This is a genomic window from Bacteroides sp. 3_1_13 (assembly GCF_001185845.1).
Lineage (GTDB): Bacteria > Bacteroidota > Bacteroidia > Bacteroidales > Bacteroidaceae > Bacteroides > Bacteroides xylanisolvens.
The window spans coordinates 2,266,348-2,324,018 of record NZ_KQ236955.1; the positions used below are offsets into that span (position 1 = coordinate 2,266,348).

At 43.3% G+C, this 57,671-nt stretch carries 39 protein-coding genes and 1 tRNA gene; 20 read left to right on the top strand and 20 right to left on the bottom strand.

Annotated elements, in window-relative coordinates:
* Window positions 1-574: 574 nt before the first annotated feature.
* The 6 genes from HMPREF9009_RS08170 to alaS all read right to left on the bottom strand — a co-directional run bounded on the left by HMPREF9009_RS08170 (window position 575) and on the right by alaS (window position 12,168).
* Window positions 575-2,845 carry a GH92 family glycosyl hydrolase gene (locus HMPREF9009_RS08170; RefSeq protein WP_049701874.1) on the bottom strand — a complete coding sequence of 757 codons (2,271 nt, stop codon included), beginning with the start codon at window positions 2,843-2,845 and terminating at the stop codon, window positions 575-577.
* A 13-nt stretch (window positions 2,846-2,858) separates the two neighbouring features.
* Complete coding sequence (locus HMPREF9009_RS08175; protein ID WP_049701875.1) at window positions 2,859-5,123, bottom strand: GH92 family glycosyl hydrolase; 2,265 nt, start codon at window positions 5,121-5,123, stop codon at window positions 2,859-2,861.
* A gap of 39 nt (window positions 5,124-5,162) precedes the next feature.
* Window positions 5,163-6,170 carry a FecR family protein gene (locus HMPREF9009_RS08180; RefSeq protein WP_049701876.1) on the bottom strand — a complete coding sequence of 336 codons (1,008 nt, stop codon included), beginning with the start codon at window positions 6,168-6,170 and terminating at the stop codon, window positions 5,163-5,165.
* Window positions 6,171-6,204: 34 nt separating this feature from the next.
* Complete coding sequence (locus HMPREF9009_RS08185; protein ID WP_049701877.1) at window positions 6,205-6,762, bottom strand: RNA polymerase sigma-70 factor; 558 nt, start codon at window positions 6,760-6,762, stop codon at window positions 6,205-6,207.
* Window positions 6,763-6,789: 27 nt separating this feature from the next.
* Complete coding sequence (locus HMPREF9009_RS08190) at window positions 6,790-9,027, bottom strand: GH92 family glycosyl hydrolase (RefSeq protein ID WP_049702304.1); 2,238 nt, start codon at window positions 9,025-9,027, stop codon at window positions 6,790-6,792.
* 522 nt (window positions 9,028-9,549) lie between these two features.
* Window positions 9,550-12,168 (bottom strand): alanine--tRNA ligase, encoded by a 2,619-nt coding sequence (alaS, locus tag HMPREF9009_RS08195; RefSeq protein ID WP_008642071.1) that lies wholly within the window; start codon window positions 12,166-12,168, stop codon window positions 9,550-9,552.
* Between the two features lie 171 nt (window positions 12,169-12,339).
* On the opposite strand from alaS, the gene HMPREF9009_RS08200 reads away from it, so the two are divergent.
* Both HMPREF9009_RS08200 and HMPREF9009_RS08205 read left to right on the top strand, forming a co-directional pair.
* Complete coding sequence (locus HMPREF9009_RS08200) at window positions 12,340-13,308, top strand: M23 family metallopeptidase (protein ID WP_004305395.1); 969 nt, start codon at window positions 12,340-12,342, stop codon at window positions 13,306-13,308.
* 20 nt (window positions 13,309-13,328) lie between these two features.
* A complete protein-coding gene (locus HMPREF9009_RS08205; RefSeq protein WP_004301384.1) occupies window positions 13,329-13,673 on the top strand; it encodes a MerR family transcriptional regulator in 345 nt (114 codons plus the stop codon).
* A gap of 36 nt (window positions 13,674-13,709) precedes the next feature.
* On the opposite strand, the gene HMPREF9009_RS08210 is transcribed toward HMPREF9009_RS08205, so the two are convergent.
* From HMPREF9009_RS08210 to HMPREF9009_RS08230, 5 genes are all read right to left on the bottom strand, one after another.
* A complete protein-coding gene (locus HMPREF9009_RS08210; protein WP_015532345.1) occupies window positions 13,710-15,950 on the bottom strand; it encodes a RelA/SpoT family protein in 2,241 nt (746 codons plus the stop codon).
* A gap of 72 nt (window positions 15,951-16,022) precedes the next feature.
* A complete protein-coding gene (locus tag HMPREF9009_RS08215) occupies window positions 16,023-17,318 on the bottom strand; it encodes a lytic transglycosylase domain-containing protein (protein WP_008020625.1) in 1,296 nt (431 codons plus the stop codon).
* Between the two features lie 33 nt (window positions 17,319-17,351).
* The gene (locus HMPREF9009_RS08220; protein ID WP_004315141.1) at window positions 17,352-18,239 is read right to left on the bottom strand and encodes a DUF5683 domain-containing protein; all 888 of its coding nucleotides are present in this window, start codon (window positions 18,237-18,239) and stop codon (window positions 17,352-17,354) included.
* A complete protein-coding gene (locus HMPREF9009_RS08225; RefSeq protein WP_004301392.1) occupies window positions 18,240-19,130 on the bottom strand; it encodes a ParB/RepB/Spo0J family partition protein in 891 nt (296 codons plus the stop codon).
* Window positions 19,131-19,145: 15 nt separating this feature from the next.
* The gene (locus tag HMPREF9009_RS08230) at window positions 19,146-19,910 is read right to left on the bottom strand and encodes a ParA family protein (protein ID WP_004310990.1); all 765 of its coding nucleotides are present in this window, start codon (window positions 19,908-19,910) and stop codon (window positions 19,146-19,148) included.
* A 355-nt stretch (window positions 19,911-20,265) separates the two neighbouring features.
* On the opposite strand from HMPREF9009_RS08230, the gene surE reads away from it, so the two are divergent.
* From surE to HMPREF9009_RS08245, 3 genes are all read left to right on the top strand, one after another.
* Window positions 20,266-21,033 carry a 5'/3'-nucleotidase SurE gene (gene surE, locus HMPREF9009_RS08235; protein ID WP_049701878.1) on the top strand — a complete coding sequence of 256 codons (768 nt, stop codon included), beginning with the start codon at window positions 20,266-20,268 and terminating at the stop codon, window positions 21,031-21,033.
* Window positions 21,034-21,111: 78 nt separating this feature from the next.
* Window positions 21,112-22,248 carry a lipid-A-disaccharide synthase gene (lpxB, locus tag HMPREF9009_RS08240; RefSeq protein ID WP_049701879.1) on the top strand — a complete coding sequence of 379 codons (1,137 nt, stop codon included), beginning with the start codon at window positions 21,112-21,114 and terminating at the stop codon, window positions 22,246-22,248.
* Window positions 22,249-22,342: 94 nt separating this feature from the next.
* A complete protein-coding gene (locus HMPREF9009_RS08245) occupies window positions 22,343-23,134 on the top strand; it encodes a NigD1/NigD2 family lipoprotein (RefSeq protein ID WP_004310987.1) in 792 nt (263 codons plus the stop codon).
* A 106-nt stretch (window positions 23,135-23,240) separates the two neighbouring features.
* Here the strand turns inward: HMPREF9009_RS08245 and HMPREF9009_RS08250 are convergent, their stop codons facing one another.
* From HMPREF9009_RS08250 to rsfS, 3 genes are read right to left on the bottom strand one after another with little or no spacing between them, the layout of a single operon-like run.
* The gene (locus HMPREF9009_RS08250; protein WP_008642078.1) at window positions 23,241-24,089 is read right to left on the bottom strand and encodes a phosphatidate cytidylyltransferase; all 849 of its coding nucleotides are present in this window, start codon (window positions 24,087-24,089) and stop codon (window positions 23,241-23,243) included.
* Window positions 24,090-24,105: 16 nt separating this feature from the next.
* Window positions 24,106-26,256: an ATP-dependent zinc metalloprotease FtsH gene (gene ftsH, locus HMPREF9009_RS08255; protein ID WP_049702305.1), complete on the bottom strand. Its 2,151-nt coding sequence runs from the start codon at window positions 26,254-26,256 to the stop codon at window positions 24,106-24,108.
* A gap of 9 nt (window positions 26,257-26,265) precedes the next feature.
* Complete coding sequence (rsfS, locus tag HMPREF9009_RS08260) at window positions 26,266-26,625, bottom strand: ribosome silencing factor (protein ID WP_004310984.1); 360 nt, start codon at window positions 26,623-26,625, stop codon at window positions 26,266-26,268.
* 264 nt (window positions 26,626-26,889) lie between these two features.
* Here rsfS and HMPREF9009_RS08265 point away from each other — a divergent pair.
* Window positions 26,890-26,960, top strand: a tRNA-Gln gene (locus HMPREF9009_RS08265).
* A 337-nt stretch (window positions 26,961-27,297) separates the two neighbouring features.
* Here the strand turns inward: HMPREF9009_RS08265 and HMPREF9009_RS08270 are convergent.
* The 3 genes from HMPREF9009_RS08270 to rsmA all read right to left on the bottom strand — a co-directional run bounded on the left by HMPREF9009_RS08270 (window position 27,298) and on the right by rsmA (window position 31,439).
* Window positions 27,298-29,151 (bottom strand): DUF349 domain-containing protein, encoded by a 1,854-nt coding sequence (locus tag HMPREF9009_RS08270; RefSeq protein WP_049701880.1) that lies wholly within the window; start codon window positions 29,149-29,151, stop codon window positions 27,298-27,300.
* A gap of 85 nt (window positions 29,152-29,236) precedes the next feature.
* Complete coding sequence (gene mgtE / locus HMPREF9009_RS08275) at window positions 29,237-30,577, bottom strand: magnesium transporter (RefSeq protein ID WP_004312092.1); 1,341 nt, start codon at window positions 30,575-30,577, stop codon at window positions 29,237-29,239.
* 61 nt (window positions 30,578-30,638) lie between these two features.
* Entirely contained in the window at window positions 30,639-31,439 is an 801-nt protein-coding gene (gene rsmA / locus HMPREF9009_RS08280; protein WP_004312093.1) for a 16S rRNA (adenine(1518)-N(6)/adenine(1519)-N(6))-dimethyltransferase RsmA, read from the bottom strand.
* A 116-nt stretch (window positions 31,440-31,555) separates the two neighbouring features.
* Between rsmA and HMPREF9009_RS08285 the strand changes: the two genes are divergently transcribed.
* Both HMPREF9009_RS08285 and HMPREF9009_RS08290 read left to right on the top strand, forming a co-directional pair.
* A complete protein-coding gene (locus HMPREF9009_RS08285; RefSeq protein ID WP_004315816.1) occupies window positions 31,556-32,542 on the top strand; it encodes a lysylphosphatidylglycerol synthase transmembrane domain-containing protein in 987 nt (328 codons plus the stop codon).
* Window positions 32,543-32,663: 121 nt separating this feature from the next.
* The gene (locus HMPREF9009_RS08290) at window positions 32,664-34,121 is read left to right on the top strand and encodes an aminoacyl-histidine dipeptidase (protein ID WP_049701881.1); all 1,458 of its coding nucleotides are present in this window, start codon (window positions 32,664-32,666) and stop codon (window positions 34,119-34,121) included.
* A gap of 643 nt (window positions 34,122-34,764) precedes the next feature.
* Here the strand turns inward: HMPREF9009_RS08290 and HMPREF9009_RS08295 are convergent.
* The gene (locus tag HMPREF9009_RS08295; RefSeq protein WP_049702306.1) at window positions 34,765-35,556 is read right to left on the bottom strand and encodes a hypothetical protein; all 792 of its coding nucleotides are present in this window, start codon (window positions 35,554-35,556) and stop codon (window positions 34,765-34,767) included.
* Window positions 35,557-36,545: 989 nt separating this feature from the next.
* Between HMPREF9009_RS08295 and HMPREF9009_RS08300 the strand changes: the two genes are divergently transcribed.
* From HMPREF9009_RS08300 to meaB, 6 genes are all read left to right on the top strand, one after another.
* Complete coding sequence (locus HMPREF9009_RS08300) at window positions 36,546-36,866, top strand: hypothetical protein (protein ID WP_151921898.1); 321 nt, start codon at window positions 36,546-36,548, stop codon at window positions 36,864-36,866.
* Window positions 36,867-36,868: 2 nt separating this feature from the next.
* Window positions 36,869-37,366 (top strand): hypothetical protein, encoded by a 498-nt coding sequence (locus tag HMPREF9009_RS08305; RefSeq protein WP_049701883.1) that lies wholly within the window; start codon window positions 36,869-36,871, stop codon window positions 37,364-37,366.
* 143 nt (window positions 37,367-37,509) lie between these two features.
* Window positions 37,510-37,962, top strand: a complete 453-nt coding sequence (locus HMPREF9009_RS08310; RefSeq protein ID WP_049701884.1) for a hypothetical protein — start codon at window positions 37,510-37,512, stop codon at window positions 37,960-37,962.
* Between the two features lie 205 nt (window positions 37,963-38,167).
* Window positions 38,168-43,912: an alpha-2-macroglobulin family protein gene (locus HMPREF9009_RS08315; RefSeq protein WP_049701885.1), complete on the top strand. Its 5,745-nt coding sequence runs from the start codon at window positions 38,168-38,170 to the stop codon at window positions 43,910-43,912.
* Between the two features lie 225 nt (window positions 43,913-44,137).
* A complete protein-coding gene (locus tag HMPREF9009_RS08320; protein ID WP_004301426.1) occupies window positions 44,138-45,205 on the top strand; it encodes a DUF1573 domain-containing protein in 1,068 nt (355 codons plus the stop codon).
* A gap of 11 nt (window positions 45,206-45,216) precedes the next feature.
* Window positions 45,217-46,308, top strand: a complete 1,092-nt coding sequence (gene meaB, locus HMPREF9009_RS08325) for a methylmalonyl Co-A mutase-associated GTPase MeaB (protein WP_004320987.1) — start codon at window positions 45,217-45,219, stop codon at window positions 46,306-46,308.
* On the opposite strand, the gene HMPREF9009_RS08330 is transcribed toward meaB, so the two are convergent.
* Window positions 46,287-47,219 carry a DMT family transporter gene (locus HMPREF9009_RS08330; protein WP_049701886.1) on the bottom strand — a complete coding sequence of 311 codons (933 nt, stop codon included), beginning with the start codon at window positions 47,217-47,219 and terminating at the stop codon, window positions 46,287-46,289. The genes meaB and HMPREF9009_RS08330 overlap by 22 nt on opposite strands.
* Window positions 47,220-47,341: 122 nt before the next feature.
* On the opposite strand from HMPREF9009_RS08330, the gene HMPREF9009_RS08335 reads away from it, so the two are divergent.
* From HMPREF9009_RS08335 to HMPREF9009_RS08350, 4 genes are read left to right on the top strand one after another with little or no spacing between them, the layout of a single operon-like run.
* A complete protein-coding gene (locus HMPREF9009_RS08335) occupies window positions 47,342-48,205 on the top strand; it encodes an AAA family ATPase (protein WP_032843051.1) in 864 nt (287 codons plus the stop codon).
* 22 nt (window positions 48,206-48,227) lie between these two features.
* On the top strand, window positions 48,228-49,256 hold the full coding sequence (locus HMPREF9009_RS08340) for a DUF4435 domain-containing protein (RefSeq protein ID WP_049701887.1): 1,029 nt from the start codon (window positions 48,228-48,230) through the stop codon (window positions 49,254-49,256).
* Between the two features lie 37 nt (window positions 49,257-49,293).
* Entirely contained in the window at window positions 49,294-50,634 is a 1,341-nt protein-coding gene (locus tag HMPREF9009_RS08345) for a mechanosensitive ion channel family protein (protein WP_151921895.1), read from the top strand.
* A gap of 34 nt (window positions 50,635-50,668) precedes the next feature.
* The gene (locus HMPREF9009_RS08350) at window positions 50,669-51,565 is read left to right on the top strand and encodes an AraC family transcriptional regulator (RefSeq protein WP_004315639.1); all 897 of its coding nucleotides are present in this window, start codon (window positions 50,669-50,671) and stop codon (window positions 51,563-51,565) included.
* Window positions 51,566-51,591: 26 nt separating this feature from the next.
* On the opposite strand, the gene HMPREF9009_RS08355 is transcribed toward HMPREF9009_RS08350, so the two are convergent.
* On the bottom strand, window positions 51,592-53,157 hold the full coding sequence (locus HMPREF9009_RS08355; RefSeq protein WP_049701888.1) for an ATP-binding protein: 1,566 nt from the start codon (window positions 53,155-53,157) through the stop codon (window positions 51,592-51,594).
* A gap of 456 nt (window positions 53,158-53,613) precedes the next feature.
* Here HMPREF9009_RS08355 and HMPREF9009_RS08360 point away from each other — a divergent pair, with 456 nt between their 5' ends.
* Together HMPREF9009_RS08360 and HMPREF9009_RS08365 are read left to right on the top strand one after the other, a co-directional pair.
* Window positions 53,614-56,328 (top strand): TonB-dependent receptor, encoded by a 2,715-nt coding sequence (locus HMPREF9009_RS08360; RefSeq protein WP_049701889.1) that lies wholly within the window; start codon window positions 53,614-53,616, stop codon window positions 56,326-56,328.
* A 43-nt stretch (window positions 56,329-56,371) separates the two neighbouring features.
* Complete coding sequence (locus HMPREF9009_RS08365) at window positions 56,372-57,580, top strand: hypothetical protein (protein ID WP_049701890.1); 1,209 nt, start codon at window positions 56,372-56,374, stop codon at window positions 57,578-57,580.
* Window positions 57,581-57,671 lie beyond the last annotated feature (91 nt).

Here is a 57,671-nt window from a genome sequence, read left to right on the forward strand (position 1 = left end):
GCTGAATATCTATACCTGTAATAATGCTTACGCAGATATTTTTCAGACTGATTTTGGATAACGCCTACAACTTATGGGTATGATACTGCGTATTGCCTCAAGTCGCATAGTGGGGCAAGGGGATATTGTGGGCAGAAGTGGGTATTTCAGCCTCAATTTATCTGCTAATTCAGTGATGAGAGGACGTTTAGACGCAAGAAGGACGCTGAAGAGCTTAGTTGCGGATTTGAGGCTATAATGATATTGTTTTTGGCTCAAGCGATATTTTTGAAAAAACAAGGTGAAACCGATAATGTTCTGTTTTTACCGGAATTTGCCACTTGCTTTCACCCGCTATCTCCTTATTCATCGGTATTTCGAGAATCTGGTGAAATCGATGAATAGCAATGGTCTTATAGTGGCATTTATGATACTTTATCTCAAAAAGTAGTGGAAAGTAATCAAAAACAATAGCCTGAAAGCAGACTTCTTTGCTTTCAGGCTATCGCTTTCAGCCGGAATCTCGATGATTAGCTACTTTCAGAAAGAAACTGAAGGCTGAAACCGGGATGGCGACAATTTTATAGAGAAAGGATTATTGCTCTTTAGAGAAAGAATAAGGCATATCCTCTTCTTTCGTTCCTCTGTTCTTATTCGGTTGGTTACCCATATCCACTTTGATAGTGCCACCTTTGAATAAGTCTTCGTGACGGAGATAATTCTTGGTATAATCAGTACCATTAACATTCAGCGAGTTGACATAGAAATTTTTTTTACTGTTGTTCGGAGCATCAATCACTAAACTGTTGCCGTTCTCGAAGTGGAGCGTAGCTTTCTTGAATAACGGGGCACCTATGATATACTCGTCCGTTCCCGGGCAGACAGGGTAGAAGCCTAATGCCGAGAATACATACCAGGCGGAAGTCTGTCCGTTGTCTTCGTCTCCGCAATAACCATCCGGTCCCGGAGTGTACATTCTGTCCATAACCTGACGCAGCCAGTATTGGGCTTTCCAGGGCTGACCGGCATAGTCATACAAATAAATCATGTGCTGGATAGGCTGGTTGCCATGTGCGTAGTTCCCCATGTTCATGACAGTCATTTCACGTATTTCGTGAATCACCTGTCCGTAGTAGCTGTCGTCAAAAACAGGCGGTACGGCAAATACGGAGTCCATCATTGTGATAAACATGTCTTTTCCGCCCATCAGGTCGATAAGTCCCTGAGGGTCGTGGAATACAGACCAAGTGTAGTGCCAGCTATTTCCTTCCGTGAAAGCGTCCCCCCATTTCAGCGGAGAGAATGGAGACTGGAATGTACCGTCTTCGTTGCGTCCGCGCATCAGTTTGAATTCTTTGTCGAAAAGATTCTTGTAGTTCATGGCACGTTTGGCGAAGAGGTTAATCTCTTTCTTCGGACGTTTCAGTTCTTTGGCGAGTTTGTAGATACACCAGTCGTTGTATGCATATTCCAGTGTACGGGCAGCGTTCTCGTTGATTTTCACATCGTAAGGGACATAACCCAGTTTGTTGTAGTACTCATATCCCAAGCGTCCTGTGGAAGAGACTTCGGGATGCACGCTTTCCGTTCCGTGGATCAATCCTTCGTACAATGTCTTTATGTCGTCCACTTTCACGCCTTTCATATAGGCGTCCACCAGAATTGAAGCGGAATTATTACCGACCATGCAACCTCTGTGACCCGGACTTGCCCATTCGGGGAAGAATCCGCTTTCTTTATACGTGTTGATAAGCCCTTCCTGCATTTCCTTGTTGACCGACGGATACATCAGATTCAACAACGGGAACAAGCAACGGAAAGTATCCCAGAAACCTGTGTCGGTGTACATATATCCCGGCAGAACCTGACCGTTGTACGGGCTGTAGTGAACCGGTTGTCCGGCAGCATCCAGTTCGTAGAACTTGCGTGGGAAAAGCAGTGAACGATACAGGCAGGAATAGAATGTGCGGTATTGGTCGAGATTGCCACCTTCTACTTCTATTTTGCCTAATTCCTGATTCCAGGCTTCTTTTCCTTTCTTAGCCAGTTGCTCGATATTATCTTTGCCCAGCTCCTTCATGTTGACAGCCGCTTGCTCGAAGCTGATGAAAGAGGAAGCGATTCGGGCATGTACCTGTTCGCCTTTGTGTGTCCGGAAGCCGATGATAGCTCCCGCATGGTCGGTTGTCTGTTCGGCAACGTTTTCTTGCAGATTGCCGTTGGCTACCGTAGCTTTGTAAGTGAAAGGCTTGTCGAATTCAATGATGAAGTAATTCTTGAAGTTTTCGGGAACTCCGCCGCTGTTGCGTGTAGTGTAGCCGATAATCTTGTTTTCTTCCGGAATCACTTTGACATATGAACCTTTATCGAAAGCATCCACCACGACATAAGAATGGTCGTTTTCGGGGAAAGTGAAGCGGAAAAGGACGGCACGTTCCGTCGGAACCATTTCTGTCACTACATCATGTTCTGCAAGATATACTTTATAATAGTAAGGAGTGGCAGTCTCGCCTTTATGCGAAAACCAACTGGCACGCTTTTCTTCATCAAACACGGGCTTGCCTACTATAGGCATGATAGAAAACTGCCCGTAATCGTTAATCCACGGACTGGGTTGGTGGGTCTGCTTGAATCCGCGAATCTTATTGGCAGTATAGGTGTATTGCCAACCGTCTCCCATTTTTCCGGTCTGCGGAGTCCAGAAGTTCATTCCCCAGGGACGGGCGATGGCGGGATAGGTATTCCCTGTTGATAACTCGAAAGTAGATTGGGAACCCATCAGCGGGTTGATATACTGTGTCCAGTCTTTGGCTTTGGCAAAGACCGTGCAACTGAGTACACAAGCTATTAGTAATAGTCTTTTCATGGCATAATGTGTTTTAATAGTTAGGCTTGTTAGTCATTTTGATTTCTATCGTTCCGCCGCTCACGATGTCCTGATGGTTGAAGAACGGAGTATCCAGCACTTTGCCGTTCAGCATTATGCTTTCGATATATTTGTTCTTTTTCGTATTGTTTTTAACTACAATGCTGAATTTCTTTCCACTGGGCAGATTGACTACCGCTTTATCGAAAGCGGGACGACCGATGGAATACACCGGTTTGCCCGGACATACCTGATAGAATCCCATAGAGTTAAGAACGTACCATGCAGACATCTGACCGCAGTCTTCATTGCCTGACAACCCGTCTATGCTGTTAGCGTACTGGCTCCGGTAAACGCTGTCTACCAACTCCTGAGTTCTCCACGGGCGGTTTACGTAGTTATACAAGTGGATAACATGATGGCTGGGCTCGTTGCCATGCGCATATTGTCCGATAAGACCGCTGATGTCCGATGAAGTCGTTTCGCCTTCGAGCGATGAATCGACAGTGAACAGAGAATCTAGTTTCTGTACAAACGCGTCCTCGCCACCCATCAGATTGACTAATCCCTTTACATCATGCGGCACAAACCAAGTCCACTGCCACGCTGTTCCTTCGCAATAATCATCGTTGCGGTGGGTCGAAGCACGCGGGTTGAACGGTGTGCGCCATTCGCCTTTCGAGTCGAGTCCGCGCATGAAGCGGGTTGACTTGTCGAAGTAAAATTCGTATGCTTTGGCAAAACGCTCGTATTTGGCTTTGGATTCAAAGTCGTTCATAGCTTCCGCGAAGATAGAGATGCACCAGTCGTCGTACGCATATTCCAGCGCTTTGGCTACTGATTCGTTTTCGCGGTCGCAGGGGATATAGCCGATAGCGTTTTTGTAATACTTGGCTTTCGGCATGAGATGCGGCAATACCAAATCCGGACATTTGATGCCGGTAGTGTCATATTCGGCTGCACGCAGGCAGGCTTTGTACGCCTCTTTCGCGTCGAAATTACGGTAGCCTTTCATATAAGCATCCACGATGACGGGGACGGCATGGTAACCGATCATCGTACCGGTATAGTTGGAAGCCAAATCCCACATCGGGTATATTCCGCCTTCCTGATGTTTCTTTATCAGCGAGTTGATGAATTGATTGTTCAAATCGGGGTCGATGATTGTCATTAACGGGTGCAGTGCGCGGAAGGTGTCCCACAGTGAGAATACAGTATATACAGGGTTGACAGTATCTCCCTGATGCACTTCGAGGTCCATCCCTAAGTAACGTCCGTCTGCGTCGGTGAACAGGTTCGGACTGATGCCCGTGTGGTAGAGGGCGGAGTAGAAGATGGTTTTATCTTCCTTGTCGGAAGTAGTGATGTCAATTTTCGACAAATATTGGTTCCAGGCAGTGCGTGCGTCTTTGCGTACCTTATCGAAACCCCATGCAGGGATTTCCGACTCCACATTCTTGCGTGCCCCCGCTATATCGACAGCGGAAACACCGACTTTCACAAGTACTTGTTCGTCCTTCTTCGTGTTGAAATGCAGTAACGCTTTGCAGACAGGAAGCCGCTTGCCATCGTCCATAGTGACTGAATCGGTGACGAGCGTGTAAGAGAACGGTTTGGAGAACTTGGCGTAGAAATTAATGTATTGGTCGAACGCCCAATAAGTAGTTTTCTTGTGTCCGCAGATTTCCGTGTCGCTAATCACTTCGATTTCCATTTCCGAGTTGGTCTGACGTTGCAGGCTGTAATCGAGGTCGATGATAAAACCGGATTCGGTGCTTTCGGGGAAAGTGTAGCGGTGGATAGCGCCGCGGCTGGTGGCTGATATTTCGGCTTTTACCTGATAAGTATCCAGGAATACGGAATAATAGCCCGGTTCTGCCGTTTCATTCTCGTGCGAGAAGGCAGAGGCATAGGCTAGTGTCTGGCTTTGAGGGTCGGTAGTCAGATATTGCTGTTTGCCGACGGTGGGCATGAATAGCACGTCTCCGTAGTCGCAACAGCCTGTACCGCTGACGTGTGTATGTGAGAAACCATTGATGGTGGAGTCCGCATGATAATATCCCGAACAAGCATCCCAACCGTCAATCCGTGTGTCCGGACTGGGCTGAATCATGCCGTGGGGAACTACTGCTCCGGGGAAAGTGTGTCCATGTCCGCCTGTCCCGATGAAAGGGTTGACATAAGCACTATAGTCTTTTACGCTAGTGGGGGCTGTGCAGGAGCTAAGTGTGAATATTCCTCCTAAACATCCTACTATTAGGAATGTTTTCAATTTCATGGTGTTAATAGCTTTTTAGTTCCGTCGGATTCATCCCTCTTATTTGGGAGAAATAAAGATGTTGCTTCCGACAATTTTATAATCAATAGGGATAGAGTTCTGCAATGATTTCAATACAGATTCGATATCCGATTTCCGTTTCAGTACACCGGAGTAGGTCTTGTTCGACTGGATGTCGGGAGACAAGATAATCTTCACGTCGTAGAAACGTTCCAAGGCCTTGGTGATGGTGAAGATATCGGCTTTCTGGAATGGAATCAGGTTGTCGTGCCATACGGCATCCATCTTAGCGTCCACTTGCTTCACGGTCAGCCGTCCGTTGTTCTTGTTCAGTTCTGCACGCTGTCCGGGGGTGAGGATGATTTGTCCTTCTTCCTTGTTGCCTTTCACTTCTATTTCACCTTCAATCAGTGTCGCTTCCGCTATCCGGCAACGTTTGTCGCATTTGAAGTTGAACCTTGTTCCCAGTACACGTACACGCATGGCGTCGCTCTGTATGGTGAACGGCTTGTGACGGTTCTTGGTTACTTCGAAATAGGCTTCTCCTTCCAGATGCACGTTGCGCTCTTTCTCGGAAAACTCGCGCGGATATTTTAATATAGCCGAGTTGTTCAACCAGACTTTGGTACCGTCCGGCAGGACAACTTCCTTCACGATACCTTCATTGGCAACGGCAACCATCATTTGCTGGTCGGTTCCGCTCTGATAGAACCAGTATCCGGCTCCGCCACCGATGACCAATATGGCAGCAATGGCAACCGCGTATCTCATCCAGCGATGCATACGCAGTATTTTGTTCTGTTTTCCTTTTTCTTCGTCCAGCTTCCTGTAGAGCTGTTTTTCCGCACGTGCCATCCGTTGCCCGTCGGCATATTGATTGAATTTACCCAAATGATAAATCTCTTCCATGCGGAATAACTGAAGGGCATTCTCTTCCGATTCTTTCATCCAAGCATTTACTTCGATGAGTTCCTCTTCCGTGCATTGTCCTGTCAGATATTTGTTGATTATATCTTCACTCAGATTACTCATTTTCTTTTCCTTCATATTAATAATACAATTCAGAACGCAAAAACACTTATCAATCTTGCCATAAAAATAAGAAAAGAATTATCCAAAGTGGATTGAGGCGACTGCGCAAGTACTTCAAAGCCTTGTACATATGTGCTTCTACCGTGCGGAGCGAAACTCCGAGAGCGTCGGCTATCTCCTTGTTTTTCATGTCGTGAAGATAGCTGAGTTTGAAAACTTCCTTGCATTTGTCCGGCAGTTCGTTAATCGCGTCGTAGATTTCTTTGCGAAGCTCCCTGTCTTCAATCCGCTGAATCACTTCGTTGTTGTCCGGCTGATAAAACTCTGCACGCCTCTGGTTGATTTCTTCCATGGCGGCACAGTAACCGTCTTCCACGTTCCGGTGTTTCAGAACGTTGAGGGCACGGGTATAGACGGCACGATAGAGGAAGGCTTGAATCTGGTCGCCTATTTCTATGCTGTCTTTCCGTCTCCATAGCTCCACAAACACATCCTGTACCACATCTTCCGCATCTTCCTCGCCCACCAGGCGGGTGGCGTAGAAGATGAGGCTGGGGTAGTACCTGCGGAATAACGTCTGATAGGTTACATCGAAGTTTTCATTCATTCTCTCGATAGTTTAGTTCGGTTTTATTTATGGATTCTTTTCTTCAAAGATGACTCCTATTGCCTTGGGAGTCTCACCCATTTCGAACTCGACGGTAGCTCCGCCCATGATTTGCTCATGGGTGAGGTAGGTCTTGTCGTAGGGCTGTCCGTTCACTTTGATGGACTGAATATAGATATTCTTTTTGTTTACGTTGGGGGCAAGTACGGTGAAAATCTTGCCGTTCGCCAGGTGCAACTGCATTTCTGGGAAGAGGGGAGTACCTATTTCATACTTTCCGCTGACGGGGTTTACGGGGTAGAATCCCATGGCGCTGAATACGTACCATGCCGACATCTGTCCGCAGTCTTCGTTGCCGCAAAGTCCGGCAGGCTCGTTTTTGTAAAGCTCGTTCATTACTTTTGCTACGTAATATTGAGTCCGGTCACTGAAGCCTATCGAGTTGAACAGGTAGATGACGTGATGGCTCGGCTCGTTGCCGTGCGCGTACTGACCTATCATTCCCGTGCTGAAGAGGGGGAGTTCGGCATCTGCTGCCGGATGGTAGGTGAACATGCTGTCCAGTTTTTCGGCAAATCTGTTTTTACCGCCTACAAGGTTTATCAGTCCGTCAACGTCGTGTTGTACCGACCAGAAATATTGCCATCCGTTGCTTTCGCAGATGTGTGGCGTATAGTCATCGGCTTTGAAGTCCTTGATAAAGGTGCCTTTGTCGTCACGTGGCTGCATGAAAGAGGTGGCGGGGTTGTAGACGTTCTTGTAGTTCTGCGAACGTTTGTAGAATGTCTCGGCGATGTCCTGCTTGCCCATCTTCTTTGCCATTTCGGCGATGCAGTAATCGTCGAAGGCATATTCCAGTGTCTTGGATAATGACCAGTTTTCGGCGTTGTAGTGGTCGGTCACGTTGTAGGGGATGTATCCCAGTTTCTTGCAGAGTCCGATGCCGCGGTAGTTGTCGAGGTTGGCGGTTGCTACACAGGCGTTCAATGCTTTCTCTGCGTCAAAATTGCCGATACCTTTCAGATAGGCGTCTACAATAACAGGAACAGCATGATAACCGATCATCATGTCTGTTTCACTTCCGTAGAAGTTCCACACCGGTAGGCGGCCATTCTGTTCGTAGAAGGCGATGAAGGATTTCACCATGTCGTTGACACGTTCCGGTTCGGTGTAGGTGAAGAGCGGATGGGCGGCACGGTAGGTATCCCACAGGGAGAAAGTGCTGTAATTCACCCAGCCGTCGGATTGGTGTATTTTTTTGTCGGGACCGTAGTAGGCTCCGTCTACGTCGCTGTAAATGGTGGGGGCAATCATTGAATGATAGAGGGCGGTGTAGAAATTGACTTTGTCGTTCTCGTTGTCGCCTTTTATTTCAATCTTTCCGAGTTGCCGGTTCCAGTTTGCTTTCGTTTCGGCGAGGTATTTGTTGAAGTCGTTTTCGGGAACTTCGGCTTGCAGGTTTTTGGCTGCGCCTTCCATGCTTGTGCCGGAAATGGCTGTGTTTATGAGAATCTGTTCGCCTTCCTTGGTGTTGAAGTCGAAGCGGGCGATAACAGCTGTGCCGATACGTTTGTTATCTTTGATGATGGCAGTTGTGTCCAGTTCCATTTTCTCAAAAGGCTTGGAGAATCGGGTGCGGAAATAGATGTGTTGATCGCGTGCCCAGCCATCGGAGAAACGGTAACCTTGAATGGTGACGGAGTCTACAACTTCGATATGAGAATCGTTGGTAAAATCCCAGTTCATGGCTTTCTTCAGATTTAAGAAGATAGCAGATTGGGCTTCCGGAAACGTATAACGTTGGATACCACAACGCTCGGTGGCAGTCAGTTCGACGTTGATGTTATAATCAGTCAGGCGTACTTGATAATAACCGGCATGAGCACTTTCATCCTTGTGGGAGAATTTAGAGTGGATGCCAAGCGGTGTTTCCGCTTCTTTGTAGGGAAGGGTGACTGGCATGAAAGAAATGTCATACAAATCTCCCGCTCCAGTACCGGAAAGATGTGTGTGGCTGAAACCGGCAATCGTACTGTCCGGATAGAAATAACCGGAGATACGGTCCCATCCGGGGAGTCCGTTGTCCGGGCTAAGTTGCACCATGCCGAAAGGAGCTTGGGCACCAGGATAAGTGTTTCCAGTGAAGTCTGTTCCGATAAATGGATTTACATAAGATGTGTAATCTATTTCGTGTTTTTCTTGCGTAGGGGTACAAGAAATGAGCATGCAGGTTAACAGCAGGCATAGATAAGCAGGTGTTCTCATCATTCTTTAGGTATTAGTGATTACTTATTTTATTTATTTGAAGGATAAGAAAAATAATTAATCTGGTCACAAAGGTAGAAAAAAACTGTGACAAGCCTAAATTATAAGCTAATATTTTTAGAAAGAGACAAATAGACTTCTATTTCTTACCGGGTTTGTTTGGTTTTGGGGGAGGGTCGGAAGTATCCTTTTCCGATGCTTTTATAGAGGATTCAAAAGGGGATTCAAGCCGAAATTGTTGTTGGTGAATTCCCTTCTGTAAAATAGTGACGCTATCCGATGCAAATAGTGACGCTATATGCTAGCGATACCGTCACTATCCTGTGCATATACCGTCACTATTTTTTTCTACATTAATAGGGAGTTTCTTATGTATATTTATTCAGACGCGTCTAATTTTAAGTCTTTACGTAAAAGAGGTTGTCTATAAGTCTCTTTTTAACGATTTCACCCCTATCAGAACAAACTCTGATAGGGGTGATTTCTTTTTGTGGCTTGTTAGACAGCCTCTTTTATTTATTCTTAGATTCCTGCCAGCTCCAGTACTTTTTCAACTGCTGCCGGTAGTCCATCAGCATTTTTACCTCCTGCGGTAGCGAAGTGAGGTTGGCCACCGCCGCCACCTTGAATCAGTTTGGCAGCCTCTTTTACCAGATTACCAGCTTTCAGACCACCAGCAACCAAATTATCGCTAAGCATTACTGTCAGCATCGGTTTGCCATTGTCTGTACTTCCGGCTACGAAGAACAAGTTTTCTGTGATTTCACCCCGAAGTTGGAAAGCGATATTCTTCACTACTTCTGCCGGTAGCGGAGCACAGAACTTGATTACTTTGATACCGTGGATCTCTTGTACATTTTTCAGTAGTCTTTCCTTCAAAGCTGCTTCTTTCTCTTTCATGAAGTCTTCTACCTGCTTTTTCAATCCTGCATTTTCATCCAGATATTTACGGATTGCAATTCTCAAGTCAGGAGCATTGTTAAAGAGAGCCTTCAAGTCGCTAAGTGTATCTTGTATCGTATCCAGCATTTCTTCCACGCGTGCTCCGGTATAAGCTTCAATACGGCGAACGCCGGCAGCAACAGAACTTTCGGAGATGATTTTTACCATACCGATATTTCCGGTTGCAGCTACGTGTGTACCACCGCAGAACTCGATAGAAGTGCCGAACTGGATCACACGAACTCTGTCGCCATACTTTTCACCAAAGAGAGCGATAGCTCCCAACTCTTTAGCTTCCTCGATAGGAATATTGCGATATTCTTTCAATGGGATATTAGCGCGGATTCTTGCATTGACGATATGTTCAACTTTACGGATTTCTTCATCGGTCACTTTCTGGAAGTGAGAGAAGTCGAAACGCAATGAATCCGGTGTAACCAATGAACCTTTCTGTTCGATGTGTTCACCCAATACTTCACGTAAAGCAGCATCCAGCAAGTGGGTCGCCGAGTGATTGGCTGCGCAGGCAGCACGTTTGTCGGTATCTACACAAGCCATCATCGGAGCTTCCGGATGTTCGGGTAGCTTTTTGGTAATATGTATCGGAAGATTATTCTCTTTCTTTGTGTCGACCACTTCAATCGTCTCGAACTCGCTCACCAATACACCTGTATCACCTACCTGACCACCACTTTCTGCATAGAACGGAGTATAGTCGAGTACAATCTGATACAATGTCTGGTTCTTTTGTTTGATCTGACGGTAACGAAGGATAGAAGCCTCGTATTCAGTGTAATCGTAACCAACGAATTCAGTAGTTCCTTCTTTCAGTACAATCCAGTCACCAGTTTCGATGGCGGCAGCATTACGTGCACGCTGTTTCTGTTGCTGCATTTCTTCATTGAACTCTTCAATGTTGACAGTCATTCCGTTTTCACGGAGAATCAGCTCTGTCAAGTCGAGCGGGAAACCGAATGTATCATATAAAGTAAAGGCATCTTTACCGCTGATTTCAGTTTTTCCATTGGCTTTGGTATCTTCCATTGTCTTATCCAATAAACGGATACCAGTTTCCAAAGTGCGGAGGAATGATTCTTCTTCTTCCTTGATTACTTTTTCAATCAGTGTCTTTTGTGCAACCAGTTCAGGATAAGCCTCTCCCATGTTATCAATCAATACAGGAAGCAACTTATACATAAATGCCTGTTTCTGTCCGAGGAAAGTATATCCGTAACGGACAGCACGGCGAAGGATACGGCGGATCACATAACCTGCCTTTGCATTAGACGGCAACTGACCATCTGTGATTGAGAATGCAATGGTACGGATATGGTCGGCAATTACACGCATTGCAATATCTTGCTGCTTGTCTTTTCCATATTCTGTACCCGACATTGTTGCAATAGCTTTCAGCATTGGCTGGAATACGTCTGTGTCGTAGTTGGATGTTTTGCCTTGCAGAGCCATACAAAGACGTTCGAATCCCATACCGGTATCAATAACCTTGGCAGGAAGCGGCTCAAGACTGCCGTCTGCTTTGCGGTTGTATTGCATGAACACGAGGTTCCAGATTTCAATTACCTGCGGGTGATCGTGGTTCACGAGGTCGCGACCGGAGATCTTGGCACGTTCTTCAGCAGGACGGAGGTCGATATGGATTTCGGAACAAGGTCCGCAAGGTCCTGTATCACCCATTTCCCAGAAGTTGTCGTGTTTGTTACCGTTGATGATGTGATCTTTCGGCAAGAACTGTTCCCAATAGGAAGCAGCTTCATCGTCACGGCTCAATCCTTCTTCAGGACTTCCTTCAAATACGGTTGCATAGAGATGTTCCGGATTCAGTTTCAAGACTTCTACCAGATATTCCCACGCCCAGCTGATCGCTTCTTTCTTGAAGTAATCGCCGAACGACCAGTTACCAAGCATTTCAAACATGGTGTGGTGGTACGTATCGTGTCCTACTTCTTCCAGGTCATTATGCTTTCCGCTTACACGCAAACATTTTTGCGAGTCCGCGACTCTTTGGTATTTCGCCGGATGGTTACCCAAAATAATATCTTTAAACTGGTTCATACCCGCGTTCGTAAACATCAGGGTAGGGTCATCTTTAATCACCATCGGAGCCGAGGGAACGATGTGGTGTCCTTTCGACTCAAAGAAATTCTTGAATGAATCTCTGATCTCTTTTGCAGTCAACATATAATGAAGAATTATGATTTATGAATTATGAATTATGGGCTGTGGGATATGAGAGAGGGGAGGAATCCCCAATAAATCATAAATCACAACTCATAAATTCGTAAAAACTGTGCAAAGATAGCTTGTTTTTATTACTTTTGCCGTATTAACAAGCGAAATATTTCCAAAAAGATGCGCAAAGTATACTACATCTATAATCCACAGACCCAGACTTATGATCGAATTTACCCTACCGTACGGCAGCGTGCGCTTAGTATCCTGCGTCGGCTTTTCTATGGAATGGGGTTGGGAGCAGGTTGCTTTATTGTATTGCTTTTGATTTTTGGTTCTCCGTCGGAGAAGGAATTAAGAATTGAAAACAGCCGTCTTTTGGCGCAGTACAATGTGCTTTCCCGGCGTTTGGACGACGCTATGGGGGTGCTTCAGGATATTCAGCAACGTGACGATAATCTGTATCGGGTGATTTTACAGGCAGATCCTGTTTCTCCGGCTATTCGTCAGGCAGGTTATGGCGGGACGAACCGTTACGAAGAACTGATGGATTTGGCGAATGCCAAGCTGGTGGTGAATACGACTCAAAAGTTGGATGTGCTTTCCAAAAGGCTTTATATCCAGTCGAAATCTTTCGATGATGTGATTGATATGTGTAAGAACCATGATGAGATGCTGAAATGTATTCCGGCCATACAGCCTATTTCGAATAAAGATCTTCGTCAGACAGCATCCGGTTATGGTACACGTATCGACCCTATTTATGGTACGACAAAGTTCCATGCAGGCATGGACTTCTCTGCTCATCCGGGAACGGATGTTTATGCTACCGGAAACGGAACAGTGGTGAAAGTGGGATGGGAAACCGGATACGGTAATACTATTGAGATAGATCATGGTTTCGGGTATCTTACTCGGTATGCTCACTTGCAGGGATTTAATACGAAAGTCGGAAAGAAAGTGGTACGTGGTGAGATTATCGGAAAAGTGGGTAGTACAGGAAAAAGTACCGGCCCGCATTTGCATTATGAAGTGCACGTGAAAGGGCAGGTAGTGAATCCGGTCAATTATTATTTCATGGATTTGAGTGCCGAAGATTATGAAAAGATGATTCAGTTGGCAGCCAATCATGGTAAAGTATTCGATTAAAATCTTAAAACAGGAGTGCTATGCTTAATACAGATAAAGAATTGAAGCTATATTATTCAATAGGAGAGGTTGCCGATATGTTCGGAGTCAATCCGTCATTGCTCCGTTTTTGGGAAAAGGAATTTCCGCAAATCTCTCCTAAGACAGCGGGAAGAGGAATACGTCAGTACCGCAAAGAAGACGTAGAAACGATCGGTCTTATCTATCATTTGGTAAAAGAAAAAGGCATGACACTTCCCGGTGCCCGGCAACGTTTGAAAGATAATAAAGAAGCTACGGTTCGTAATTATGAGATTGTAAATAAGCTGAAAGCGATAAAAGAAGAGCTTTTGGCTATTAAACGCGAATTGGATGGGCGGGAGTAGAATAACGTTGATCGATAACGAATGTGTCGATCAATGTTATTCTTCTACGCGGCTCACCTGTTTGATATTCTGTATTTTCTTCAGATTGTTACAGATGGTTTTCACATCATCCACGTCATGTACCCATAACTGAATTTTTCCTTCAAAGATACCATCTTCGGTTTCGATGGTTAGCTTACGGATATTTACATTGAGTTGTCTGGAGATAACCTGGGTGACTTCATTCAAAAGTCCCATGCTGTCTATACCTTTTATATATATATATACCAGGAAAGATAGTTCTTTGTGTGTATCCCATTCTGTTGCTAATATACGGTTGCCATAACTGCTCTTCAGTTTGGCGGCAACAGGACATTGGCGTTTGTGGATAATGATCCGGTCGTTTTCATCCACATATCCCAATACGTCATCACCGGGAATAGGATGGCAACATTCGGCCATGATATATTTCTTCTGCAAACTTTCTTCTGTCAGCTTGAGCACTTGCTTCGGATTGATCTTTTCTTTTTCTTGCGGCTCTTTTTCTTCCTGCTTCTCTTTATTGTTGCCGAAAGAGAAAGTCAGATATTTCTTCCAGTTACTGGTTTGCTTTTCTTTCAGTTCATTCTTATCCGCTTCTCCCAAGACGATTGCTTTGCTGCCAATGGCGGCCAGCAGTTCTTCTTCATTCTTGGCATTATGCAGTTTGCGCAGCTTCTCAATAACGGTTTCTTCAGGGCGGATTTCCTCTTTTTTCAAAAACTCGTTAAGGATTTCTTCACCTATCTTCTGGTTTGCTTTACGCTCTTTGCGGAGGATGGCTGCTATCTTGGCACGGGCACGGGCAGTGGTTGCAAAAACTTCCCATTGCGGTTGCACACGTTGCGATTTTGAAGTCAGGATCTCAACTTGGTCACCACTTTGCAATTTATGGCTTAACGGAACTAATTTGTGGTTGACTTTGGCACCAATACAATGGCTGCCAATATCCGTATGCAGGGAAAACGCGAAGTCGAGAGCCGTAGAATTCTGCGGCATAGTCTTCAGCTCACCTTTGGGGGTGAATACGAATATTTCAGAAGCAAATAAATTAAGTTTGATGGTATCCAGAAAATCAATGGCATCCGGTTGCGGATCATCCAATATCTCCTTAATGGTTTTCAACCATTTTTCCAACTCTCCTTCATCTTCGCTGCCTCCTCCTTCTTTGTATTTCCAGTGAGCGGCGAAACCTTGTTCGGCAACGTCATTCATTCGTTCACTACGAATCTGGACTTCAATCCATTGTCCGTTATTACCCATCAGGGTGACATGCAATGCCTGATAACCATTTGCTTTAGGATGGCTCACCCAGTCGCGCAGACGGTCCGGATGAGGCTTGTATATCTTGGAGATGGAAACGTAAATGTCGAAACAGTCGTTGAGTTCTTCTTCTATGTTACGTGGCTCGAAGATGATACGGACAGCTAGTAGATCAAATATTTCTTCAAAAGGAACATGCTTGGTCTGCATTTTGTTCCAGATAGAATAGATTGATTTTACGCGGGCAAGTATCCGGTATTTTAATCCCATCTTATCCAACTGTGTACGGATAGGAGCAGTGAAGTCGTTGAAAACTTTGTCGCGTTCGGCAGCTGTGGCATTCAACTTCTCTTCTATTTCCGCATATTCTTCGGGATGTTCATATTTGAAGCTTAGATTCTCAAGCTCTGTTTTTATTTTATAGAGACCCAGGCGGTTGGCGAGTGGCGCATAGATGTAAAGCGTTTCGCCTGCAATCTTATATTGCTTGTTGGGCAACATGGAACCGAGGGTACGCATGTTGTGCAAACGGTCGGCTATCTTGATAAGAATTACCCGGATATCGTTCGACATGGTGAGCAGTAACTTCTTGAAGTTCTCTGCTTGTGCTGAAGCACGGTCACCGAAAATTCCGCCGGATATCTTGGTCAGTCCGTCCACAATTTGGGCAATCTTCGGGCCAAAGATATTTTCAATGTCTTCTACTGTGTAATCAGTGTCTTCTACTACATCATGCAACAAGGCCGCACATATAGAAGTTGAACCCAGACCGATCTCATTACATACAATACTTGCAACGGCAATTGGGTGCATAATATAAGGTTCGCCCGAACGACGTTTGATACCTTTATGCGCCTGATTGGCGAAGTTGAAAGCCTTCGTAATGATTTCAACCTTTTTGCGATGTTTAGTGTTGAGATAATCATTCAGTAGTTCGTGGAACGCCTGATTGATCATCTCTTCATCACTTATTTCTTTAGGGGGCAGATTATCCATAATTGTTATCCTTTCACTTGCTTAGTTCTGCAAAAATAAGCAAATTTCCGAACGATGCAAGCAGGAAGCTATTTATTTGTATATTTTCAATCGTTTTCCTGCAGCAATTTTGGTGTTGGACATTCCATTCCACCTTTGTATATCCTTAATTGTGACGCCATACTTTCCGGCGATGGTTGACAAAGTGTCTCCACTTTTTATTGTGTAGTAGGTCAGTTTACCTTTACCGGCAACAGCTGCTGTCGTTTTGCGGGTTGAGGGGGTAATTTCCTTTACTGCAACGGTTTTTCGGTTGCGGAACAATTCGTCGGCACGATGTGCGTAAATTGTGTCTTGCTTATCTATAAAGGTACTGATAGCATCGATAGGAAGTCTTAAAGTATAAGGCTTGCTGTCACCCGGAATCATGTGCTTCTTATATTGCGGATTCAAACTCTTGATTTGATCCAAAGGTACGTTGCAAAGATCAGCAATCTGTTCGAAGTGCAGATTCTTGTTCACTTGTACTGTGTCGGTACTTGCCGGGATATTTGTTTCCATCGGACAAATATTATGGTCACAATAGTAAGTCATCACATAATTAGCGGCGATAAAGGCAGGTACGTAACCACGTGTCTCTTTAGGCAGGTAATTATAAATTTTCCAGTAATCCGTTTCGCCATTGGCACGGCGGATTGCCTTGTTGATAGTACCGGGGCCACAGTTATAAGCAGCAATCACAAGATTCCAGTCTCCATAGATATCGTACATTTCTTTGAGATAACGTGCGGCAGCCCAAGTTGCTTTAATCGGGTCGCGTCGTTCATCTACCAGGCTGTTTGATTCCAAGCCATAGATCTTACCTGTACCAATCATAAATTGCCACAGACCGGAAGCGCCTGCGCGTGACACGGCAGAGGGGTTCAGTGCAGATTCGATAATCGGGAGATATCTAAGTTCCAGTGGAAGTCCGTATGCATCCAATGCTTCTTCAAAAATCGGCATATAGAAGTTGCAGGCACTCAACATGAAAGAAACCTGATTGCGCAAGCGTCCTGCATACATATCGATGAATTTGCGGATAATATCATTATAAGGCATTTCCATGATAGCCGGAATGCGTGACAAGCGGTCGATGTAGACAGAGTCGCTGAATAAAGGGTTGATTTCAGCTGTACTGCAATCTTTGCCTAAGTCAATATAATTTTTAGCTTTCCAGTCGTTCAACAGACTGTCAAGTGGATATGTCATACTTTTAGGCAGGTCGATGCTTTCTTTGCGTTCAGTTCCATTTTCACGAATCACTACATCTACACTTTGCGCTTTTACCTGCGACGTTGCCACCAGTAAAAGAAAAATAATCGAACAATAGTTAACTAATTTCTTCATGCTTCAATAATAAGATCAATCTAAATTGTGTTTTTAAAATCGTAATACGCATTGCAGACCAACCGACTTGCTTTTTAAACTGCTGGAGCGGAACTGGTTGTTATTGTCGATAACAGCCGGTTCTACTTTCATGCTCAAGTCGGGGGTTATATCGAAGTTAGACAACTCTGCATCTACATAAGCGTCGATGATAGAGATCAGATAAACTCCGATAAAAGCAAATATACTAAGGTCCCGATAACGACGGAACATATCTTTTCTTCGTTTTAGTGTGTTTTTTAGCTGCTCCTCATTATAAGTGGAGTTCGGGGGCAACAAATCTTCGTAACTTTTCGTATTCGGATTGCTGTCCATAATGTCCAGATAGGCTTGCGAATAGTCTTTGTACATCTTACCGTTCCAACTTAAGGCGTAAGCACAACCAGCAAATCCTCCATATATAATAGGCAATTTCCAGTATTTACGGTTGTAAATCTGTCCTCCACCGGGGAATACGACTGCCAACCACGTTGCTTTGGTCGGATTCGGGATAAATATTTTCTTGTTAATATCTTGAGCAGGTGGCGGCACAGTGTCGGTCTTTACAACAATGGAGGCAGGTTGCTCTATCTTTTTCAGCTCTTTCTTGTTGGCTGCATCCAAGCTGTCCGCTATCTGTATTTTAGCAGCTGACAAACTGTCGATGGCCGGAAGTTCTTTGGATGGTATGATTTGGATAGAATCCTTCTTCACCGAGTCCTGTATAATCGGATCACGATGCCTTCGTGCACGGGCTTTCGGCGCTTCGCGCTGTATGATTGTTGTATCTTTCCGTGCCGGAGTAACAGTGGATTGTGCATACACATCAATCCCTGCCACCTGTAAAAAACAGAGAAGCAGGGCGCTGACTAGTAACTGATATTTCTTACTTTTTCTTGTCATTTACTTCTTTAGCGTATCGAAGATTTCCATGATACGTTCCAGTTCCTCCTCGTTCCCGAAAGGAATACTGATCTTGCCTTTTCCCTTTTCAGAGCAGGTGAGTTGTACCTTGGTGTTGAAAAAGCCGGAGAGTTGTTGCTTCAATAAGTTGAATTCTTCAGGAAGTTTGCCACGTTTGGGTGTTATTTTCCGTGTGCCGCTTTTCACAGCTTCTCCTTCGCTTAATGATTTAACAATTTCTTCTACTTTGCGGACTGAATATCCGTGTTCTTGTATTTCTTCGAATATTTTAACTTGTAGTTTAGGGTCGCCTAATGAAATCAGTGCACGGGCATGTCCCATGTCCAACTGCTTGTTTTGCAGGGCCATCTGTATCGGAGCCGGCAATTTCAGTAAGCGCAGGTAGTTGGCGATCGTCGTTCGTTTCTTTCCGATACGTTCGCTAAGACGTTCCTGTGTCAGTTCGTACTGATCGAGCAGATGCTGGTAGGCAAGTGCGATTTCTACGGCATTCAGGTCTTCACGCTGGATATTTTCAATCAGCGCCATTTCCATCATGTTTTCGTCGTCGGCAGTGCGTATATAAGCAGGGATCGTTTTCAGTCCTGCTCTTTGTGATGCACGATAACGACGCTCTCCCGCGATGATCTGATACTCATCGTCCGAGAGTTTGCGTAAAGTGATAGGTTGGATGATACCGATTTCCGCAATGGAATCAGCCAATTCCTGCAATGCTGTTTCGTCAAACTCACGGCGGGGCTGGTTGGGATTGACAGTAATCTTTGCCAGCTCTATTTCATTAATGGAAGAAGACCCTTCGGTTTTCACATCATCCATTGAGAGCAAGGCGTCGAGACCACGTCCTAATGCATTTCTTTTTTGTGTTGCCATATCTTCTTCTTTCTTTTATTTATTTCGGTTGATAATCTCTTTAGCAAGAGCCAAGTGGTTTTTGGCGCCGGTAGATTCCGCATCGTAAAGGATGGTCGGGACACCGTAGCTGGGAGCTTCGCTCAATTTCACATTTCGTTGAATAACGGTGTTGAATACCAGTTCCTGGAAATGACGTTTCACTTCGTCGTAAATCTGATTAGCCTGACGCAGACGAGAGTCATACATTGTCAGCAAGAAACCTTCGATTTCTAAAGCCGGATTCAGTTTCGACTTGATGATTTTGATGGTATTCAACAATTTGCTGATACCTTCAAGAGCAAAATATTCAGCTTGAACGGGGATAATCACGGAGTCGGCTGCCGTCAGGGCATTGATCGTGATCAGTCCTAATGAAGGCGAACAGTCTATCAGGATATAGTCATATTCTTTCTTCAAAGGTGTGAGTACTTCTTTTAGTATCTTTTCTCGGTTTGGGAGGTTCAGCATTTCAATCTCTGCTCCTACGAGATTGATGTGCGAAGAGATTACTTTCAAAGAATCAATCTCCGTATCAAGGATAGCGTCCTGTACGTTGGCTCTGTCAATAATACATTCATAGATAGTGCATTCCGACTGCTTGATGTCTACTCCCAGACCGGAAGAGGCATTAGCTTGCGGGTCGGCATCTATCACGAGTACCTTTTTTTCCAGTGTAGCAAGTGAAGCTGCGAGATTAATCGTAGTCGTTGTCTTTCCTACACCGCCTTTTTGATTGGCCAAAGCAATAATTTTTCCCATATTCTCTAAATTTATTGGCAGCGAAATAAGTGATAAATCCTTAGAGCGCCTACGAAAAAAGAGAAACTTTGCAATTTCTGTTGATAAGTCGCCTGTTTTGTTAATAACTGTCGGACGAAACGGTTACCAAACTTCGACAGGTTCATCATCTACCTTTCTCTTTATGAGCTTGCAAATATACATATTTATATTGGATATTTATTTCTTTTTTTGCTCGCTTGCAGAAGATTAAGATTTGTAAACGGGTAGGAGTGGGGGTGGAAGAGACTTTTCGATCTGATGCGGGGAGGTGTTTGGTGGTACGGCTTCTTTTTGTTACTTTTGTGCGAATATAAAAAAGGAAAGGATTGAATATATGGAAAAAGAGAAGCCGTTGATACTTGTTTCGAATGACGATGGCGTGATGGCTAAAGGTATTAATGAACTGGTGAAGTTTCTTCGCCCTTTGGGTGAGATTATAGTGATGGCACCTGATGCTCCGCGTTCCGGTAGTGGGTGTGCGCTGACGGTGACGCAGCCGGTTCATTACCAGTTAGTAAAGAAGGAAGTGGGCTTGACTGTTTATAAATGTTCGGGAACACCGACCGATTGCATCAAATTGGCACGAAACACAGTGCTCGACCGGACTCCGGATCTGATAGTCGGCGGTATCAATCATGGAGATAACTCTGCCACTAACGTGCATTATTCCGGTACGATGGGAGTGGTGTTTGAGGGCTGTTTGAATGGAATTCCTTCTATTGGCTTCTCCTTGTGCAATCATGCACCCGATGCTGATTTTGAAGCTGCCGGACCTTATATTCGCAGTATCGCTGCCATGATCTTGGAAAAAGGACTTCCTCCTTTAACTTGTCTGAATGTAAACTTCCCCGATACAGCCGATATAAAAGGAGTGAAAATCTGTGAACAGGCGAAAGGACGTTGGACGAATGAATGGGCTGCCTGCCCTCGTCTGAATGATCCTAACTATTTCTGGCTGACCGGTGAATTTACCGATCATGAACCTGAAAACGAGAAGAACGATCATTGGGCTTTGGCAAATGGTTATGTTGCTATCACCCCGACTACGGTTGACGTGACGGCTTATCACTTTATAGACGAACTTAATAAATGGTTTAATTAGTTGAAATTTGAAAAAGAAAGCATGACGCCCTGTTAGTCATCTATCCCTCTCAACTCTCAACTCTCAACTCTCAACTCTATGAAGTATTATCTGATTGTCGGTGAAGCTTCCGGCGACTTGCACGCCTCTCATCTGATGGCTGCCTTAAAGGCAGAAGACCCGCAGGCTGATTTCCGTTTTTTCGGAGGTGACTTGATGGCGGCTGTCGGAGGAACGATGGTAAAGCACTATAAGGAGTTGGCATACATGGGATTTATTCCTGTATTACTCCATCTGCGCACTATCTTTGCAAATATGAAGCGTTGCAAAGAAGACATTGTTTCCTGGGAACCGGACGTTGTTATTCTGGTAGATTATCCGGGATTCAATCTTGATATTGCCAAGTTTGTCCATGCAAAGACACAGATACCGGTTTACTATTATATTTCTCCGAAGATATGGGCGTGGAAAGAATACCGTATCAAGAATATAAAACGAGATGTAGATGAGCTTTTCTCCATTCTTCCTTTTGAAGTGGAATTCTTCGAAGGAAAGCATCAATACCCCATTCACTATGTAGGAAACCCTACGGTGGATGAGGTGGCAGCCTATCAGGCAGCTCATCCGAAAAATAAGGAGCACTTTATTGCGGAGAACCAATTGGAGGATAAGCCGATTATCGCTCTTCTTGCCGGTAGCCGGAAACAGGAAATCAAAGATAATCTGCCGGATATGTTGAAGGCTGCTTCCGCTTTTCCTGATTATCAGCTTGTCTTGGCCGGTGCACCTGCCATTGCTCCCGAGTATTATAAACAATATGTAGGAGAGGCGAAAGTGAAAATCATTTTCGATCAGACTTATAGCCTGTTGCAGCATGCAGATGTAGCTTTAGTTACTTCGGGTACAGCTACGCTTGAGACGGCATTGTTTCGTGTTCCTCAAGTGGTTTGTTATTACACTCCGATCGGGAAAGTGGTTTCTTTTTTGCGGCGTCATATCTTAACTGTGAGATTTATTTCGTTGGTTAATTTGATTGCTGACCGTGAAGTGGTAAAGGAACTGGTGGCAGATACGATGACCGTGAAAAATATGCAGAGCGAATTGAGAAATATCATTGAAAATGAAGCATATAGAAATGAGATGCTTTCGGGGTATGAATATGTAGCCGAACGGTTAGGACCTGCCGGTGCTCCCCGTCATGCAGCTCGTGAAATGCTGCGTTTGTTGAAAAAATAACTTTCTTTTTCTGAATAAACGTAAAGCCGATGCAGTAAATGCACGGCTTTTTTATTTATAAAGCAGAAGACTAAAATAAAGAAAGGAAAAAGATATGAAAAAATTTAAGTGGCTTTTAGGAATCTTATTATTGGCATTAGTACCAATGTTGCAATCATGTGATGATGATGGTTATTCTATTGGAGATTTCAGCTGGGACTGGGCGACTGTTCGTGCAACCGGTGGAGGAGGATATTATTTGGAAGGTGATAATTGGGGGGTGATTGATCCGGTTGCTACTTCTATTCCTTGGTTTAAACCGGTGGATGGTGAACGTGTCGTGGCTTTTTTCAATCCTTTGTATGACATGGAAGGAGGAAAAGGAGTTCAGGTGAAGATGGAAGGCATACAGGAACTGTTGACAAAAGAAGTGGAAGATATGTCGACAGAGGAAGAAGCGGAAGAATTCGGAAATGATCCTATTCTGATTTATCAGGGTGATATGTGGTTGGGAGGAAAGTTCCTGAACGTAATTTTCCGCCAGGAGTTGCCTCGTTCGGAGAAACATCGTATCAGTCTTGTGCAAAATAAGATGGAACCGGGAGAGCCGGGCGAACCGTCAGAACCGGGAACATTGAATGTGGATGAAGATGGTTACATACATTTGGAACTGCGTTATAATACGTATGAGGATGTGACTGACTATTGGGGATGGGGACGAGTTTCTTATAATCTGGAAAAATTCTTTCCTACGCCGAAAGATTCCTGGGTAGCACCCAAAGGGTTTAAGGTGACAATAAACTCAAGAGAACATGGAGAAGGAAGAGTGATTGTGCTTGATCTGGATCATCCGGTCGGTGTACCGGAAGCAGCGAAGGATGTTCATTCCACTTCTTCGATCCGATAACCTAACTATGATTTACTGTGTGTGAAAAAGGTCGGGATACTTCCGTAGAAGTTCCCGACCTTTTGTATTTTGTTTCAGTTCTAATCGATTGAGAAAGAATCCCCCGTTAGAACCATGTTAATGCATATAGATAAACGACTGCTGCCGGTATAGCCATCAGAGAACTGTCAAAGCGGTCGAGCATCCCACCGTGTCCCGGAAGAATGGTTCCCGAATCCTTAACGTGCAACTGGCGTTTCAATAACGACTCCGTCAGGTCGCCCCATGTGCCGAATATAACAACCACCAGTGCCAGTCCTGCCCATTCAATCATTGACATAAATGGGAAGTAGTGAGCGAGTATAAAAGATACTCCGATTGCTACCACTCCGCCGCCGATAGAACCTTCCCATGATTTCTTGGGAGAGATACGTTCAAACAACCGGTGTTTGCCGATCAATGAACCGATGCAATAGGCTCCCGTGTCATTCAGCCAGAGGAAAATAAAGATGGATAGCGGTAGGATAGGATTGTAACTTACGCTACTGTATTCTGATCCCGGATCGTTATGGAATGCCAATACATTCAGCAAAGCAAAAGGCAGTCCGATATAAAGTTGGCTAAGCATAGAATAAGCCCAGTTAAGTACCGGGTTTTCCTTTTTCAGATACAACTCGCTAATCATCATGTAAAGCAATAAAAGCACATACGGGATGAATATCTTCGAATCGGCCGCATCAATGCAGAATCCCATGATTGCAAGGAATAGGTAAGCCCCGCCGAGCATATTAATGGTCTTGTTTATCTTCACTCCTTCTGCGCGCATATTTACCAGCTGTCCGAACTCATAAATGGTCAGTGCGCTGATAGCGGTAAACAGAATACCAAAGCTGAATGCGTCATAAAGGATGCACCCCACCAAGATGGCAACGAAGAGTACACCCGTAATAGCTCGTTTTATGAAATTATTAATCAAAATCTATTCGTTTTAATTAGTTGGACCCGTTAGCTTCTTCTTCATTGGATTTACCCTCTACGGTAACTTTGCCCTCCACAGTAACCTTTTTACCTTCTGCGGCAACTTTGGTGTCTATGGGTGCTTGTTCTTCCTTTGCGGTATTTTCAGCTTCCTCTTCTTTGATTTCTTTTTCTTCTTCTTTCAGCTTTTGGGCAAGTTCTCTTTCAGCTCTTGCGGCATCCTGGCTTTCTTTAGCAGCCATGATTTCTTCTGATCGGGAAGCCCAGGGGCGTTTACCGAAGATGCGTTCAACGTCTTCCGCGAAGATTACTTCTTTGTCAATCAGTAATTGCGTCAGTTCGTTGTGTCCTTCTTTATTCTCCGACAGAATTCTCTTGGCACGGTCATACTGCTCGTTTACCATTCTCTTGACTTCTTCGTCAATCAATTCGGCTGTCTTTTCGCTGTATGGACGGTTGAAAGAATATTCATCGTTGTTGTAATAACATAAGTTCGGCAGCTTGTCGCTCATACCTAAATAAGCAATCATGCCGTATGCCTGCTTAGTCACCCTTTCCAGGTCGTTCATGGCACCTGTTGAGATGCGGCCGAGGAATAAATCTTCAGCGGCGCGTCCTCCCAAAGTAGCACACATTTCATCCAGCATCTGCTCCTTGGTAGTGATCTGACGTTCTTCCGGCAGATACCAGGCAGCTCCCAATGCACGTCCGCGAGGAACGATTGTAACTTTAATCAATGGGTTGGCATATTCCAACAACCAGGAGATAGAGGCGTGTCCTGCTTCATGCAAAGCGATGGAACGTCTTTCTGCTTCCGTTGTAATCTTGGTTTTCTTTTCCAGACCACCGATGATGCGGTCTACCGCATCCAGGAAGTCCTGTTTGCTTACGAATTTCTTCCCGTGGCGGGCAGCGATCAGTGCAGCCTCATTGCAGACATTGGCAATATCCGCACCCGAGAATCCCGGTGTCTGACGTGCCAGCAAGTCCACATCTACACTATCGTCTATTTTAATCGGGCGCAAATGCACGCCAAATACTTCTTTACGTTCGTTCAAGTCGGGCAGGTCCACGTGTATCTGACGGTCAAAACGTCCTGCACGGAGCAGTGCCTTGTCGAGTACGTCTACACGGTTGGTAGCAGCAAGGATAATCACACCGCTATTGGAACCGAAGCCGTCCATTTCTGTCAGCAACTGATTCAATGTGTTTTCGCGTTCGTCATTTCCTCCCATTGCAGGGTTCTTGCCACGGGCACGTCCTACGGCATCAATCTCATCAATAAAGACGATACAGGGAGCTTTTTCTTTAGCCTGTTTAAACAAGTCGCGAACACGGGATGCACCTACACCCACAAACATTTCCACGAAGTCGGAACCTGCCAATGAGAAGAAAGGCACATTCGCTTCGCCGGCCACAGCTTTGGCAAGCAATGTTTTACCGGTTCCCGGAGGGCCTACCAGCAATGCTCCCTTGGGTATCTTACCTCCCAAATCCGTATATTTCTGCGGTTCTTTTAAGAACTCTACGATTTCCTCCACTTCTTGTTTTGCTTCGGCCAGCCCCGCTACATCTTTAAATGTAATCTTGATGGCTCCGCCTTTTTCAAAAAGCTGGGCTTTTGATTTTCCTACATTAAATACGCCGCCGGGGCCACCACTGCCGCCTCCGCTCATACGGCGCATGAAGAATATCCATAACGCAACCAGCAAGACAAGCGGGAGTACCTGAATCAGAATTGCGGGGAAAATATCCGATTTGGGCGGATAGTCGGATGAACCGTCAAAATGACCGGCTTCCTTTTCTGCCTGCAAAAACTCTTCCAGTTTATCGGTAGACGGGGTTCTACTTGTAATGACAGGGTTGCGTCCCACCTTGGTAGAGTCAGCTCCAAAAACAGCCCCTACGGCAGTCGGTTTGAGGAAAGCTTCGATTGATTTATCTTCATAACCCAATACTTTGCTGACATAACCCTTTTTAACATAGTCCTGAAACTCGCTGTAAGTTACAGCTTTGCTTCCTGCTCCTTTTGAATCACTGCCCCACCAGAGGCCGAGAAGCATAAGGGCAATAATCATATACATCCAGTTCAGGTTGAACTTGGGCATATTAACCTTATTGTTAGGTTTATTGCTATTGTTATTATTGCTATTATTATTGTCCATAATCATTAATTAGTCTAGATCGGGGATTTGAGTAAGTTTGGCATCTGCCCAGAGGTGCTCAAGATTATAAAAAGCTCTTGTCTCCGGCAAAAAAACGTGTACCAGTACATCGGCATAGTCCATAGCTACCCATTCTGCATTTCGGAGTCCGTCGATTGCATAAGGCTTGCTGTCCGCACCTTTGCGTGTAAATTCCTTGATTGAATCTACTATTGCACTCACTTGACTGGGAGAATTTCCCTGACAGATAACGAAATATTTACAGATGGTATCTTCTATGCTGGTTAAATCGGCAACGACTATCTTTTTACCTTTTTTCTCTTGAATTCCTTCTTTTATTTTTTCAATTAATACTTTAGTATCGTTCATTCCTGTAATTGGGATTAATAATTCATGTTCTCTATTTGTTTATAACAAAAAAAGGTGACCCTTTGTTTCTGATAATAAACGTGATATTTTTGACAAATATACGCTGATTTATTGGATACAAGAAAGTTATCCCTCAATTTTTGTGTTTTTTAGTGGAGATACTTTTGTTTGGAAAGCTTATTTGGACATTTTTGCAAAAAAAATATCGGATTTGTTTTGAATTCCCAAAATATTTGTATCTTTGCACCCGCAAACGAAAATCATTGGGCTATGGTGTAATGGTAACACTACAGATTCTGGTCCTGTCATTCCTGGTTCGAATCCAGGTAGCCCAACAAATTATAAGACAAAATAAGCAAAAAGCCGTTATTACCTAGTAATAACGGCTTTTTGCATGTTTAATAGTATGTGTCTCTAAACTTCTCACCATCAAGAGGTCACATAATAGGTCGCTGGAAGTTTAAAAAAACAGTTCCTCGGTGGCAAATTCGGTGACACGAATGCACGTTGATAGTTCGAAAAACGCTAATCTTATGAAAAGCCGTGAAGTTGATTGATAAAGAATAAATCCTTAAACTGGCTGTCGTCTTGTTTAGTAGAAAAGAAAAACAGGTTTTATAGCTCAAGTGAGTATAAAACCTGTTTCTAATTTTTCTAAATCGGGCAGAACTCTTATTCTTCTGCTTTTATTGATTCATCGATTACTTTGATCTTTTGTAATACCAGTTCCAAGTCTGCTTTCAACTTATCTACCTTGCGGTTCAGTTCAGTCAGCAGGCTGCTGCCTTTCTTAGAAGTAGAAGTCAGGAAGCCCAGATTGTTCTCATAAGTCTGAAGCTCATTCTTCATATTCTCATAAGTACGTACCAGCTTTTCACGTTCTCTGTACAGAGATTGAGTACCGCTTCCCTGGATATTGCTGATATTCGAACGGAAGTTACTTAACTTCTTGTTGGAAGCATTGATGTTAAAGCGGTCGAATAGCTGATCGATGATTCCGTGATACTGCTTGTATAACTTATCTTTTTCTTTGAACGGCACATGACCGATAGAGTTCCACTCTTTCATTAAATCCCGAACCAAGGTACTTGCTTCTTCGGTATCCATGCTTTCATCAATAGCGGATAACTTCTCGATCAACGCTTTCTTCTTTTCCATATTCTCTGTTTCTACGGAGCGTTGTGAAGAAGTAGCTTTGTTCTTTTGTTCGAAGAAGTAGTCGCAAGCTGTGATAAACCGTTTCCAGATAGCATCCGAGTGTTTCTTGGCAACCGGTCCGATGGTCTTCCATTCTTTTTGAAGTTTGGTCAGTGCATCGGCAGTTACTTTCCAGTCTGTACTGTCTTTCAAGGCTTCCGCTTTTTCGCAGAGCGCTTTCTTCTTTTCCAGATTCTCGTTCATTCCTTCTTTCAGACTCTTGAAGAATTCTCCTTTCTTCTTGAAGAAATCATCGCAGGCATGGCGGAAACGCTCGAAGATCTTCACATTCATCTTCTGGGGCGCAAAACCGATAGTTTTCCATTTGTTTTGCAAGGCAATCACTTCCTGGGTCTTGTTTTCCCAGGCAGAGAATGTTTTCAGTTCATCATACTCAATCGCTTCAACGATTTCGCAGATGACGGTCTTTTGATCCAAATTATGTTGTTCGGCTTCTTTCAACGATTCGAAGTGCTGCTGATGGCGGCGGTTGACAGCGGTAGAAGCTGCTTTAAACCGGTTCCAGATTTCATCACGCAGTTCTTTGGCTACCGGACCTGTATCGCGGAACTCCTGATGCAACTTCTGAAGTTGGTGGAAAGCGGAAACAACATCTTCCTCGTCAGCCAACTTTTCGGCAGCTTCGCAGAGATGCGTTTTGATTTCCAGATTCTTTTTGAAGTCGTATTCACGGAATTCATTGTTCAGTTTCAATAAATCGTAGAACTTCTCTACATATAATTGATAGTTTTTCCAAAGTTCATTCACTTTACCTTGCGGCACCAGTTTCGTATCATTCCATTGCTGTTGCAGCTTCTTGAACTCCGTATAAGATTTGTTGGCGTCATCTCCGGATTCCACCAATTCTTTCAGTTCTTCAATAATGGAAAGTTTCACTTGCAGGTTTTCTTCCTTTTGGCGTTCCAGCTCGGCAACCTGTTTGCTGCGTTTTTCCTTGATAACCCCCATCAGACGTTTGAATTCTTCTTCCGTCGGGTCCTCTTCGGTAACAAAATCTTCAATGTTTCCACCGTTGTCTGTAAACTGTACCTTAGCAGCTTCCAACTCGGCATTATGTAACTTGTAGAATGATTGTTTCAGATTGTCAATATCCTGCTTGTTCGCATTTTCAGCATCTTGCGCAAGCTCTTTTAGCTGGTTTAGTACATCTTCCTTAGTGGTAGGTTTAGGAGCTGCTTCAGGTTGAACTTCGGCAGTAACATCTTCAGCCGGAGTCTCTGTAATAGCTTCAGAAACCTCGACTGTTTTCTTTTCTTCTTCTAATTCCCCTTGGTTCAAGGGTTGATTAGTGTCATGAGCGTCCATCATTGTATATTAGTTTTGGGTCACAAATTAATGAAATAAAACGATTACTTCATACTATTTTGCTTATTTTTTTTTGTTTATCGTGTTTTTATGACAATAAAACGGTTATTCCCATGTACAACATCATTCCGATGATGTCATTTGTAATGGCTATAAACGGACCTGTTGCAATGGCTGGATCGATTTTGAACTTCTCCAGCGTCATCGGTACCAGTGTCCCGAAAATAGAAGCGAACATTACCACGGCAAACAGGCTGATGGATACGGAATAAGTGACCGTAGCCGTTGCGCCGAACCTGATAAAGTTGTAGGTGTATACTAATAAGGAGATAATAGTAGCATTAATTAAAGCTACTACCGATTCCTTGGTAATCTGCTTGAAGGTGTTTTTAGCGTCCAGCGAGCTGTTTGCCAAACCCTGTACGATGATTGCCGAGGATTGTGTTCCGACATTTCCTCCTGTACCACCGATTAGCGGGATGTACAGTGCCATTTCGGGATGGGCAGCAAAGGTGGAGTCGAAATTACCCAATATCATAGAGTTGCCGATTCCGCCGATCATACCGATTAATAGCCAGGGGAGGCGGGCGGTGGTCTGTCTCAATACATTATCGTCCGTTTCTACGTCCTGCGAAAGACCGGATGCCAACTGATAGTCACGTTCCGACTGCTCACGGACTTCATCCATGACGTCGTCGACGGTGATTTGTCCCACAAGCCGACCGATACTGTCGACAACGGGGATAGCCACCAAGTCATACTTCTCAATCGCCTGTACTACCTCGTCAATGGGAGTATCTACGTGTACCGAAATCGGATCTTTCTGCATCACGTGTTTCACTTTGGATACAGAAGGGGAAGTAATCATCTTTTTGAGCGGGAAGATACCTCGCAGACGTTCGTCATCGTCAATGACATATACGTAATAGATTTCGTCCAGCTCTTCCGCCTGTTGCCGCATCTCTTTCAGACATTCGGGCATACTCCAGTTTTCGTTGACGAGTACCATTTCCGTACCCATCAAACCACCGGCGGTATTTTCGTCGTATTTCAACAAGTCGACGATGTCTCCTGCCTGTTCGATGTCCTCGATGTGCGAAAGAACTTCTTCCTGCTTGTCTTCATCGAGTTCACGCATCAGGTCTACGGCATCATCCGTGTCCATGTAGTCAACGAAACGTTTGGCGATTGTCTCCGAAGGAAGCATTTCGAGCAGCTCTTTACGAGCATCTTCGTCCATTTCGACAAGCACGTCGGCAGCAATTTCGTTATCGAGCAGGCGATAGACGAACTTAGCCTCTTCCGCATTCAGGTCATTGCACAATTCGGCGATGTCGGCCGGATGGAGGTCGATGAGAAGACCTTTTACCTTGTCGGCGTCTTTTTGCTCAATAAGGTGTTTAACGTTGTCAATGTATTCCTCGTTCATCGTTGTCAATTACAAATTACGAATTACAAAATCCAGTTCTCTGCTCACTGTTACCCGCCAATTATTGGGCGTTGCCGGCTGTCTTTAGTGCTTCTTCCACTTTATTGGTCAGATCGATAAATTCGGCTACCGATAGTTGTTCCGGGCGTTTATTAAATAAGATGTCCTCCGTGAGCGGACAATCTTTGCCTAAAATAGGTTTGATGGAGTTGCGCAATGTTTTCCGTCGCTGGTTGAAGGTCGTTTTCACTACTTGCTTGAACAGTTTTTCGTCGCATCCCAACTCTTTAGTCTCGTTGCGTGTCATACGGATAACAGCACTTTTCACTTTGGGAGGCGGATTGAACACGTGTTCGCTGACAGTGAATAAATATTCTACTTTATACCATGCCTGTATCAATACGCTAAGGATACCGTATGTCTTGCTGCCCGGTCCGGCTGCAATACGTTCGGCTACCTCTTTTTGAATCATTCCCGTGCAACAGGGGACGATATCTTTGTTGTCCAGCATCTTGAAAAAGATTTGGCTGGAAATATTATACGGGTAATTACCAGTCAGTACGAAAGGCTTCCCGTCGAACAACCGGTGAAGATTCATTTTCAAAAAATCATCCTCGATGATGTGGTCTTCCAATGACGGATAAGCTTCGCGAAGATAAGCAACCGACTCATAGTCAACTTCTACGACCTTTACCAATCGGTCTTTCTTTACTAGAAACTGGGTCAATACTCCCATACCCGGTCCCACCTCTAAAATAGGTAGTTCGGGGAAGGTATCGACTGTATCGGCAATATCTTGCGCAACTTTCAGATCTTTCAGAAAGTGTTGTCCGAGAAACTTTTTAGGCTTTACTAATTTCATTTACCAACTAAATAATTACTTTTGCAGCTGACAAAGGTAATTCTTTTAAATGAAGAACGTACCACTATTTATTAAAAAATAAATGATGTGTCAGCGAAGCTAATGAAGAATTAAGGATGAAGAAACTATTAAAAAAGACGCTGAAACTGATATTACCGGTTGTTTTAGGCGGCTTTATCTTATTCTGGGTATATCGCGACTTTGATTTTACAAAAGCGGGCGATGTGTTGTTACACGGTACAAATTGGTGGTGGATGCTCTTCTCGTTATTGTTCGGAGTGTTTGCACAAGTCTTTCGTGGTTGGCGGTGGAGACAGACATTGGAACCGTTGGACGCTTTCCCGAAAAAGAGCGATTGCGTGAATGCTATCTTCATTTCATACGCTGCCAGTCTGGTGGTTCCCCGGATCGGGGAGGTGAGCCGTTGCGGAGTGTTGGCGAAATATGATAATGTCTCGTTTGCCAAGTCGTTGGGAACAGTCGTTACGGAGCGGTTGGTCGATACGTTGACTATTCTCCTCATCACAGGCATCACTGTATTGCTCCAATTACCGATATTCGTCACTTTCCTTCAGCAGACCGGAACGAAAATCCCTTCATTAGTCCACCTTTTGACTTCAGTATGGTTTTATATCATTCTGTTTTGTTTTATTGGTGTGGTGATACTTCTTTATTATTTAAGAAAAACGTTGTTCTTCTATGAACGGGTGAAAGGATTTGTATTGAATATATGGGAAGGAATTATGTCTTTAAAAGGCGTGCGCAACATTCCTCTCTTTATTTTTTATACACTGGCTATTTGGGCTTGTTACTTTCTCCATTTCTATTTTACATTCTACTGCTTTGCCTTTACGGCACATTTGGGTATCCTTGCGGCATTGGTCATGTTTGTCGGCGGCACGTTTGCCGTAATTGTGCCTACCCCTAACGGAGCGGGACCCTGGCATTTTGCCATCATTTCTATGATGATGCTTTATGGAGTAAACGTGACGGATGCCGGAATATTTGCCCTGATTGTACACGGTATTCAAACCTTTTTGGTTGTTTTATTGGGTGTGTATGGCTTGGCTGCTCTGCCGTTCACCAATAGACATCGGGCGTAAATTTTTGGCTAAAAGTGTATATTCTTACATGTTTTTGCCAACCTCCTTTGTCATCTGAAAACTTTTCCATAACTTGGCACTGTTTAATTATCAGATTTAAAATAGTTTTAAAATATTTATTATGAGTACCATTCTTTCTTTAGCTCCACAGAACGTGTGGAAGCATTTTTATTCGTTGACACAGATTCCCCGTCCGTCAGGACACATGGAAAAGATTACAGCATTTCTTTTAGGTTTCGGAAAAGAGCTGGGGCTGGAGTCTTTTGTAGACGAAGCAGGTAATGTGATTATCCGTAAACCTGCCACTCCGGGTATGGAAAACCGGAAAGGTGTGATTCTTCAGGCGCACATGGATATGGTTCCGCAGAAGAACAACGATACTGTACACGATTTTGAAAAAGATCCGATTGAAACTTATATAGACGGTGACTGGGTAAAAGCAAAAGGCACTACTCTGGGTGCAGACAACGGACTGGGTGTAGCTGCTATTATGGCCGTGTTGGAAGCAAAAGACCTGAAACACGGTCCTTTGGAAGCTCTTATCACGAAAGACGAAGAAACCGGCATGTACGGTGCGTTCGGCTTGAAACCGGGTACACTGAACGGAGAGATTCTTTTGAATCTGGATTCGGAAGATGAAGGCGAGTTGTATATTGGTTGTGCCGGAGGTATGGATGTAACTGCTACCCTGGAATATAAGGAAGTAGCTCCCGAAGAAGGAGATATCGCAGTGAAAGTTACATTGAAAGGATTACGTGGCGGACATTCGGGATTGGAAATCAATGAAGGACGTGCCAATGCTAATAAGTTGCTGGTTCGTTTCGTTCGTGAGGCGGTTGCCAGCTATGAAGCCCGTTTGGCTAGCTGGGAAGGTGGTAATATGCGTAATGCTATCCCACGTGAAGCACATGCGGTTATTACCATTCCGGCTGAAAATGAAGAAGAACTATTGGGCTTGGTGAAATACTGCGAAGACCTGTTCAATGAAGAATATTCGGCAATTGAAACACCGATCAGCTTTACGGCTGAACGTGTGGAACTTCCTTCGGGTCAAGTGCCTGAAGAGATTCAGGACAATCTGATTGATGCAATCTTTGCTTGTCAGAACGGTGTGACCCGTATGATTCCTACTGTTCCGGATACGGTAGAGACTTCTTCCAATCTTGCTATTATTACGATTGGTGAAGGAAAAGCTGCCATTAAGATTCTGGCTCGCAGCTCGAGTGATAGCATGAAGGAATATCTGACTACCAGCTTGGAGTCTTGTTTCTCTATGGCAGGTATGAAGGTGGAAATGACTGGTGGATATTCCGGTTGGCAGCCTGATGTTAATTCTCCGATTTTGCATGCGATGAAGGCCTCTTATAAGCAGCAGTTCGGTGTAGAGCCTGCAGTGAAAGTAATCCACGCAGGCTTGGAATGTGGTATTATCGGTGCTATTATTCCGGGATTGGATATGATTTCTTTTGGCCCGACTTTGCGTTCACCGCACTCACCGGACGAAAGAGCATTGATTCCTACTGTACGGAAGTTCTACGACTTCCTGGTGGCTACTTTAGAACAAACTCCACTGAAATAAGCGTATTCTTTATTATGTAAATATTCTCCTATTATATAATAGGTATTTATAGCGAAGGCACGGATGAGATTTCATCCGTGCCTTTTTGTCATATTTGTTGCAGGCTATATTACAATTTTATTTCATAACAAATAAATTAATTGATGCAAATCAAGAAATATGCTATAAAACATAAATTTCTCTCTTTTTTAGGTCGATGTATAAACAAAGGCAGTATTTTTGTGTTATAAAACATGTAATTAAGAGGATAACAAAATGAAAAGTTTAAAAAGATTGTTTAGAAAGATCGGCGAAGCCGATGTACATGTTTGGGGATATTCAACAATTAATGCTAAACCAAACAAGTAAGTTTTATTTTTTAGTTTTCAGGAATTAGTAATTTAAAGTTTTAAAGATTATGGCAAAGAAAATGAGTTCTTTAGTTAGAAAAATCCTTAGTGAAGTAGGTCGTAATGAAATGCTTTCATGGGGGTACAGAATTGAGAAATGAGAAAGAGTACATTAACTAGGTTTAGAGTGGGGATACGTTATTAAAGACGATATCCCCACTTTTTCTATATAATTGTAAAAGTTAAGATTAACATCTGTAAATCTTAAGGTTTGTTTTTATGATAAAAGAATGACTTGTACTTTTATACATACTTTATAGCAGTAAAGTCGCTATTTCGGGCGATAATTCGATGTTTTTGTCTTCACCGACAATGATGAAATGGTTGTTGCATAGTGTTTCTATCATGCGCGAATAGGTGACTTCGCCCATACCATGTAGATTTCTTACTTTGTTCCACCCGTATTTAGAAGCATATTGTAGCAGTTCGCGCACGTTTTCAATGTTCGCCTTTGTTTTTAAGACGGCATTGGCATGCGTTTCAAGGATATCGCCTATGCGTGTATTAGTTGGGTCGGTCGTGTCGAATCGGCTGTATAATAGTTCCATTGTCCGGTGGCGGAACGTGGAGATTCTATTTGTGTTCTCACCCAGCTTTTCGAGGATATTGCTGTAGGCATTTGCGGTTTGTACGTAAGTGAGCTGATGGCGCGCCGCTACTCTTGCGATAGGTTCGCCTTTGGAAATGGCGAGAAATATTTCCCGTTGATAGTCGTCGGTGATTAGTGCGCCAAGCTCCTCTATCACGATATGGAAAAGTGGTTGATATAGCTTTTGGGTTTTTAATAAGTACAACTCGTCTTCAAAGTAAGCGAGCGTTGCTTCGCACTCCGCTTTTTTCTCCTGAATGAGTTGCTTGAGATAGTCTTCTTCCAGTTCTTTTGTTTGGTTGGCGTCGAGAAAGCGGGTTACGCTATTGTCATCCAGCATCACTACGTTGTCGATGGTTGATGAAGCGATGTAATTCAAGCTCTTCCAGTATCGGAGAGTGTTTTCGGGGATGCCACGCTTCTCTGACAATTGTTTGAGAGTTAGCCAATCAGCCATGCTGTATCCTCCTTTCTGATTGTTTCGTACGATACTTGCATGTCTTTGAGGAGATGATAGTCCACCGGAGTGTTTTTTTTGTTTGGTATGTTCATATCTTATCGAATATTTATGAACGCCCACCTTAATTATATATAAGAAGTCGGGCGCTGAGTTCATATTTATCCGGAAAGAGGTACGACCAAGCACCCACAAAGTCTAATAAATATGTTCACACGCCCGACCCTATGTCGCACGCATGAAACCAATTTATTGAGACTTTGTTTTTTGCTTTAATATAATTTGGTCGTTTACTTTCCGCAAAAAAAGTTTCAATGAGCCGCATTTCTCTTCGGCTTTCGATAGGCAAAGATAGAAATTCTTATTGAAATGGCAATAGAAGTTGACAGGGAATTTAGGGAGAGTTATATAATAGAAGTCAGGTACAACCTTCTCCTATAAGATGTTTCTCACTTTTTATCTTATATGAAAGAACATTTTGCTCAAAACGGTATAGAATGAGTGAAACGGTGCAGAAATGAACTGATCCGCACGGAAAGAAATTAAATAATATAGTTTAGATTTTTCTCCACTGTATAAACAATCTATCTGAGACCCGGGTCTCAGCATCTATGACACCCGGGTCTCAGGTATGCCAACACCCGGGTGTCAGTACCATTGAGACCCGGGTGTCAGATAGAACTCTACTACTAAGCGTTTTTTCTTTGTTACTAGAGTAAATAAAATTCCGATGCATCTAATATCTATTCAAATCCGAATTGATATGAACATTACTGTTGAAGCATATTTCAAGTCTATCATAATAAAATTTAGAAATAAGCCGCCGAATACTTTTCTTTTTAAACAAAATATTATAAATTTGGATTCAACATCTGTCTAATCAACAAAAAAATAAATATTTACTATTTAATTAGAAGAATATGAAAAACACCTATCACTTTTTAAACTTATTCTGCATTGTTATATTGTGTACGATGTGTACAGAAAGCATGAGTAACATTGGTGACGAAATTGATTTAATTTCATCAAGATTACAAAATCCAATTGCAATTCAGTTGTTACAGCAGATGCAACGACAACCTCTTATTTACGAACAAATGAAAGAACAATCAGTAGAAAACGTTATCTCTTTCGAGCACACAGTTATATCTTCATCTTCTCAATATGGAATGTTTTATGCAGTACCTTACACCCAACAAGAAACAATAGAAGGATGTTTCATTATACCTATTCAAGAAGAGCACTACAAGAAATTAAGTGTTCCAATCAATCAAAACATTCAAGGTATAACCCCATACAAATGCCAATAGTCATGAAAAAGAACATCTTTACCCTGTTATTTACCATCTGTTGCCTCATGTCATACGCACAAGAGAATGCAACAGCATATGTGTATCATCCTTTGTCCGAATTTGGAACGGACACGTTACGCTTTCTCAAAACAAACTTTGAACGCAAATCGGATTATTTTAAAGGAAAACCTTTGGGAGAAGTTCTCAAATATTATAGAAGAGACCTTCCTGTGAATGTTTTTTTTACTAATGGAACAAGTCCATACATCGACCCTGATGGAAAAAGCTATATTAAAAGCCTCACGGTGGCTCATTATGATCCTATATATTACCATTATGCATTAAAAAGTAAAGGTACTCCAGTAATCGAATTTGAAGTTTACATATCTCAACTACCACGTATCGATGACTATCTGTTTTGGAGAGATATGCCCGATTGTGAAACAGATGATGAAGAGGCTGAATATGCAAGAGAACTCATAGTAGACCACATCAAAGTGTTCTATCTACGAGAATAAGCATTTTTCATTGGATTTGTAATCCCAATATACCACGCATCATCGGATTACAAATCCGATTGAATACATGCAGTCATTACCATAAAATGCAAATAGTCATAAGAAAAAACATCTTTACTCTGCTATTTTACATCTGTTGTCTCATGTCATACGCACAAGAGAATGCAACAGCATATGTGTATCACCCCTTGTCCGAATTTGGTACTGATACACTTCGTTTTCTCAAAACAAACTTTGAACGCAAATCGGGTTATTTTAAAGGAAAACCACTCGGAGAGGTGCTCAAATATTATAAAAAAGATTTGCCGATAAATATCTTCTATTCTAATGATACGAGTCCATATATAGATCCAGAAGGGAAAAGCTATATTAAGAGTTTCACAATAGTCCATTACGAATATCCTTATTATTATGCAGCACTAAAGAATAAAAACATACCTGTTATCTCGTTTGACGTTTACATATCCCAACAACCACGTATTTACGACGGCAAGTTTTGGAGAGATATGCCTGATTGTAAGACAGATGAAGAGGAAGCAGAATATGCAAGCAGCTTCATTGTAGACCATATCAGAGTATTTTACGTAAAAAGATGAACTATCTAACTAAATAACTCACCGGGTGATCGTTTTTTATTTTATTCCAGAGTGAATTTGCTAATAAGCTAATGTTGGATACAGTGCAGAGCTGATATTTTGATAAAAGTTTTTTTTAAGCTAAAAAGTACAAATCTTTAAACTTTATTTCTTTACTTTGTTATTTATAGAGTGAGACTTATAGCGAACTTAAACTAGAAAGATTATGAAAGTAAAGCAGATTTGTATGATGGTGCTACTATGGTTGGGAGTGATTCCGGCGGTGCAGGCACAGACTTTCGACAAATTATGGAAAGAAGTGGAGCAAGCAGAGAAAAAGAGCTTGCCTAAGACAGTGATAAAACTGACTGATGAGATTTATCAGAAAGGGGAAAAAGAGAAAAACTCTCCGCAGATGCTCAAAGCATACGCGTGGCGGATGAAATACCGGGAAATGTTGAATCCGGATAGTCTTTATGCCGGTCTGAAAGGACTGGAACAGTGGGTGAAACAAACCGACCAACCAATGGATCGTGCTATTTTGCATTCTCTGATAGCCGGAATTTATGCAAATTATGCTGCCAACAACCAGTGGCAACTTCGCCAACGGACGGAAATCGTAGGCCAAACGCCTTCTGCGGATATACGCGAGTGGACCGCCAATATGTTTGTAGAAAAAGTGCGGACAAATGTGAAAGAAGCCTTGGCTGACTCTGTGTTACTGCTCAAAACTTCTTCACGCGACTATATCCCTTTCGTAGAACTGGGGAAAACGAGTGAATATTATCACCATGACCTCTATCATCTATTGGCTTCCCGTGGAATTGATGCTCTGTTGCAAGTGGAAAAACTAGGTAGCGGGTATACTGAAACGAACGCCGTAAATCCGGTGAAACAGGATATAATAGCTATTTACGGAAATATGCTTTCTGCTTATAAAGCAGCCGGATTGAAAGAAGGTTATGTGTTGACCGCACTTAACTATTTGGAATGGAGACGGGGAGCGGAACGGTATATCCGACCTCTTCAAGCAAAGGGAGAGGCTTTGGTATTGACGGATGACACTTACCTGAAAGCATTGAATACATTGAAAAGTAAATATGCTTCGGAACCGATATGTGCTGAAGTGTACCTGGCACAAGCCCGTTATGCTATTGAAAAGCAACAGCAGGTTAATGCATTGCAGCTTTGCGATGAGGCGATTCGTCTTTATCCGGGGTATGACAGAATCAATGCTCTGAAAAATCTTCGGGAAGAGATATTGGCTCCTTATTTGAATGTCTATGCAGCAGATCAGGCTTTCCCGAACGAAGAGATAGAACTAAGAGCCTCACATAAGAATCTGGATGGCTTCACCGTCCGGATTTATCAGGCGAAGAAACTGATAAAAGAACAACATTACTCTGTAATTCGTCCGGAAGATTACCGGACACAGGACACGGTGTTTACGTTCAAAGCTCCTGAACTTGGAGCTTACGTAATGCGTATCATACCGGATATTCGTGCGAAGAGAGACAGTGAAAGCAAGTTTGATGTAACACGTTTCAAGGTGTTGACTTGTCGTCTGCCGGAAAAACAATATCAAGTGGTGACGTTGGACGGACAGACGGGACATCCTATTTCGAATGCGAAAGTTACGATGTATAGTAACGATGAAAAAGTATTGCAGGAATTTACGACGGACAAAGATGGTAAGGTGGTATTTCCCTGGAAATCTGAATACCGCTATTTGAAAGCTTCCAAGGGTATGGATACAGCGATGCCGAAGCAAGGTATCTATGCAGGAAGTTACGGATATTACGGTGACGAAGATAAAGTGGCGGAAAATATGACTTTATTGACTGACCGTTCTTTGTATCGTCCCGGACAAACGGTGTATGTGAAAGGGATTGCCTATTCTCAAAAATCAGATACGGCGGATGTGCTTCCGAACAAGGAATATATGGTTACTTTATTGGATGCAAATAATCAGGAAGTAGGGCAGAAGTCGGTACGCACCAATGAGTTCGGCTCGTTTGCCACTGATTTCGCGTTGCCTTCAGCTTGCCTGAACGGAATGTTCTCGTTGAAGGCAGGAAGAGGCCGTACAAGTATCCGCGTGGAAGATTATAAACGTCCGACATTTGACATCACTTTTGAAAAGCAACAGGGAAGTTACAAGTTGGGAGATGAAGTGCAGGTGAAAGGCAAGATAGCATCTTATAGCGGTGTATTGCTTCAGGATCTTCCGGTAAAATATAAGGTGATGCGTTCTACATACAGCCTTTGGCGCTTTGCGGAATCGGTACAGATTGCTTCCGGTGAAGTGACGGCCAATGAGAACGGAGAATTTACGATACCGGTCCGCCTGCAGGAAAGTGACTCTTATAAGAATGATGATAAAGTATATTATCGCTATTCCATTGAAGCTACTGTTACCAATGTGGCGGGTGAAACACAATCTTCTACGGATGTCATTTCGGCCGGAAATCGTTCGTTGGTTTTGCAGGTGGAATTGCATGATAAGACTTGTAAGGATAAACCATTCGACACGATGTTTAACGTGCAAAACCTGAATGGACAACCTGTGGAAGTGAAAGGAAATTATTACTTGTATCCTGCCAAAGACGAGGATTTCAAACAACTGGAAGAGAAACCGATTGCAACGGGAACTTTTACTTCTAACGAAGAAATAACGCTCGACTGGAAGAATCTGCCGTCGGGACCATATATGTTGAAAGCATCGGTGAAAGATAATCAGGGCAAGGAAGTGACTACTGATACTAACACGATTCTTTTCTCCATTGAGGACAAACGTCCGCCTGTTGAAACGACGGTTTGGTTCTATGGAGAAAATATGGAATTTGATGCGACTCATCCGGCTGTATTCTGCTTCGGTACGTCGAAAAAGGATACTTATGTGATGATGAATGTATTCTCCGGTGATAAACTGCTGGAAAGTAAGACGTTGAACTTGTCTGATACGATTGTTCGCTTCGAATATCCATATCAGGAGAGTTATGGTGACGGTGTGTTTGTGAATTTCTGTATGGTAAGAGATGGACAGGTTTATCAGGAACATGCCCGGCTGACCAGACGTGTGCCGGATAAGACATTGACTATGAAGTGGGAAGTGTTCCGCGATAAGTTGCGTCCCGGACAGAAGGAAGAATGGAAACTGACGATTAAAACGCCACAAGGACAAGCCGCTAATGCGGAGATGCTGGCAACGATGTATGATGCTTCACTGGATAAGATATGGAACCGTCAGCAGAATTTCCAAATCTTCTATAATCAGATTGTTCCGTATTCTAATTGGATGAGCGGATATTCCGGCAATAATTCATTTAATTACTGGTGGAATACGAAAAGCCTTACAGTGCCGGGATTGGCGTATGATTATTTCGTGATGTCTTCTGGTGTAGGAAATGTATATGCATTGTCGGAGTCTTTGGCTGATGGAGTGGTGGTTAGAGGTCTGGCGGTTCAGAGAAAGGTGTCGATGACAGGAAGTGTTACAAGTCGGAGCAATGCGGCGGAAGTGAAATATGTACCGGCTTTAGTCTCCGAAGCTTCTGAAGATGTGGAATTTGAGTCTGGATGGGGCCAAACGGGAGCACTTGGTAAACTTGATGAAACGTCCGGAAGTGAAATGCTCTCCGAAGCTCCTGCCGACCTGCGTACGAATCTTGCAGAAACGGCCTTCTTCTATCCGCAACTTCGTACCAATGAACAGGGAGAAATCTCGTTCTCTTTCACGATGCCCGAAAGTCTGACGCGTTGGAACTTCCGTGGATATTCTCATACGAAAGGGATGCTGATGGGAACATTGGATGGTGAAGCTACCACGAGTAAGGAATTTATGCTGACTCCTAATCTTCCCCGCTTTGTACGTGTGGGAGATAAGACTTCTCTTACAGCTTCTATCTCTAATATGACTGGTAAGCCGCAAGCCGGAACAGTAACTCTGATTCTTTTCGATCCGATGACGGAGAAAGTAATCAGTACACAAAAACAGAAATTCAGCCTTGTTGCCGGAAAGACGATTGGCGTGAGCTTCCAGTTTACCGTCAGTGATAAATACGAAATATTGGGATGCCGGATGATAGCCGACAGCGGTACTTTCAGCGATGGAGAACAACAGTTGCTTCCGGTGCTTAGCAATAAAGAGCATTTGGTAGAGACACTTCCAATGCCTGTACGTGGAGAAGAAACCCGTACTTTCTCACTCGACCGCCTGTTCAACCAACAAAGTAAAACGGCAACCGACCGTAAACTGACTGTCGAGTTTACAGGAAATCCGGCCTGGTATGCTATTCAGGCATTGCCTTCTTTGAGTCTTCCTACAAGCAATAATGCGATCTCCTGGGCTACGGCATATTATGCAAATACCTTGGCTTCGTTCATTATGAACAGTCAGCCGAAGATCAAAGCAGTGTTTGAAAGTTGGAAATTGCAGGGAGGTACGAAAGAAACCTTCTTGAGCAATCTGCAAAAGAATCAGGAAGTGAAGAACATCATTCTGTCCGAATCTCCCTGGGTGCTCGAAGCGCAAACGGAAGAGCAACAGAAAGAACGTATCGCCACTTTGTTTGACTTGAACAATATCCGTAGCAATAATATAGCGGCTTTGACCCGATTGCAGGAGTTGCAGAACGCAAGTGGTGCATGGTCTTGGTATAAAGGAATGACCGGCAGCCGATATGTCACTGCCTATATCGCCGAACTGAATGCCCGTCTGGCTATGTTGACAGGTGAGAAATTAACAGGTACAGCTCTCTCCTTACAACAAAATGCTTTCACTTACCTTCATCAATCAGCTTTAGACGAATATAAGGAAATCTTGAAAGCACAGAAAGAAGGAGTGAAATTTACCGGTGTTTCGGGCAGTATTCTGCAATATTTGTATCTCATCGCTATTTCCGGAGAGCAGGTGCCTGCTGCCAATAAAGCTGCTTATACCTATTATCTTTCTAAGGTAGGAGAATTACTTTCTTCTTCTTCGATGGATACGAAAGCGATTGCCGCTATTGTACTTGATAAAGCCGGACGCAAGAAAGAGGCACAGGAGTTTGTCGCTTCTCTGAAAGAATTCTTGACCAAGACGGATGAACAGGGGATGTTCTTTGCTTTCAACGAGAATCCGTATACATGGGGCGGAATGCAGATGCAGGCTCACGTAGATGTGATGGAAGCATTGGAGGCGATAGGCGGTAGCAGCGATACCGTGGAAGAAATGAAACTTTGGCTGTTGAAGCAAAAACAAACACAACAATGGAACTCTCCGGTAACTACTGCCGACGCGGTATTTGCGTTGCTGATGAAAGGTATTAACCTACTCGACAATCAGGGAGATGTACGGATTGTGATTGCTAATGAAGTGCTGGAAACGGTTGCTCCAAGTAAAACGACTGTTCCCGGATTGGGATATATCAAACGTTCTTTCACACAGAAGAGTGTGGTGGATGCCCGCAAGATTGAAGTGGAAAAGAGAAATCCGGGTATTGCCTGGGGAGCTGTGTATGCAGAATTTGAATCCCCCATCAGTGATGTGAAACAACAGCGTGGTGAGTTGAATGTAGAGAAACAATTGTATGTGGAACGTATGGTAAATAATGTCCCTCAATTGCAGCCTATAACAGCGAAAACTGTTCTTCAGGTAGGTGATAAAGTCGTTTCCCGTTTGAGCATCCGTGTAGACCGTCCGATGGACTTTGTGCAGTTGAAAGATCAGCGGGGAGCTTGCTTCGAACCGATCGGCAGCATTTCCGGTTATCGTTGGAACAACGGACTGGGCTATTACGTAGACATCAAAGATGCATCGACCAATTTCTTCTTCGATCATTTAGGAAAAGGAGTCTATGTATTGGAATATAGTTACCGTGTCAGCCGTGCAGGAACTTACGAAACAGGTCTGGCAACCATGCAATGTGCATACGCACCTGAATATGCTTCACATTCTGCTTCGATGACGGTAGCTGTTAAAGAGTAACGCAGGACATTTGTAAGAGAAATATTCAGGCACGCATTATGCCGATTTTACGGTTCATTAGATAAACTGAAACCGTAAAATAGGCGTAATCCGTGCCTGAATCTATTTGATACCTCTTGATGGAGAGAATTATCCTCTTTCGTCAATCTGTGTTAATCTGTGTAATCTGTGGTGAAAAACTCATCTAAAACCCCTACATTTGTGCACCAAAATAAAAAATATCGCATGAAACGTAGTTTACTATCTATATTATCTTTACTTACTGTCGCTTTGGCAGCCGTTGCCCAACCTCGTATCTCTTCAAATAAAGAGACACATAACTTCGGACAAATTGAGTGGAAACGTCCGGTGACAGTGGAATATACCATCACTAACACGGGAAACCAGCCATTGGTACTGACCAACGTCACAACCTCTTGTGCCTGTGCCGTGGCCGACTGGACCAAAGAACCGATTGCCCCGGGAGGAAAAGGAGTAGTAAAAGCTTCTTTTGACGCAAAAGCGTTAGGACATTTTGAGAAGTCGATAGGAATATATAGTAATGCCAGTCCGAGCTTGGTCTATCTGAAGTTTACCGGTGAAGTAGTGCAGGAAATAAAAGATTATACAAAGCTACTTCCTTATACAATTGGAAATATTCGTTTAGATCGTGATGAGTTTGCTTTCCCCGATGTCTATCGCGGACAGCAGCCTTCATTGACCTTTGATATCGCCAATCTTTCTGATCGTCCTTACGAACCGGTATTGATGCATCTGCCTCCTTATTTGAAAATGGAAGCGGAACCCAAAGTCTTGTTGAAAGGCAAGAAAGGAACTATCAAACTGACGCTGGATGCGAGCCAGCTAAAAGATTACGGATTGACACAGACTTCTGTCTACCTTTCCCGTTTCTCCGGTGATAAGGTGAGCGAAGATAATGAAATACCGGTTTCGGCCATTCTTCTTCCCGACTTCTCTCGTATGACGGAAAAAGATTCTTTGAACGCTCCTGCCATGCACATTTCGGAAACGGATATTGATCTTAGTATCCCGTTGATAAAGAAGAATAAGGTAAGCCATGATATATTGATAGCCAATTCCGGAAAGACTCCGTTAGTCATCAGTAAGTTGCAGGTATTCAATTCGTCGGTAGGAGTGAGCCTGAAGAAGACGGTCCTTCCTCCGGATGGAATGACGAAGCTCAAAGTAACTATTCGTAAGCGTGACGTAGGTAATAAGAAGCATCATTTACGTATCCTGATGATAACAAATGATCCGTTACGCCCGAAAGTTGAAATCAATATCAAACGCTAAATCCTATGATTATGGAACATCCTGAAAATAGTGAAGAATATAAGGGGCTTGTTGTCAATAAAGGCATTGAGCAACCCTCATCTGTGAATCCCTACTTAAAGCGGAAACCTAAGAAACGCCAACTTTCAGTAGCAGAGTTTGTAGAAGGTATCGTAAAAGGTGATGTCACCATATTGAGTCAGGCTGTGACATTGGTGGAAAGCGTAAAGCCTGAACATCAGGCTGTCTCACAGGAAATCATAGAGAAGTGTCTGCCATTTTCCGGTAATTCGATCCGGATTGGTATCAGCGGCGTTCCCGGTGCGGGAAAGAGTACATCCATAGATGTATTCGGTCTGCACGTGCTCGAAAAGGGAGGCAAACTGGCGGTATTGGCCATCGACCCTAGTAGTGAGCGTAGTAAAGGCAGTATCTTAGGAGATAAAACCCGTATGGAGCAGCTTTCCGTACATCCTAAATCGTTCATCCGCCCTAGTCCGTCAGCTGGTTCTTTGGGAGGAGTGGCACGCAAAACACGTGAGACGATTATTCTTTGTGAAGCTGCCGGATTCGATAAGATTTTTGTGGAGACCGTAGGAGTGGGACAGAGCGAAACGGCTGTTCACTCGATGGTTGATTTCTTCCTGTTGATTCAGTTGTCCGGTACGGGCGATGAACTGCAAGGGATTAAGCGTGGTATTATGGAGATGGCGGATGGTATCGTTATCAATAAGGCCGATGGAGATAATCTGGAACGTGCCAAGTTGGCTGCCACTCAATTCCGTAATGCATTACATCTGTTTCCTGCGCCTGAATCCGGATGGATTCCCAAAGTATTGACTTACTCCGGTTTTTATAACCTGGGAGTGAAGGAGGTCTGGGATATGATTTACGAATACATTGACTTCGTGAAAGAAAACGGCTATTTTGAATATCGCCGCAACGAACAAAGTAAATACTGGATGTATGAAAGCATCAATGAACAACTTCGTGACAGCTTTTATCATAATCCGAAGATTGAAGCGATGCTCTTAGAAAAAGAACAGCAGGTATTGAAAGGCAACCTGACTTCGTTTATAGCTGCAAGAAGTCTGCTCGATACTTATTTTGAGGATTTGAAATGAGGCTTTTCTGCTTTTTCAAGATCAGCTCTCGATTTACTTTGAGTCACAATATATACTCCCAGGAATACAAGTGCGATAGCGATCCCTTTCTCCCAGCCGAAACTTCCGATACCCATCGCGATTGCTGCAATCGTAGCCACGATCGGTTGCATATAATTGTACATACTGACTACCGTAGGACGGAGCAGCCTCTGGGCAGTCATAATGCAGAGATACGCGAGGAAACTACCTCCTAATACGACATAAAGTACCTGTAGAATGGCGACAGTGGAAACAGAAGTCCATTGAATCGTAGAAATATCATAATAGGAGAACGGAATGTAACACATTGAAGCATATATGAACATCCATTTATTAATCGTTACTGCCGAATATCGTTGAGACAATCCTTTGAATACAGTCAGGTATATGGAGAAACTGATTTGTGCAACGAGACAAAGCAAGTCACCAATCAGGCTTCCATTTCCGTTGCTTCCTGCCTGGCTACTCATAATGAGAATGAGCGCTCCCATAGCACCTATAAAAATTCCCAGTACTTTTTTATTTGTCACCGGTTCTTTTAAATAGATAGCTGCTACAACCATTGTTACAATCGGTAGAGTGGTAGTTACGATAGAAGCATCAATAGGAGAAGTCATAGAAAGCCCGAAGATGAACACTCCTTGATTGAATACTAGCGCAAACAGTGAAGCAAAGAAGATTTTCAGCATATCCTGATGGTTCACATGTTCCTGTTTGCAAAATATAGAAAGGATCCAGAAAGCGGCTGCTGCCCCTACCATGCGGAATGTAGTAACAGAAATCGGGGAAAACTCTTGAAGAGCCGACTTACCGATGGGAGACATTAATCCCCACATAACGTTTGCTGTAAGCGCAAACAAATGACCATACAGGTTCTTACTTTTGTCCATGTTGATACTATTTATTTTACCATATCTCTGATATCATTAACAATCAAATAGAGAAAACGGTTGCAAAGGTAGTCTTTTATCGTATGATTTGTTTATATTTGCCTTGATTAAACTTGAATATTATGGAACAACAAGCCAATTATATCCGTCGTATCGAGATACACGGACTATGGGAACGCTTTAATATAGGATGGGATTTGCGTCCCGATGTGAACATCCTCTCCGGCATCAACGGAGTGGGGAAGACTACCATTCTGAACCGTTCGGTGGGATACCTCGAAGAACTTTCCGGTGAAATGAAAAGTGACGAGAAGAACGGTGTGCGTCTCTTTTTCGACAATCCCCAGGCAACCTATATTCCTTATGACGTCATCCGGAGCTACGACCGTCCCCTGATTATGGGTGACTTCACAGCCCGCATGGCCGACAAGAATGTAAAGTCTGAACTGGACTGGCAGCTTTATCTCTTGCAACGCCGTTACCTCGATTATCAGGTCAACATTGGTAATAAGATGATTGAAATGCTTTCCAGTATTGATGAAGAAGAGCGTCGTAAAGCAGCTACATTATCTGTAGCCAAACGTCGTTTTCAGGATATGATTGACGAACTATTTAGCTATACACGCAAAAAGATAGACAGGAAACGGAACGATATCGCTTTCTATCAGGATGGCGAACTATTATTCCCTTATAAACTGTCGTCCGGTGAAAAGCAAATGCTGGTTATCCTACTGACCGTACTCGTGCAGGACAACAGCCATTGTGTATTGTTTATGGATGAACCGGAAGCCTCCCTTCATATAGAATGGCAGCAGAAACTGATTGCTATGATACGTGAACTGAATCCGAATGTGCAGATTATCCTGACTACCCATTCGCCTGCCGTCATTATGGAAGGCTGGCTGGATGCCGTGACAGAAGTAAGCGATATATCTACCACCGTAGGGCACAAGCTCGACAAGGATTCTTCCAACTGTAATTTGTAATTCGTAACCTGTAATAGAACAAATGGCAACTTCACTACGAGATAATCTGACTTCTTCTTATTTCAATGCCGCCCATAAGCTTTATCCGAAGAAAGCCCGCCGACGTATCATCGCTTACGTAGAAAGCTATGACGACATCGCTTTCTGGCGCACATTGCTTGAAGAGTTTGAAGACGACGAACACTATTTCCAAGTGATGCTTCCTTCGGCCACCTCCCTGGCAAAAGGAAAAAAGATGGTACTCATGAACACGCTGAATACAGCCGAACTGGGGAGAAGTCTGATTGCCTGTGTGGACAGTGACTATGACTTCCTGTTGCAGGGAGCTACCAATACCTCCCGTAAAATCAACCGGAACAGGTATATTTTCCAAACTTATACCTATGCTATTGAAAACTATCATTGTTTTGCCGAAAGCCTTCACGAAGTATGTGTGCAGGCTACGTTGAATGACCGTTCCATTTTAGATTTCAACTTCTACCTGAAGAAGTACTCCGAAATTGTGTATCCGCTTTTCCTCTGGAACGTATGGTTCTATCGCCAACGGGATACTTATACTTTCCCCATGTACGATTTCCATACTTATACTTCTTTGCGCGAGATTAATCTCCGGCATCCGGAAAAGAGCTTGGAATCCCTTCAACAACGGGTTAATCAGAAGTTGGCAGAGTTGAAAAAGAAATTCCCCCATAACATCAATCAGGTGAATGGATTGCGGACTGAATTTAAAGAGCTGGGCTTGGTGCCGGAAACTACTTACTTGTATATGCAGGGACACCATGTGATGGATAATGTGGTAATGAAACTACTGATTCCAGTCTGCACCGTATTGCGTCGTGAACGGGAACAGGAAATCAAGCGGCTGGCCGAACACAATGAGCAATTCAGAAACGAACTGACTTGTTATCAGAACAGCCAGGTGAACGTAGAAATCATGCTCAAGAAGAATGTAGCCTACAAAAGACTCTTCCATTATGATTGGCTACGGCAGGATATCAGTGAATATTTGGAAGAAGGAAAGAATAAAGAAGAAAAGAAACAGAGATCATAAATAAAAGAAAAACTAAAAAAGAGAGAGACGATTGCTTATGAAAGAAGTAAAAGAAGTGGTTGATACAGTGAGTGTGGCATTGGCAAACGGGCAACCGGAAGAAGCAGGTAATGTAGTGATGCAAGAGGTGAATCATGCTTTGCTCTCGATGGGAGTGGATGAAGCTATGGCTGATAAGATTGATAACTTTATCATCTTATTGTTTATTATTGGAATAGCATTACTGGCCAATCTGATTTGCCGCAAGATTATTCTGCGTACCGTGGCTAAATTGGTGAGACAGACAAAAGCTACTTGGGATGATATTGTATTTAATGATAAAGTAATGGTGAACATCAGCAGGATGGTGGCGCCTATATTGATTTATATATCTATTCCTATTGCTTTTCCCGAACATGCAGACTCTGCTTTGCTTGATTTTCTTCGAAGACTTTGCATGATTTATATTCTTGCAGTCTTTCTTCGCTTCGCCAGTGCTTTGTTCACGGCTGTGTATCTGGTATATAGCGCGCGTGAACAATATAAAGACAAACCTTTGAAGGGGCTTTTGCAGACAGCGCAAGTCATTCTCTTCTTTATAGGAGCTATCATCATTATCAGTATTCTGATAAAGCAAAGTCCGGTAGTGTTGCTGACCGGATTGGGAGCTTCCGCTGCGGTTCTGATGTTGGTTTTCAAGGACAGTATCATGGGATTTGTCTCCGGTATCCAGCTTTCCGCCAATAATATGCTGAAGGTGGGCGATTGGATCACGATGCCGAAATACGGTGCGGACGGTACGGTGATAGAAGTAACATTGAATACCGTAAAAATACGTAACTTCGATAATACCATCACCACCATTCCTCCTTATCTATTGATTAGTGATTCTTTCCAAAACTGGCAGGGAATGCAGGAATCCGGCGGACGTCGTGTAAAACGTTCCATCAATATAGATATGACCAGTGTGCATTTCTGTACGCCGGAAATGTTGGCAAAATACCGGAAGATACAAATCTTGAAAGACTATGTGGATGAAACAGAAAAGGTAGTGGAAGAATATAATAAGGAACATCATATCGACAACTCTGTGTTAGTGAATGGACGCCGGCAAACAAACTTGGGAGTTTTCCGTGCCTATCTGACTAACTATCTGAAGAATCTGCCTACCGTCAACCAAGACCTGACCTGCATGGTACGTCAGCTTCAGCCTACCGAAACCGGTATCCCGTTGGAACTTTATTTCTTTTCTGCCAATAAAGCATGGGTTGCCTACGAAGGTATACAGGCAGATGTTTTCGATCATGTGCTTGCCATTATTCCCGAATTCGACTTGCGTGTCTTCCAAAACCCGTCGGGGGCAGACCTGCATCGGATAGGAGTAAAGATAGAAAACTAATCAAACGATAAAACGCTTATAAATTGCTATTACTATGACTACACCGTTATCCAACCAGATTATCCGTGAAATCACTCCTTTATCAGATAAGGATTGCTTTTACATTGCGGAGCGTTATAAAACGGAATTCACTTATCCTATACACAACCACTCCGAGTTTGAATTGAACTTCACTGAAAAGGCTGCCGGAGTAAGGCGGATTGTGGGAGACTCTTCCGAAGTGATAGGTGATTATGATTTGGTATTGATAACAGGAAAAGACTTGGAGCACGTCTGGGAACAGAACGACTGCCATTCGAAAGAGATACGGGAGATTACGATTCAGTTTTCTTCCGATCTTTTCTTCAAGAGCTTTATCAATAAGAATCAGTTCGACTCTATCCGCCGGATGCTGGATAAAGCACAAAAAGGGCTTTGTTTCCCGATGTCTGCCATACTCAAAATATATCCGTTGCTGGATACGCTTGCCTCCGAAAAACAGGGATTCTATGCGGTCATTAAGTTTATGACGATCCTGTATGAACTTTCTCTCTTTGAAGAAGAAGCGCGTACCTTGTCCAGTTCGTCTTTTGCCAAGATAGATATTCATTCGGACAGCCGGCGTGTGCAGAAAGTGCAGGAGTACATCAATACACATTATCAGGAAGAAATACGCCTGGGGCAGTTGGCCGATATGGTGGGGATGACGGATGTGTCATTCAGCCGCTTTTTCAAACTGCGTACAGGCAAGAATCTTTCTGATTATATCATTGATATTCGGCTGGGCTTTGCTTCCCGGTTGCTGGTAGATTCTACGATGTCTATCGCCGAGATTTGTTATGAGTGCGGTTTTAATAACCTTTCCAATTTCAACCGGATCTTCAAGAAGAAAAAGAGTTGTTCGCCTAAAGAGTTTCGTGAGAACTACCGGAAGAAAAAGAAATTGATTTAGCGCATTCTCTTTTATGAACTCGGTGATTAACTCCCGAGTTCTATCTTCCACTCACCAATCGTTCGTGTGGCACTGTCAAAGTTTACACCTACTTTAACTGTTTTCCTGTGATCCGCCTGATACGGAATAGCATACCCTTTGCTGTTAATCTGCGTTAATGCTTCTTCGGGTGTACCATCTACCTTAAATTCAAAAACATAGATGGTATCTTGAAGTTTCACAACCGCATCTGCTCTTCCAATGGCTGTATCCACTTCCACATCTATATACTGTCCCATCAGCCGGAAAAACAGATAAAAGATAGTTTGGTAATGTTTCTCTTCCTTGTTGTTCAGTTTATTCGGGATAGACGCAAAGAAAGATTTCAGTCTTTCCAGACATTCCTCTAAATGACCGATACGCAAGTCTTTAATAAAGGACACTACATAAAATGTATTCTCTCGTGCAGGCAGATGCACATAAGCGGGCATTAGCGATTCGATAAATCCTTTTCTTACTTCTTTGTTGGGATAAGCCAGTGTATACAGTTGGAAATCCGGATCATATCCCTTAATTGTGAGATAACCGCTTTGGTAGAGCACCGGAAGAGGATCGGTGATTCTATTGCTGGGCGCATCAAACTGTTCGGCGGTGGCGGTCGTGTTATCCAGTTCCCGGATATCAAAATCGCTTTCTTGCAGAATATCTATCAGGAAAGTGGGAGTACCGGTCGAAAACCAAAAATTGGCATACTTCTTCTGTGCGAATGCATTGAACAAACTGAATGGATTATAAATATCTTCACTGTTCTCACTGAAATGATAGCCGTCATATTGTTGTTTCAAATGTACACAGGCTTCCTCGTATGTTTCCTTGTTGGCTTGGGCCATTTGTTCAATATCAATTTGTAGCTGCGTGCGCAACTCTTGTTCGGTGATGCCACAGATAGCACTGTAATCATCCCTCATGCTGATATTCTGCAAGTTATTCAACTCGCTGAAGATACTCATTTGGCTGAATTTGCTGATACCTGTCAATAATAAGAAGCGAAGATACTGTCCCTGGGCTTTCAGTGGACTAAAGAAATCCCGCATGATATTACGTATTTCCTTTTGAACTTCATCATTATGATTGCTGTCCAGCATTGGTGAGTCATACTCATCTATTAATACCACCACCTGTTTACCCGTCTGTTTGTAAGCACGACGAATAATTCCTTCAAAACGTAAACTGAAAGTCGTTTCTCCTTCTTCCCGTTGATAAATTTTCTCCCATAAAAGCAATTGGCGGTTAATAACGGCTGACAGCATATCAGCGGTTATATATTTACTCACACTAAAATCAAAGTGTAGTACCGGGTAGACCGTCCAATCCTTTTCCAGAGTCTCCATAGCCAAGCCTTGAAACAGTTCTTTTTTTCCCAAGAAATAAGCTTCTAGTGTAGAAACCAGCAAACTTTTCCCAAAGCGTCGGGGACGACTTAGAAAATAGACTTTATTTGTATGAGTCAAACGATAAATCAATTCTGTTTTATCAACATAGACACAATCATTATTGCGTAAATCTTCAAAGTTCTGTATTCCTATCGGATATCTTCTGAAATTCTCTTCCATGACGCATATCTGTTTTTAGCGTGAAACATTCACAAAGATAATGATATTTAGTTTCAAGTCAATTATGCCTGTTCTTTTTTTAAGAAAGTCCAACGTTGGATATATACTTAGTGGGAAAGGAGCTATCGGTGTTTCTTTGCGTAATGCATTGAAAAGCGATGAAACATATCTTTGACGACAAGCGGGTGGAAATACACTATCAGCCAAAATTTTCACCTTCTCACAACTGTCAGCCGATTAATTTTATGCATAATGAGAGATAAAATAGTGAAGTTCCGGTCTTAAATTTGCTTATAAACAAGTTAAACTAATAGTGTAACTGATTGATAATACGTTTGTAACAGCTTGTCATCATCTTGCAATGACTCTTTCAATAGATTGTATTTATTTCGTCTTATAGTTGTAATGCTCACCCTCTATCTTTGCCGACGTAATTAAAACGTAGAGCAAAGTTAGATGAAAAAACTATTTCTTATCCGATTTTCAGTGGCGGCCTTCTTTTGCCTGTTGTGTGTACTTCCTGCATTGGCTGCCAATATCAAGATTAAAGGAGCTGTGAAAGACAAACTATCCAAGGAACCTTTGATAGGAGCTACGATACGTTTGCTCGGAACTCAAGCCGGAGCAGTGACCGATATGGAGGGTAATTTCGAATTGAACAGCATGGGCGTTCTGGAAGGTATGTATGATATTGAGATTAAATATGTAGGCTATAAAACCGAAGTGCGCCGTAAAGTGCGTGTGGAGAATGGAAAACTGGTAATACTGAATCTGGAGTTGGAAACCGATGCACAGGAACTTGCCGATGTGGTGGTTGTAGCTAAGAAGAATAGGGAAAATGAGAATATGCTGTTGCTCGAACAGCAAAAAGCAGTCATTGCCGTACAATCTGTTGGTGTCAGGGAGCTTTCCCGCAAGGGTGTTTCGGATGCAGAAGGTGCTGTGACGAAAGTTGCCGGAGTGTCTAAACAAGACGGAGTGAAAAATGTCTTTGTCCGTGGATTGGGTGACCGGTACAATGCAACTACTTTTAATGGATTTGCTCTTCCTTCCGAAGACCCGGAATATAAGAATATCTCTCTTGATTTCTTCGGTACGGACATTATTCAGTCGGTAGGTGTAAATAAAGCATTCAATGCGGGAGGCAGCAGCGATGTCGGAGGGGCAACTATTGATATCGTATCCAAAGAACTGATTGGTAGTGGTAGCCTGGGATTCGGCATTTCCGGTGGCTTGAATACACAAACGGTAGCAGCCGATTTTCTGAAACAGGATGGAGTGAACTTCATGGGCTTTGCCAATCGCACCGAACCTGCCGATGAAAACTCATGGAACTTCAGAAATAAGTTAGACCCTTCCGCGCAACATTTTCAAGTCAACCGGAGTTACAGTATTTCCGGAGGTAAACGATTCTATGTCGGAAAAGACAAAAATCCGCTTTCTTTCTTCCTGACTGCCGGACATACGACGGACTATCAGTATACGGATGAAATCATACGTAATACAACTACCAGCGGTACGGTATATAAAGATATGAATGGAAAGAAGTATGCGGAGAATATCAGTCAACTGGCACTTGCCAATGTGGATTTCGATATGCAGAACCGTCATCACATCAGTTATAATTTGATGATGATTCATGCCAATACCCAGTCGGTGGGCGATTACAACGGTAAGAACTCGATTTTTAGTGACGACTATGAAAACCTCGGATTCACCCGTCGCCAACAAACAAATGACAATATGCTGATCGTTAACCAATTGATGACTAACTGGGGATTAACCAAATCATTAAGTCTCGATGCAGGTGCTTCCTATAATATGGTGAAAGGCTATGAACCGGATCGTCGTATCAATAACCTGACTAAAGCGGAAGACGGCTATACGTTGCTAAGGGGCAACTCACAACAGCGCTATTTCTCAACTTTAGATGAAGACGACTTGAATGTAAAAGCAGGCTTGGTCTATCGTCTGAAAGATAATATAGAAGAGATTTCGAATGTCCGTTTCGGATATACAGGCCGATTCGTAGATGATAACTTCAAAGCTACGGAATATAACCTGACCGTAGGACATGTTTCTACCCTCCCTTCTTTGGATGACTTCTCGCTTGACGATTATTATAATCAGGAAAACTTTGCTTCCGACTGGTTCAAGATACAAAAGAACTTAGATGAATATATCGTGAAAAAGAATATCCATTCCGCTTATGCCGAGGCTACCTACCAGTTTACTCCCCGTTGGATTGTGAATCTGGGAATGAAATACGACAAGGTAGATATTGAAGTGGATTACAATGTGAATCGTGGAGGCTCTAAAGGAAACAATACCATCCAAAAAGATTATTTCCTGCCCAGCTTGAATCTCAAATACAATCTGAATGATAAAAACTCGCTTCGTCTGGGAGCTAGTAAAACATATACGCTTCCGCAGGCAAAGGAAATATCTCCTTACCGTTATGTCGGCGTGAACTTCAACAGTCAGGGTAACCCCAATCTGAAACCTTCGGATCATTATAACCTTGATCTGAAGTGGGACTTTAATCCCACTCCGACCGAGTTGGTTTCTTTCACAGCTTTCTATAAATTGATTAAGAATCCGATATCCCGCATCGAAGTGGCAAGCGCCGGAGGTTATCTTTCTTATGAGAATATAGCGGATAAGGCAACCGTGGCAGGAGTGGAAGTAGAAATACGTAAGAATCTGTTTGTCCGTCCGGTGAGTAATGCTGCGCACGGAATGAATAAACTCTCTTTGGGATTGAATGGCTCTTATATCTACACGAATGCAAAAATGCCTTTGGCAACGGTTACCACCGGCTCGCAACTGGAAGGAGCTGCACCGTGGATTGTCAATTTCGACCTCTCGCATAACTTCACGAAAGGAGAACGCAGTTTTGTCAATACATTGGTACTTAATTATGTGAGTGATAAGATATATACCATTGGTACACAGGGGTATCAGGATATGATGGAGCAGGGAGTACTGACACTGGATTTTGTGTCCCAAGCCAAACTGAACAAGCATCTTTCACTTAACCTGAAAGCCCGCAACTTGTTGAATCCCTCTTCTAAGTTAAGCCGCAAAGCGAACGAAAACGGGGAAAAGGTGATATTGAATGATTATAAGAAAGGAATAAATATAAGCCTGGGAGTGTCGTGTACATTCTAAACCGGGTGATGAAATAAGATTATTAACTAATAATGAAAGCAAAATGAAAAGATTGTTTGTGAACTTTATGACGTTTGCTGTTATGGCAACAGCACTTACATTGACTGCATGTAGCAGTGATAGTGACGGAGACGGTGATGGTAACGGAGATGGTGGAAACAACGGTGGGACCGGTAGCTCTATTGTTGTGGGCGAAAATATCCTGTCCGGCACGCTGACCGGAGAACAGACACTGGAAGCTAAGGAATATATTCTGAATGGAACGGTAGTCATTGAAAATGGAGGCCGTCTGAATATCCCTGCCGGAACAACGATTAAGGCTCGCGAAGGTTTCAGCAGTTATCTGCTGGTAGCACAAGGCGGTAAACTTTATGCTGACGGTACAGCTGATAAACCGATTGTTTTCACTGCCAATTCAACAACCCCTACATCCGGCTATTGGGGAGGAATTATTATCAATGGTAAAGCTCCGATTTCCGGTTCGAACGCCAATAAGAGTGATACAGGTCTGACGGAAATCGACAACAACTATAAATACGGTGGTAATGTCGATAATGACAATTCCGGTTCACTGACTTATGTGAAAATCTGCTATGCCGGTGCCCGCTCTACTGCCGATATCGAGCACAACGGATTGACACTGAACGGTGTTGGAAACGGTACCAAGATCGAGAATATCTACATTCTTGAGAGCGCGGATGATGCCATCGAATTCTTTGGCGGTACGGTGAATGTAACCAACCTGTTGGCTGTGAACCCGGATGATGATATGTTCGACTTCACTCAAGGATATTCCGGTAAATTGAAAAACTGCTATGGCGTTTGGGAAAGCGGTTATACCAGTACGGAAGCAGATCCGCGCGGCATTGAAGCAGATGGTAACTTGGATGGCATTTATCCGGATCATTTACGTCAGTCAGACTTTGCGGTTGAAAATATGACAATCGTAAATAATGCTGCCAATACAACGGATAATGCAGACCGTATGCAAGACGTGATTAAAATCCGTCGTGGAGCAAAAACTACGATCACCAATGCTCTTGTCAAAGGTTCCGGCGGTACAATCGATTTGATTGATATGAATGACAGTAAAGGGGCAGGAAGTGCGTCTTCCAGCATCAGTGTCACCCATACATTGAACTTTAAGAATAAGCTGAACGGTACATTGAATACATTTACCGAGCCGACTACGAATACTGGTGCAGATGCATCCCTGTTTACTTGGACTGGATATAATATTTCCTCATTATAATAAGATATAGGTTAGCGGAGTCCGTATTTTTCAATAGGAGGTATGGGAGAATTTGTAACAAACAGATTCTCCCATATTCTATTTATTTATT

Bases quoted from the DNA above. Each gene is read 5' to 3' on its own strand.
- HMPREF9009_RS08170 (WP_049701874.1), bottom strand. From the start codon at position 2,845: ATGAAAAGACTATTACTAATAGCTTGTGTACTCAGTTGCACGGTCTTT.
- HMPREF9009_RS08175 (WP_049701875.1), bottom strand. From the start codon at position 5,123: ATGAAATTGAAAACATTCCTAATAGTAGGATGTTTAGGAGGAATATTC.
- HMPREF9009_RS08180 (WP_049701876.1), bottom strand. From the start codon at position 6,170: ATGAAGGAAAAGAAAATGAGTAATCTGAGTGAAGATATAATCAACAAA.
- HMPREF9009_RS08185 (WP_049701877.1), bottom strand. From the start codon at position 6,762: ATGAATGAAAACTTCGATGTAACCTATCAGACGTTATTCCGCAGGTAC.
- HMPREF9009_RS08190 (WP_049702304.1), bottom strand. From the start codon at position 9,027: ATGAGAACACCTGCTTATCTATGCCTGCTGTTAACCTGCATGCTCATT.
- alaS (WP_008642071.1), bottom strand. From the start codon at position 12,168: ATGTTGACTGCAAAAGAGATCAGAGATTCATTCAAGAATTTCTTTGAG.
- HMPREF9009_RS08200 (WP_004305395.1), top strand. From the start codon at position 12,340: ATGCGCAAAGTATACTACATCTATAATCCACAGACCCAGACTTATGAT.
- HMPREF9009_RS08205 (WP_004301384.1), top strand. From the start codon at position 13,329: ATGCTTAATACAGATAAAGAATTGAAGCTATATTATTCAATAGGAGAG.
- HMPREF9009_RS08210 (WP_015532345.1), bottom strand. From the start codon at position 15,950: ATGGATAATCTGCCCCCTAAAGAAATAAGTGATGAAGAGATGATCAAT.
- HMPREF9009_RS08215 (WP_008020625.1), bottom strand. From the start codon at position 17,318: ATGAAGAAATTAGTTAACTATTGTTCGATTATTTTTCTTTTACTGGTG.
- HMPREF9009_RS08220 (WP_004315141.1), bottom strand. From the start codon at position 18,239: ATGACAAGAAAAAGTAAGAAATATCAGTTACTAGTCAGCGCCCTGCTT.
- HMPREF9009_RS08225 (WP_004301392.1), bottom strand. From the start codon at position 19,130: ATGGCAACACAAAAAAGAAATGCATTAGGACGTGGTCTCGACGCCTTG.
- HMPREF9009_RS08230 (WP_004310990.1), bottom strand. From the start codon at position 19,910: ATGGGAAAAATTATTGCTTTGGCCAATCAAAAAGGCGGTGTAGGAAAG.
- surE (WP_049701878.1), top strand. From the start codon at position 20,266: ATGGAAAAAGAGAAGCCGTTGATACTTGTTTCGAATGACGATGGCGTG.
- lpxB (WP_049701879.1), top strand. From the start codon at position 21,112: ATGAAGTATTATCTGATTGTCGGTGAAGCTTCCGGCGACTTGCACGCC.
- HMPREF9009_RS08245 (WP_004310987.1), top strand. From the start codon at position 22,343: ATGAAAAAATTTAAGTGGCTTTTAGGAATCTTATTATTGGCATTAGTA.
- ftsH (WP_049702305.1), bottom strand. From the start codon at position 26,256: ATGGACAATAATAATAGCAATAATAACAATAGCAATAAACCTAACAAT.
- rsfS (WP_004310984.1), bottom strand. From the start codon at position 26,625: ATGAACGATACTAAAGTATTAATTGAAAAAATAAAAGAAGGAATTCAA.
- HMPREF9009_RS08270 (WP_049701880.1), bottom strand. From the start codon at position 29,151: ATGATGGACGCTCATGACACTAATCAACCCTTGAACCAAGGGGAATTA.
- mgtE (WP_004312092.1), bottom strand. From the start codon at position 30,577: ATGAACGAGGAATACATTGACAACGTTAAACACCTTATTGAGCAAAAA.
- rsmA (WP_004312093.1), bottom strand. From the start codon at position 31,439: ATGAAATTAGTAAAGCCTAAAAAGTTTCTCGGACAACACTTTCTGAAA.
- HMPREF9009_RS08285 (WP_004315816.1), top strand. From the start codon at position 31,556: ATGAAGAAACTATTAAAAAAGACGCTGAAACTGATATTACCGGTTGTT.
- HMPREF9009_RS08290 (WP_049701881.1), top strand. From the start codon at position 32,664: ATGAGTACCATTCTTTCTTTAGCTCCACAGAACGTGTGGAAGCATTTT.
- HMPREF9009_RS08295 (WP_049702306.1), bottom strand. From the start codon at position 35,556: ATGGCTGATTGGCTAACTCTCAAACAATTGTCAGAGAAGCGTGGCATC.
- HMPREF9009_RS08300 (WP_151921898.1), top strand. From the start codon at position 36,546: ATGAGTAACATTGGTGACGAAATTGATTTAATTTCATCAAGATTACAA.
- HMPREF9009_RS08305 (WP_049701883.1), top strand. From the start codon at position 36,869: ATGAAAAAGAACATCTTTACCCTGTTATTTACCATCTGTTGCCTCATG.
- HMPREF9009_RS08310 (WP_049701884.1), top strand. From the start codon at position 37,510: ATGTCATACGCACAAGAGAATGCAACAGCATATGTGTATCACCCCTTG.
- HMPREF9009_RS08315 (WP_049701885.1), top strand. From the start codon at position 38,168: ATGAAAGTAAAGCAGATTTGTATGATGGTGCTACTATGGTTGGGAGTG.
- HMPREF9009_RS08320 (WP_004301426.1), top strand. From the start codon at position 44,138: ATGAAACGTAGTTTACTATCTATATTATCTTTACTTACTGTCGCTTTG.
- meaB (WP_004320987.1), top strand. From the start codon at position 45,217: ATGGAACATCCTGAAAATAGTGAAGAATATAAGGGGCTTGTTGTCAAT.
- HMPREF9009_RS08330 (WP_049701886.1), bottom strand. From the start codon at position 47,219: ATGGACAAAAGTAAGAACCTGTATGGTCATTTGTTTGCGCTTACAGCA.
- HMPREF9009_RS08335 (WP_032843051.1), top strand. From the start codon at position 47,342: ATGGAACAACAAGCCAATTATATCCGTCGTATCGAGATACACGGACTA.
- HMPREF9009_RS08340 (WP_049701887.1), top strand. From the start codon at position 48,228: ATGGCAACTTCACTACGAGATAATCTGACTTCTTCTTATTTCAATGCC.
- HMPREF9009_RS08345 (WP_151921895.1), top strand. From the start codon at position 49,294: ATGAAAGAAGTAAAAGAAGTGGTTGATACAGTGAGTGTGGCATTGGCA.
- HMPREF9009_RS08350 (WP_004315639.1), top strand. From the start codon at position 50,669: ATGACTACACCGTTATCCAACCAGATTATCCGTGAAATCACTCCTTTA.
- HMPREF9009_RS08355 (WP_049701888.1), bottom strand. From the start codon at position 53,157: ATGGAAGAGAATTTCAGAAGATATCCGATAGGAATACAGAACTTTGAA.
- HMPREF9009_RS08360 (WP_049701889.1), top strand. From the start codon at position 53,614: ATGAAAAAACTATTTCTTATCCGATTTTCAGTGGCGGCCTTCTTTTGC.
- HMPREF9009_RS08365 (WP_049701890.1), top strand. From the start codon at position 56,372: ATGAAAAGATTGTTTGTGAACTTTATGACGTTTGCTGTTATGGCAACA.